General features: G+C 73.2%; 53 protein-coding genes (1 of these 53 running past the window's edge). 38 read left to right on the forward strand and 15 right to left on the reverse strand.

Annotated features, from left to right (window positions below; translation table 11 throughout):
- Nucleotides 1–257: 257 nt before the first annotated feature.
- Nucleotides 258–932, forward strand: coding sequence for a ferritin-like fold-containing protein (locus ACE3QY_RS08325; RefSeq protein WP_374455556.1), 675 nt, complete (start codon nt 258–260; stop codon nt 930–932).
- Nucleotides 933–1,011: 79 nt separating this feature from the next.
- On the opposite strand, the gene ACE3QY_RS08330 is transcribed toward ACE3QY_RS08325, so the two are convergent.
- From ACE3QY_RS08330 to ACE3QY_RS08340, 3 genes are all read right to left on the reverse strand, one after another.
- Nucleotides 1,012–1,320: a GlsB/YeaQ/YmgE family stress response membrane protein gene (locus ACE3QY_RS08330; RefSeq protein WP_374455557.1), complete on the reverse strand. Its 309-nt coding sequence runs from the start codon at nt 1,318–1,320 to the stop codon at nt 1,012–1,014.
- A 119-nt stretch (nt 1,321–1,439) separates the two neighbouring features.
- Nucleotides 1,440–1,658 carry a DUF3107 domain-containing protein gene (locus ACE3QY_RS08335; RefSeq protein WP_374455558.1) on the reverse strand — a complete coding sequence of 73 codons (219 nt, stop codon included), beginning with the start codon at nt 1,656–1,658 and terminating at the stop codon, nt 1,440–1,442.
- Between the two features lie 54 nt (nt 1,659–1,712).
- Nucleotides 1,713–2,300 carry a TetR/AcrR family transcriptional regulator gene (locus ACE3QY_RS08340; protein WP_374456010.1) on the reverse strand — a complete coding sequence of 196 codons (588 nt, stop codon included), beginning with the start codon at nt 2,298–2,300 and terminating at the stop codon, nt 1,713–1,715.
- A 220-nt stretch (nt 2,301–2,520) separates the two neighbouring features.
- On the opposite strand from ACE3QY_RS08340, the gene moeZ reads away from it, so the two are divergent.
- The 9 genes from moeZ (at nt 2,521) to ACE3QY_RS08385 (ending at nt 9,806) form a co-directional block, all read left to right on the forward strand.
- Nucleotides 2,521–3,720 carry an adenylyltransferase/sulfurtransferase MoeZ gene (gene moeZ, locus ACE3QY_RS08345; RefSeq protein WP_374455559.1) on the forward strand — a complete coding sequence of 400 codons (1,200 nt, stop codon included), beginning with the start codon at nt 2,521–2,523 and terminating at the stop codon, nt 3,718–3,720.
- A 37-nt stretch (nt 3,721–3,757) separates the two neighbouring features.
- A complete protein-coding gene (locus ACE3QY_RS08350; protein ID WP_374455560.1) occupies nt 3,758–4,630 on the forward strand; it encodes a hypothetical protein in 873 nt (290 codons plus the stop codon).
- A 77-nt stretch (nt 4,631–4,707) separates the two neighbouring features.
- Nucleotides 4,708–5,505 (forward strand): DUF4129 domain-containing protein, encoded by a 798-nt coding sequence (locus ACE3QY_RS08355; RefSeq protein ID WP_374455561.1) that lies wholly within the window; start codon nt 4,708–4,710, stop codon nt 5,503–5,505.
- The gene (locus tag ACE3QY_RS08360; RefSeq protein WP_374455562.1) at nt 5,505–5,957 is read left to right on the forward strand and encodes a hypothetical protein; all 453 of its coding nucleotides are present in this window, start codon (nt 5,505–5,507) and stop codon (nt 5,955–5,957) included. The genes ACE3QY_RS08355 and ACE3QY_RS08360 overlap by 1 nt, the downstream gene beginning before the upstream one ends.
- On the forward strand, nt 5,944–6,945 hold the full coding sequence (locus tag ACE3QY_RS08365) for an AAA family ATPase (protein WP_374455563.1): 1,002 nt from the start codon (nt 5,944–5,946) through the stop codon (nt 6,943–6,945). Before ACE3QY_RS08360 ends, ACE3QY_RS08365 begins: the two co-directional genes overlap by 14 nt.
- Complete coding sequence (locus tag ACE3QY_RS08370) at nt 6,942–8,216, forward strand: DUF58 domain-containing protein (protein ID WP_374455564.1); 1,275 nt, start codon at nt 6,942–6,944, stop codon at nt 8,214–8,216. Before ACE3QY_RS08365 ends, ACE3QY_RS08370 begins: the two co-directional genes overlap by 4 nt.
- Nucleotides 8,213–8,794 carry a hypothetical protein gene (locus ACE3QY_RS08375; RefSeq protein ID WP_374455565.1) on the forward strand — a complete coding sequence of 194 codons (582 nt, stop codon included), beginning with the start codon at nt 8,213–8,215 and terminating at the stop codon, nt 8,792–8,794. The genes ACE3QY_RS08370 and ACE3QY_RS08375 overlap by 4 nt, the downstream gene beginning before the upstream one ends.
- The gene (locus ACE3QY_RS08380; protein ID WP_374455566.1) at nt 8,791–9,126 is read left to right on the forward strand and encodes an MGMT family protein; all 336 of its coding nucleotides are present in this window, start codon (nt 8,791–8,793) and stop codon (nt 9,124–9,126) included. The genes ACE3QY_RS08375 and ACE3QY_RS08380 overlap by 4 nt, the downstream gene beginning before the upstream one ends.
- 5 nt (nt 9,127–9,131) lie before the next feature.
- Complete coding sequence (locus ACE3QY_RS08385; protein WP_374455567.1) at nt 9,132–9,806, forward strand: lysophospholipid acyltransferase family protein; 675 nt, start codon at nt 9,132–9,134, stop codon at nt 9,804–9,806.
- Here ACE3QY_RS08385 and ACE3QY_RS08390 read toward each other — a convergent pair.
- The 3 genes from ACE3QY_RS08390 to ACE3QY_RS08400 are packed head-to-tail and all read right to left on the reverse strand — an operon-like array spanning nt 9,779 to nt 13,367.
- Nucleotides 9,779–11,170: a DUF1116 domain-containing protein gene (locus ACE3QY_RS08390; protein ID WP_374455568.1), complete on the reverse strand. Its 1,392-nt coding sequence runs from the start codon at nt 11,168–11,170 to the stop codon at nt 9,779–9,781. The genes ACE3QY_RS08385 and ACE3QY_RS08390 overlap by 28 nt on opposite strands.
- On the reverse strand, nt 11,167–12,651 hold the full coding sequence (locus ACE3QY_RS08395) for an FdrA family protein (RefSeq protein WP_374455569.1): 1,485 nt from the start codon (nt 12,649–12,651) through the stop codon (nt 11,167–11,169). The genes ACE3QY_RS08390 and ACE3QY_RS08395 overlap by 4 nt, the downstream gene beginning before the upstream one ends.
- Complete coding sequence (locus tag ACE3QY_RS08400) at nt 12,648–13,367, reverse strand: DUF2877 domain-containing protein (protein WP_374455570.1); 720 nt, start codon at nt 13,365–13,367, stop codon at nt 12,648–12,650. The genes ACE3QY_RS08395 and ACE3QY_RS08400 overlap by 4 nt, the downstream gene beginning before the upstream one ends.
- Nucleotides 13,368–13,453: 86 nt before the next feature.
- Here ACE3QY_RS08400 and ACE3QY_RS08405 point away from each other — a divergent pair, with 86 nt between their 5' ends.
- Genes ACE3QY_RS08405 through ACE3QY_RS08415 form a run of 3 tightly spaced genes read left to right on the forward strand, consistent with a single transcriptional unit; the run spans nt 13,454 to nt 15,819 of the window.
- Nucleotides 13,454–14,710, forward strand: a complete 1,257-nt coding sequence (locus ACE3QY_RS08405; RefSeq protein ID WP_374455571.1) for a PucR family transcriptional regulator — start codon at nt 13,454–13,456, stop codon at nt 14,708–14,710.
- 47 nt (nt 14,711–14,757) lie between these two features.
- On the forward strand, nt 14,758–15,288 hold the full coding sequence (locus tag ACE3QY_RS08410; RefSeq protein ID WP_374455572.1) for a hypothetical protein: 531 nt from the start codon (nt 14,758–14,760) through the stop codon (nt 15,286–15,288).
- A 51-nt stretch (nt 15,289–15,339) separates the two neighbouring features.
- Nucleotides 15,340–15,819 (forward strand): group II truncated hemoglobin, encoded by a 480-nt coding sequence (locus ACE3QY_RS08415; protein ID WP_374455573.1) that lies wholly within the window; start codon nt 15,340–15,342, stop codon nt 15,817–15,819.
- 4 nt (nt 15,820–15,823) lie between these two features.
- Here the strand turns inward: ACE3QY_RS08415 and ACE3QY_RS08420 are convergent, their stop codons facing one another.
- The gene (locus ACE3QY_RS08420) at nt 15,824–16,282 is read right to left on the reverse strand and encodes a GNAT family N-acetyltransferase (RefSeq protein WP_374455574.1); all 459 of its coding nucleotides are present in this window, start codon (nt 16,280–16,282) and stop codon (nt 15,824–15,826) included.
- Nucleotides 16,283–16,435: 153 nt separating this feature from the next.
- Between ACE3QY_RS08420 and ACE3QY_RS08425 the strand changes: the two genes are divergently transcribed.
- From ACE3QY_RS08425 to ACE3QY_RS08450, 6 genes are read left to right on the forward strand one after another with little or no spacing between them, the layout of a single operon-like run.
- Nucleotides 16,436–17,860, forward strand: a complete 1,425-nt coding sequence (locus ACE3QY_RS08425; protein ID WP_374455575.1) for a uracil-xanthine permease family protein — start codon at nt 16,436–16,438, stop codon at nt 17,858–17,860.
- Nucleotides 17,857–18,699 carry a xanthine dehydrogenase family protein subunit M gene (locus ACE3QY_RS08430; protein ID WP_374455576.1) on the forward strand — a complete coding sequence of 281 codons (843 nt, stop codon included), beginning with the start codon at nt 17,857–17,859 and terminating at the stop codon, nt 18,697–18,699. Before ACE3QY_RS08425 ends, ACE3QY_RS08430 begins: the two co-directional genes overlap by 4 nt.
- The gene (locus ACE3QY_RS08435; RefSeq protein WP_374455577.1) at nt 18,696–19,196 is read left to right on the forward strand and encodes a (2Fe-2S)-binding protein; all 501 of its coding nucleotides are present in this window, start codon (nt 18,696–18,698) and stop codon (nt 19,194–19,196) included. Before ACE3QY_RS08430 ends, ACE3QY_RS08435 begins: the two co-directional genes overlap by 4 nt.
- Nucleotides 19,193–21,592 (forward strand): aerobic carbon-monoxide dehydrogenase large subunit, encoded by a 2,400-nt coding sequence (gene cutA, locus ACE3QY_RS08440; protein ID WP_374455578.1) that lies wholly within the window; start codon nt 19,193–19,195, stop codon nt 21,590–21,592. The genes ACE3QY_RS08435 and cutA overlap by 4 nt, the downstream gene beginning before the upstream one ends.
- Before the next feature lie 10 nt (nt 21,593–21,602).
- On the forward strand, nt 21,603–22,244 hold the full coding sequence (locus tag ACE3QY_RS08445) for a carbon monoxide dehydrogenase subunit G (RefSeq protein WP_374455579.1): 642 nt from the start codon (nt 21,603–21,605) through the stop codon (nt 22,242–22,244).
- Nucleotides 22,241–23,635 carry an amidase gene (locus ACE3QY_RS08450; protein WP_374455580.1) on the forward strand — a complete coding sequence of 465 codons (1,395 nt, stop codon included), beginning with the start codon at nt 22,241–22,243 and terminating at the stop codon, nt 23,633–23,635. Before ACE3QY_RS08445 ends, ACE3QY_RS08450 begins: the two co-directional genes overlap by 4 nt.
- Here the strand turns inward: ACE3QY_RS08450 and ACE3QY_RS08455 are convergent.
- On the reverse strand, nt 23,557–24,195 hold the full coding sequence (locus ACE3QY_RS08455; protein ID WP_374455581.1) for an N-acetyltransferase family protein: 639 nt from the start codon (nt 24,193–24,195) through the stop codon (nt 23,557–23,559). The genes ACE3QY_RS08450 and ACE3QY_RS08455 overlap by 79 nt on opposite strands.
- A gap of 252 nt (nt 24,196–24,447) precedes the next feature.
- Here ACE3QY_RS08455 and ACE3QY_RS08460 point away from each other — a divergent pair, with 252 nt between their 5' ends.
- From ACE3QY_RS08460 to ACE3QY_RS08500, 9 genes are all read left to right on the forward strand, one after another.
- Complete coding sequence (locus ACE3QY_RS08460; protein WP_374455582.1) at nt 24,448–24,924, forward strand: MaoC family dehydratase; 477 nt, start codon at nt 24,448–24,450, stop codon at nt 24,922–24,924.
- A complete protein-coding gene (locus tag ACE3QY_RS08465; RefSeq protein WP_374455583.1) occupies nt 24,921–25,493 on the forward strand; it encodes an OsmC family protein in 573 nt (190 codons plus the stop codon). The genes ACE3QY_RS08460 and ACE3QY_RS08465 overlap by 4 nt, the downstream gene beginning before the upstream one ends.
- A 76-nt stretch (nt 25,494–25,569) precedes the next feature.
- Entirely contained in the window at nt 25,570–26,871 is a 1,302-nt protein-coding gene (locus tag ACE3QY_RS08470) for a flavin-containing monooxygenase (RefSeq protein WP_374455584.1), read from the forward strand.
- The gene (locus tag ACE3QY_RS08475) at nt 26,868–28,037 is read left to right on the forward strand and encodes an NAD(P)/FAD-dependent oxidoreductase (protein WP_374455585.1); all 1,170 of its coding nucleotides are present in this window, start codon (nt 26,868–26,870) and stop codon (nt 28,035–28,037) included. The genes ACE3QY_RS08470 and ACE3QY_RS08475 overlap by 4 nt, the downstream gene beginning before the upstream one ends.
- A 93-nt stretch (nt 28,038–28,130) precedes the next feature.
- Nucleotides 28,131–30,935 (forward strand): NB-ARC domain-containing protein, encoded by a 2,805-nt coding sequence (locus ACE3QY_RS08480; RefSeq protein WP_374455586.1) that lies wholly within the window; start codon nt 28,131–28,133, stop codon nt 30,933–30,935.
- Nucleotides 30,936–31,314: 379 nt separating this feature from the next.
- Nucleotides 31,315–31,452, forward strand: a complete 138-nt coding sequence (locus ACE3QY_RS08485; protein WP_374455587.1) for a hypothetical protein — start codon at nt 31,315–31,317, stop codon at nt 31,450–31,452.
- A 92-nt stretch (nt 31,453–31,544) separates the two neighbouring features.
- Nucleotides 31,545–33,656, forward strand: a complete 2,112-nt coding sequence (locus tag ACE3QY_RS08490; protein WP_374455588.1) for a hydantoinase/oxoprolinase family protein — start codon at nt 31,545–31,547, stop codon at nt 33,654–33,656.
- The gene (locus ACE3QY_RS08495; RefSeq protein WP_374455589.1) at nt 33,653–35,647 is read left to right on the forward strand and encodes a hydantoinase B/oxoprolinase family protein; all 1,995 of its coding nucleotides are present in this window, start codon (nt 33,653–33,655) and stop codon (nt 35,645–35,647) included. Before ACE3QY_RS08490 ends, ACE3QY_RS08495 begins: the two co-directional genes overlap by 4 nt.
- Nucleotide 35,648: 1 nt before the next feature.
- Nucleotides 35,649–36,320: an NAD(P)H-binding protein gene (locus ACE3QY_RS08500; RefSeq protein WP_374455590.1), complete on the forward strand. Its 672-nt coding sequence runs from the start codon at nt 35,649–35,651 to the stop codon at nt 36,318–36,320.
- Here the strand turns inward: ACE3QY_RS08500 and ACE3QY_RS08505 are convergent.
- Entirely contained in the window at nt 36,317–36,457 is a 141-nt protein-coding gene (locus ACE3QY_RS08505; protein ID WP_374455591.1) for a hypothetical protein, read from the reverse strand. The two genes, ACE3QY_RS08500 and ACE3QY_RS08505, sit on opposite strands and share 4 nt — an antisense overlap.
- 56 nt (nt 36,458–36,513) lie before the next feature.
- Between ACE3QY_RS08505 and ACE3QY_RS08510 the strand changes: the two genes are divergently transcribed.
- Nucleotides 36,514–37,836, forward strand: coding sequence for a lanthionine synthetase LanC family protein (locus tag ACE3QY_RS08510; RefSeq protein ID WP_374455592.1), 1,323 nt, complete (start codon nt 36,514–36,516; stop codon nt 37,834–37,836).
- A 9-nt stretch (nt 37,837–37,845) separates the two neighbouring features.
- Here ACE3QY_RS08510 and ACE3QY_RS08515 read toward each other — a convergent pair whose 3' ends face one another.
- The gene (locus ACE3QY_RS08515; RefSeq protein ID WP_374455593.1) at nt 37,846–38,490 is read right to left on the reverse strand and encodes a response regulator; all 645 of its coding nucleotides are present in this window, start codon (nt 38,488–38,490) and stop codon (nt 37,846–37,848) included.
- The gene (locus ACE3QY_RS08520; protein WP_374455594.1) at nt 38,487–39,452 is read right to left on the reverse strand and encodes a sensor histidine kinase; all 966 of its coding nucleotides are present in this window, start codon (nt 39,450–39,452) and stop codon (nt 38,487–38,489) included. Before ACE3QY_RS08520 ends, ACE3QY_RS08515 begins: the two co-directional genes overlap by 4 nt.
- A gap of 68 nt (nt 39,453–39,520) precedes the next feature.
- On the opposite strand from ACE3QY_RS08520, the gene ACE3QY_RS08525 reads away from it, so the two are divergent.
- From ACE3QY_RS08525 to ACE3QY_RS08555, 7 genes are all read left to right on the forward strand, one after another.
- The gene (locus ACE3QY_RS08525; protein WP_374455595.1) at nt 39,521–40,069 is read left to right on the forward strand and encodes an SPFH domain-containing protein; all 549 of its coding nucleotides are present in this window, start codon (nt 39,521–39,523) and stop codon (nt 40,067–40,069) included.
- Nucleotides 40,066–40,563: a TrkA C-terminal domain-containing protein gene (locus ACE3QY_RS08530; protein WP_374455596.1), complete on the forward strand. Its 498-nt coding sequence runs from the start codon at nt 40,066–40,068 to the stop codon at nt 40,561–40,563. The genes ACE3QY_RS08525 and ACE3QY_RS08530 overlap by 4 nt, the downstream gene beginning before the upstream one ends.
- On the forward strand, nt 40,560–41,852 hold the full coding sequence (locus tag ACE3QY_RS08535) for an ArsB/NhaD family transporter (RefSeq protein ID WP_374455597.1): 1,293 nt from the start codon (nt 40,560–40,562) through the stop codon (nt 41,850–41,852). The genes ACE3QY_RS08530 and ACE3QY_RS08535 overlap by 4 nt, the downstream gene beginning before the upstream one ends.
- Before the next feature lie 92 nt (nt 41,853–41,944).
- On the forward strand, nt 41,945–42,880 hold the full coding sequence (locus tag ACE3QY_RS08540; protein ID WP_374455598.1) for a carbamate kinase: 936 nt from the start codon (nt 41,945–41,947) through the stop codon (nt 42,878–42,880).
- A gap of 22 nt (nt 42,881–42,902) precedes the next feature.
- On the forward strand, nt 42,903–44,009 hold the full coding sequence (locus ACE3QY_RS08545) for a ring-opening amidohydrolase (RefSeq protein WP_374455599.1): 1,107 nt from the start codon (nt 42,903–42,905) through the stop codon (nt 44,007–44,009).
- A gap of 120 nt (nt 44,010–44,129) precedes the next feature.
- Complete coding sequence (locus ACE3QY_RS08550) at nt 44,130–47,360, forward strand: ATP-dependent helicase (RefSeq protein WP_374455600.1); 3,231 nt, start codon at nt 44,130–44,132, stop codon at nt 47,358–47,360.
- A complete protein-coding gene (locus tag ACE3QY_RS08555; protein ID WP_374455601.1) occupies nt 47,357–50,584 on the forward strand; it encodes a UvrD-helicase domain-containing protein in 3,228 nt (1,075 codons plus the stop codon). The genes ACE3QY_RS08550 and ACE3QY_RS08555 overlap by 4 nt, the downstream gene beginning before the upstream one ends.
- A gap of 266 nt (nt 50,585–50,850) precedes the next feature.
- Here the strand turns inward: ACE3QY_RS08555 and deoD are convergent, their stop codons facing one another.
- On the reverse strand, nt 50,851–51,561 hold the full coding sequence (deoD, locus tag ACE3QY_RS08560) for a purine-nucleoside phosphorylase (RefSeq protein WP_374455602.1): 711 nt from the start codon (nt 51,559–51,561) through the stop codon (nt 50,851–50,853).
- A 39-nt stretch (nt 51,562–51,600) separates the two neighbouring features.
- Nucleotides 51,601–52,860 (reverse strand): zinc metallochaperone AztD, encoded by a 1,260-nt coding sequence (gene aztD / locus ACE3QY_RS08565; RefSeq protein ID WP_374455603.1) that lies wholly within the window; start codon nt 52,858–52,860, stop codon nt 51,601–51,603.
- 62 nt (nt 52,861–52,922) lie between these two features.
- Here aztD and nudC point away from each other — a divergent pair, with 62 nt between their 5' ends.
- Nucleotides 52,923–53,846: an NAD(+) diphosphatase gene (gene nudC, locus ACE3QY_RS08570; protein ID WP_374455604.1), complete on the forward strand. Its 924-nt coding sequence runs from the start codon at nt 52,923–52,925 to the stop codon at nt 53,844–53,846.
- Between the two features lie 15 nt (nt 53,847–53,861).
- On the opposite strand, the gene ACE3QY_RS08575 is transcribed toward nudC, so the two are convergent.
- Both ACE3QY_RS08575 and ACE3QY_RS08580 read right to left on the reverse strand, forming a co-directional pair.
- Nucleotides 53,862–54,338: a hypothetical protein gene (locus ACE3QY_RS08575; protein ID WP_374455605.1), complete on the reverse strand. Its 477-nt coding sequence runs from the start codon at nt 54,336–54,338 to the stop codon at nt 53,862–53,864.
- Between the two features lie 43 nt (nt 54,339–54,381).
- Complete coding sequence (locus ACE3QY_RS08580; RefSeq protein WP_374455606.1) at nt 54,382–54,633, reverse strand: mycoredoxin; 252 nt, start codon at nt 54,631–54,633, stop codon at nt 54,382–54,384.
- Nucleotides 54,634–54,771: 138 nt separating this feature from the next.
- On the opposite strand from ACE3QY_RS08580, the gene ACE3QY_RS08585 reads away from it, so the two are divergent.
- A protein-coding gene (locus ACE3QY_RS08585; RefSeq protein ID WP_374455607.1) for an ATP-dependent DNA helicase UvrD2 crosses the window boundary here: on the forward strand, nt 54,772–56,306 show its 5' portion. It continues 547 nt past the right edge of the window; the window shows 1,535 of its 2,082 coding nt (coding positions 1–1,535); its start codon is at nt 54,772–54,774; its stop codon lies off the right edge, out of view.

Raw genomic sequence — 56,306 nt, forward strand, 5'->3', positions numbered from 1 at the left:
GGGTCATCTCCTGGATGGCGAAGGGGGTGGTGATGCCGGCGCGCTCGAGCGCGTCACAGATCTTGGGCTCGACGCCCATGTCGCGGAAGGTGGTCACGAAGGAAGGTCGCTCTCTGCTGAGTTGGGTGTCCCACACGGATGCGGTCGGCCCACTCAGAAGAGCTCCCGGCAGGGAGTGCCAACCGCGCACATACAGGTGGCCGCCGGACACGTTGTCGACGGCTCGGTGACCATGATGCTATCGCTAGGCTGCGCGCATGACTGAATCGCCCGATGAGGACTACCGCCGTGCCGCAGTCGACCTCCTCGGCGCGATCGCCTACGGAGAGCTCTCCGCCTTCGAGCGGCTCGTCGAGGACGCCAAGATGGCGCCGGGCATCGACGACAAGATCGCGATCGGCGCGATGGCCACCGCGGAGTTCGGCCACCTCCAGGCGCTGGTGGGCCGGCTCGCCGAGCTCGGCGCCGACCCGGCCGAGGCGATGCAGGTCTTCCGGCCGAGCTTCGACAGCTTCCACGAGCACACCGCGCCCTCCGACTACTACGAGGGACTGATCAAGGCCTACGTCGGCGACGGGCTCGCCGCGGACTTCTACCGCGAGATCGCGGCCTACCTCGACGCCGAGACCCGCGAGGTGATCATCAGCTCCCTGCAGGACACCGGCCAGACGGCCTTCATCGTGGAGCGGGTCCGCGCCGGCATCGCCGAGGACCACCGCCTCGGCGGCCGCCTCGCGCTCTGGGGCCGGCGGCTGATGGGCGAGGCGCTCACCCAGGCGCAGCGGGTCGCCGGCGACCGCGAGTCGCTCACCGCGCTGCTGGCCGGGGGAGTGGACCGCCCCGGCCTCGACCTGGCCGCGCTCGGCCGGATGTTCACGCGGCTCACCGAGCTGCACGCCGACCGGATGGCGCAGCTCGGCCTCGAGGCCTGAGCAGCCCCGCGTCCGGACGCAGGAAGTCCCCCACCCCGCTGGGGGATGGGGGACTCCCGGACGGTCGGGCTCGAGGAGATCAGACGCGCGCGCGGGAGCGGCCCGTGGCCGCCGAGGCGATCACGACCAGCACGGCGGCGACCGCCACCTGCCACACGTGGCGCCACCAGTCGATGCCCTTGCTGGTGTCGTTCATGTCGCCGCCGGGGTAGTTGTCGGCGACTCCGAAGATGGCGTAGTAGAGGTAGCTTCCGACGAACGCGCCCACGATGCCGCAGATGATCGTGAGCCACAGGGGGATGTTGTCGCGGTCGCCGGGAGCGACGAGCTTGCCGAGCAGGCCGATGATCGTTCCGGCGACGAGCGTGACGATGATGGTCCAGAGCATCTTGCTTCCCTTCGGGTGCCAAGAGTCGGGTCGAGGATCGACCTGTCCTCAATCATCGCCACCCGACGCCGCCGGATCAACGACCGTGCCCCCGCCGGGGTGGGACGTCTGCTTTCGGCTCAGCGGAAGCCGACGGTGCTCGCGGTCGGGGAGCCGAGCTCGATGTAGGCGATCTTGTCCGCCGGCACGACGACCGCGCGACCCTTCACGTCGGCCAGCCGCAGCACGCCGCTGCCGGCCAGCGCCTCGGTCAGCCGGGCCTCGATGTCGTCGGGCGTGCTGTCGGTGTCGAGCACGAGCTCACGCTGCGCGTTCTGCACGCCGATCTTGACCTCCACGGTGCTGCTCCTTGCTTGAAAGACGTTCAGGGGGTTCGGTGCGATCCTGCCGGATCAGTGGTCGTCGGTCATCGGGTAGCCCCGGATGCCGCGCCAGGCCAGCCCGGCGATCAGGGCCGCCGCGTCGTCCTGGGGGATGCCGCCGCCGCCTGCCAGCCAGAACCGCGCCGAGACCTGCGCCATTCCCACCAGCGACACCGCCAGCAGCTCGGAGGCCTCGTCGGGGAGGCCGGTGTCGGTGCGGATCACGTCGGCGATCATGGCGGCGCACTCGACGGTGACCCGGTCGACCCGCTCGCGCACGTCGGGCTCGCTGGTGAGGTCGGACTCGAAGACCAGCCGGAACGCGCCCTCCTCGGAGGCGACGTAGCTGTAGAAGACCTTCATCGTCGCCGCGACCCGGTCCTTGTTGTCGGTGGTGGAGGCCAGGGCCGCGCGGCAGTTGTCGATGATCGTGTCGCATGAGGCGTCCAGCAGCGCGAGGTAGAGGTCGAGCTTGCCGGGGAAGTGCTGGTAGAGCACCGGCTTGGAGACGCCCGCGCGGTCGGCGATGTCGTCCATCGCGGCGGCGTGGTAGCCCTGCGCCACGAAGACCTCCAGGGCCGACTCGAGCAGCTGGGCCCGGCGCTCGCGTCGGGGCATCCGGCCCCCGCGCGGTCGCGGGGCGTCTGGGTCCAGCTGGCCTGCAGTCACGTCGTACTCCTGAGTAGTGAGGTCGCGCCCGAGCCTAGCCGCCCGGGGTGCCCGACCCGCGTCCGTATCGCGGGACGTGGCGGGGCGTGTCACCGGTGCGCGGGGAACATGGAGGGGAACAGGAGTGGTGTGGGTGCTGTTGCACCGAGACCCGAGTCAAGGAGAAGACGTGTCGTTCGCCCCGCTTGTCGAGCCCGCTGCCGAGCTCACCACGGATGAGGTGCGCCGCTACAGCCGTCACCTGATCATCCCCGACGTGGGCATGGCCGGGCAGAAGCGCCTGAAGAACGCAAAGGTGCTGGTGATCGGCGCCGGCGGCCTGGGCTCGCCCGCGCTGCTCTACCTCGCCGCGGCCGGCGTGGGCACGCTGGGCATCGCGGAGTTCGACGAGGTCGACGAGTCGAACCTCCAGCGCCAGATCATCCACGGCATGTCCGACATCGGCCGGCCGAAGGCGGTGTCGGCGAAGGAGTCGATCGCCGAGGTGAACCCCTACGTCGAGGTCGTGGTGCACAACGAGCGCCTCGACAACGACAACGTGATGGGCATCTTCGAGGGCTACGACCTGATCGTCGACGGCACCGACAACTTCGCGACCCGCTACATGGTCAACGACGCGGCGTACTTCCTCGGGATCCCCTACGTCTGGGGCTCGATCTACCGCTTCGACGGCCAGGCCAGCGTCTTCGCGCCGACCCTGGCCGACGACGCCCCCTGCTACCGCTGCCTCTACCCCGAGCCCCCGCCGCCGGGCATGGTGCCCAGCTGCGCCGAGGGCGGCGTGCTCGGCGTGCTCTGCGCCAGCATCGGCTCGATCCAGGTCAACGAGGCGATCAAGCTGCTGACCGGCATCGGCGACCCGGCCATCGGCAAGCTGGTCATCTACGACGCCCTCGAGCTCGAGTGGCGCAAGCTCAAGGTCCGCAAGGACCCCAGCTGCGCGCTGTGCGGCGAGAACGCCACCGTGACCGGCCTCATCGACTACGACGCCTTCTGCGGCGCCGTCTCCGACGAGGCCGCCGAGGCGGCCGCCGGCTCGACCATCTCGGTCGTCCAGCTCGAGCAGATGCTCAAGGAGCGCGAGGCCGGCGAGCGCGACTTCACCCTCATCGACGTGCGCGAGCCCAACGAGTTCGAGATCAACAAGATCCCCGGCTCGGTGCTGGTGCCCAAGGGCGAGTTCCTCAACGGCAACGCGATCGGCGACCTGCCCAGCGACAAGCCGATCGTGCTGCACTGCAAGTCGGGGGTGCGCTCGGCCGAGGTGCTCGCGATCGTCAAGGGCGCCGGGTACGCCGACGCGGTGCACGTGGGCGGCGGCGTGGTCGCCTGGGTCAACCAGATCGACCCCAGCCAGCCCGACTACTGACGCGTAACCCCTCCCGGCGCGGGTCGTTGGGAGGGGCATGCGTACTCCCACGAAGCTCCTGACCCTCGCGGCCGCGGCCGGCCTCGCCGTCGCCGCCGCGACCAGCGCACCCGCCACCGCGGCCGCCAAGAAGCAGGTCCGCGCCAACTGGGCCCCCGCCGACACCGCGGCCATCCACCCGGGCGTGCAGATGTACACCGAGGGTGCCCAGTGCACGGCGAACTTCGTCTACACCGACACCGCCGGCACGACGTACGTCGGCTACGCCGCGCACTGCGCCGGTCTCGGTGAGGCCACCGACACCGACGGCTGCACCTCCGACTCGCTCCCGCTCGGCACGAAGGTCGACTTCGTGGAGGGCGGCTCGCTGGTCGGCGAGGGCACCCGTGTGGGTGGTGGCACGCTCGTCTACTCGTCGTGGCTCTCCATGCAGCGCAACGGCGAGGACGACGCCGACACCTGCGCCTACAACGACCTCGCGCTGGTCAAGGTCGACGCGGCCGACACCGGCAAAGTGAACCCGTCGATCCCGTTCTGGGGCGGCCCGGTCGGCCTGAACACCGCCGGCACCGCGGCCGGCGACACCGTCTACAGCTTCGGCAACTCCAGCCTGCGCGGCGGGATCGAGCAGCTCTCGCCCAAGCAGGGCACCAGCCTCGGCACCGATGCGAGCGGCTGGACGCACCCGGTCTACACGGTGACCCCGGGCGTCCCGGGTGACTCTGGCAGCGCCTTCCTCGACGCGGAGGGCAACGCGCTCGGCACGCTCTCGACCCTCGCGCTGGCCCCGCTCGCCGGCTCCAACGGCGTCGGCGACCTGGCGCACGAGCTGGCGTACGCGCAGGCCAGCAGCGGCATCGCCGGCCTGCGTCTGGTCCACGGGACGGAGCCGTTCAGCCCCCTGCTCTGACTCACCCCCCACAGCGCCCGACCCCACCGGGCGCGCCCCCCTCGCATGGCGCGAGCCCTTCACCTAGGGTTCGCGCCATGCGTGCGTTCGGTGCTCCATCGCCGGGTGCCCGTGCCGTGCTCATGGTCGCCGGGACGAGCCTCTTCATGGTGCTCGTCGCGTGGGCCACGCTAGTGGGACCCAGCCAGGTCTTCACCGGCCCGGGGGTGGGCGAGCACGCCACCCCCACGCCCACCCGGTCGTGCGTCCCGCTCGAGGTGGTCAGCACCGCCCCCGACGGGTCGACCACGACCGAGCGTCCCGAGAACCCGCGCCACCTCCCGTGGTGCGAGGAGCCCTCGGCCGCCCCGGGCGAGCCGCAGACGACGGAGCGGGCAGACCCGCCCCTGTGGCTCAAGGTCCTGACGTGGGCGTTCGTGGCGGCCATCCTGGCCACGATCCTGGCGCTGCTGGTGTTCGTCGGGATCGCGCTCCGCGGGCAGCGGGTCCACCGGCGCCGGCGCGAGGAGCGCGAGCAGGTCGGCTTCACGGTGCTCGACGAGCCTGCCCGGCTGGTGGAGGAGATCACCCACGACGCCGACCGGCAGGACGCGGTGCTGCGCGAGGGCGACCCGCGCAACGCCATCGTCGCCGCCTGGCAGCGCTTCGAGGTGCAGGGTGGCGCGGCCGGCGTCGGGCGGCACCCGTGGGAGACCTCCTCGGAGTACGCCATCCGCATCCTCGACCTGGTCGCCGCGGACAGCGGTGCGGTCAACCGGCTGGCCACGCTCTACCGCGAGGCGAGGTTCTCCGAGCACCCGATCACCGAGGACCACCGCGCCGCCGCGCTCGAGGCGCTCGTGGCGATCCGGCACAGCCTGGGGGTGAGGGCCTGATGTGGCGGACCCTGTCCCGGACGTGGGGCAACCGGGTGTTCCTGGCACTGGCCGCCAGCGTGGCCGTCTACCTCTACACCGGGTGGCTGGACTGGGACCCGCAGCCGGTGCCGTTCGCCGTCATGATGGCCGTGGTGCTGACACTGGTGTGGATGGTCTACGACATCCTCGACGACGAGCCCGCGCACTGGGTGCCGTCCCTGCCTCCCGTGGGGGACCGGGTCGACCAGGCCACCTCCGACCTCCGCATCCTCAGCAGCCACGTGCAGGCGAGCGTGCCGACCGAGGCGGTGCGCGAGCGGCTCGTCGCACTGGCCCGCGGTCGCGACCCCGACCTCGCCGACGCCCTCCGCCGTGAGCTCGGCGGCCCGCACGACCCAGCCCGCCGGCTCTCGCCGGCCGAGATCGACCGCATCCTGACCCGAATCGAGGACGCCCGTGACCACCGCTGACCAGCCCGCCGAGCCCGCCGGGCCGACCGCCCTCACCGATGTCGCCGGCTTCGCCGAGCGGGTCCTCGACGAGGTCGGCCGCGCCGTCGTCGGCAAGCGGGAGGCGCTGACCCTCGTGCTGGCCGGCATCCTCGCCAAGGGCCACATCCTCCTCGAGGACTTCCCGGGCCTGGGCAAGACGCTCGCGGCCCGGTCGTTCGCGGGCGCCCTCGGGCTCGACTTCGCGCGCGCCCAGTTCACCCCCGACCTGCTGCCGGCCGACCTCACCGGCTCCTACGTCTACGACCAGCGGCGGGCGGAGTTCGACTTCCGCCCCGGCCCGATCTTCACCGGGCTGCTGCTCGCCGACGAGATCAACCGCACGCCCCCCAAGACGCAGGCCGCGCTGCTCGAGGCGATGCAGGAGGGCCAGGTCACCGTCGAGGGCCAGACCCACCGGCTCTCCAGCCCGTTCCACGTGCTGGCGACCGCCAACCCCGTCGAGTACGAAGGCACCTACCCGCTCCCCGAGGCCCAGCTCGACCGCTTCCTGCTGCGCGTCAGCTTCGGCTACCCCGACGCCGGTGAGGAGTACGACGTCCTGCGCCGCCGCCTGGACCGGCAGCGCGAGGAGGTCGACATCGCGCAGGTGACCGACGCGGCCGGCCTGGCGGCCGTGCAGGCGGCCGTCGAGCGGGTCGCGGTCGACGAGTCGGTGGGCCGCTACTGCGTGGACCTGGTCGCCGCCACGCGGGCGCACGCCGACGTGCTCACCGGGGCCTCGCCCCGCGGCAGCCTGGGGCTGGTCCTCACCGCCCGGGCGTGGGCGGCGATCCGGGGCCGCGACTTCGTGGTGCCCGAGGACGTCAAGGTCGTCGCCCGGGCCGTGCTCGCCCACCGGATCACCGTCAAGCCCGAGCTCTGGATGACGCAGGCGTCGGGTGCCCGCGTCGTCGACTCGGTGATGGCCAGCGTCGAGACACCCCGCACCCTGGAGTCGCGACGGTGACCGCCTGGCGGCCGACGCCCGCGCTCGTCCGGACCTGCATCCTCGCCCTCGCCGGCATCGCCGGCGGCGTGGTGGGTGGCCTGGCCGTGCCGCTGGTGCTGGCCGCCCCGTTCGTCCTCCTCGGCGTGATGGGGCTGCTCGGCCGCCCCGGACGCGTGCCTGCCGTGCGCACCCAGATCGACCACCACCGGCTCCACGAGGGCCAGGGCACGACCTCGCGGGTGGTGGTCGAGGACCTGACCGGCGTCGAGCACGTCACCCGGGTCGCCGCCCCGGCGCCGCACGTCGCCACGCGACCGGCGTACGGTGCCGTGGGCTCGCTGGTCGAGCACGGCCTGCCCGTCGTCGAGTTCAGCCCGCGGCGCTGGGGCCGACGCATCATCGGCGCCGAGCGGATCGCGCTGACCAGCCCGTGGGCCGGCTGGCGCACCGGCCCGACGGACATGCCCGAGCACGGGCTGAGCGTGCTGCCGCAGACGGCGCCGTACGACAGCCGCGCGGAGGTGCCGCAGCCCGACGGCCTGGTCGGCCGGCACCGCTCGCGCCGGCTGGGCAGCGGCACGGAGTTCGAGGGGATCCGGCCGTTCGCGGTGGGTGACCGGCTCAAGCGGGTCAACTGGCCGGTCTCGCTGCGCACGGGCGAGCTGCACGTGATCACCACCCGCGCCGAGCAGGACGCCGGCGTGTGGCTCGTCGTCGACGGCCTGCGCGACATCGGCGTCTCCGGCGGCATCGACGGCGCGGCCAGCAGCCTCGACCTCACGGTCCGGGCCGCGGCCGCGCTCGCCGAGCACCACGTCCGCACCGGCGACCGGGTGGGGCTCCTCGTCGTCGCCTCCGAGGGCGCGCGCGTGCGCCTCGGCTCCGGGCCGAGGCACCTCCACCGGCTCACCGGCACCCTCGCCCGGGTGCGCACCGAGGCACGCAGCGTCGCGCCGGAGCGCCTCGACCTCGGCGCCGGGGCGGGCAGCGTGGTCTACGTCCTCTCGCCGATGCTCTTCACGCCGCTCGTCACCGCCACGGCCAGCCTGTTGCGCGGCGGTGCGTCGGTCGTCGTCATCGACACCCTGGGGGACCGCTCGACCGGCGAGGACCCGCGCGCGCTGGCCAGCCTGGCTGCCCGGATGCAGCAGATCGAGCGGGACGACCGGCTGCAGCAGCTCGCCGCGCTCGGCTGCCCGGTCGTGCCCTGGCGCGGGCCCGGCACCCTCGACACCGTCCTGCACCAGCTCGCCCGGCGCGCGCAGGTGCCGAAGGTGAGGGCTCGGTGAACGCCCGGCTCGCCCGCCTGGTGCCGCCGGGACTCACCACGGCGGGGCTGGTGCTCCGCGTGGCGCTGTTCCTGCTGCCGTGCGCCGGGATGGCGGTGGCGCTGCCCGAGCGCCCGCACCTCCTGGTCGTGCTCGCCGTGGTCCTCTGCGCCGGCTGGTGGTCGCGGACCCCCGACCACGTCAGCGGTGCCGTGGCGATGACGATCGTGTTCGTGTGGTGGACCGTCCACGACGTCCTGGACTGGCGCGTGCCGGTGGTCGCCGTGCTGCTGCTGGCCGCGCACGTCGTCGCGACGCTGCTGTCGTACGGACCCGAGACCATGCCCGTCGACCCGCGCCTGGCCCGCCTGTGGCTGGGTCGCGCGCTGCTGGCGCTGGTGCCCCTGCCGGTCACGTGGGTCGCCCTGCAGGGGCTCGACGCCGACCTCGCACCCGGGTGGGTGTGGATGGCGGCGGCCCTGATCACCGTCGCACTCATCGTGGTCACCCTGCGGCTGACCCGGCCGACGGACGAGTCCGGCGCCGGCTCGGGCGAGGGCTACACCGGGTCGAGCCGGGCGGTGGAGACGGGACTGTGAGCACGACACCGGAGGAACGCGAGCTCTACGCCGAGCTGGTGCTGCAGTGCGCCGAGTCGGTCCCGCGCGGCCGGGCGACGACGTACGGCGCCATCGCGGACGTGGTCGGCGAGCGGCTCGGCCGGGGCGGCCCCCGGCTCGTCGGCAACGTGATGGCCCAGCACGGCGGCGCCGTCGCGTGGTGGCGGGTGGTGCGAGCCGACGGGTCGCTGCCGCCGTCGCACGACGAGGAGGCGCGGCAGGCCTACCTCGAGGAGGGCACGCCCCTGCGCCCGAGCGGGTCCGTGGACCTGGGACGCGCGTTCTGGCAGCCGCGACTCGGGGCAGAATGACCGCCATGCTCTACACGGTCGCCCACGGAGTCATCCCACCGCTGGCCCGTGCCGTGTGGCGCCCGACCGTGGAGGGACTGCACCACGTGCCGGCCACCGGACCGGTCATCGTGGCGAGCAACCACCTGTCCTTCTTCGACAGCGTGGTGATCCCGGTGGTCGTGCCCCGCAAGGTCGTGTTCCTGGCCAAGTCCGACTACTTCACCGGCACCGGGGTGAAGGGCGCGCTCTCGCGGGCGTGGTTCGAGGGGCTGGGCATGCTGCCGGTCGACCGCGACGACACCAAGGCGGCGATCGCCAGCCTGGACACCGCCCTCGAGGTGCTGCACAAGGGCGAGGCCTTCGGCATCTACCCCGAGGGCACCCGCTCGCGCGACGGCCGGCTCTACCGCGGCCGCACCGGGGTGGCCCACCTCGCACTGACCGCCGGGTGCCCCGTGGTGCCCGTCGGGCTCACCGGCACCGAGGACATCCAGCCCGTCGGTGCGAGCCGTCCGCGCCTCGGCAAGGTGGACGTGACCGTGCGGTTCGGCGAGCCGATCACCGTCGCGGGGGAGTACGACGGCGTACCGTCCGGGCGCGCGCGCCGCGAGCTCACCGACCGGATCATGGGTGCGATCGCCGGGCTGACCGGCCAGGAGCTCGCGGGCGTCTACAACGAGCGGTCCGCACCCGCCTGAGCCGCCAGCGCGGCGAGCGCCTTCGGGAAGATCTCGGCGGGCGGGGTGACGAGCCCGGCGCCGACCTGACCCACCCCGGCGACCGCCCCGGCCATGCCGGTGTTGATCTGCGGCAGGATCCCGGTGCGGACGACCTTGGTGACGTCGATGCCGGTCGGCGTGCCCTGGAACTCCAGCACCGGGACCGACCAGCGGGGGTTCTCCGCGAGGGTGATCTCGTGCATGCGGCGGGTCGTGGCGAGCGCGTCGGGCACGGACCCGCCGACCAGCCGGACGATCGCCGGCGCGGTCGCCATCGCGAAGCCACCGATGCCGGCGGTCTCGGTGATCGCGGAGTCGCCGATGTCGGGGTTGGCGTCGTCGGGGCCGTAGTCGCCGAGGAAGAGGCCCTCGGCGACCTGCGCGGGACCGGTGAACCACTCGTCGCCGGTGCCGGAGACCTGGATGCCGAAGTCCGTGCCGTTGCGGGCCATCGCCACCACCATCGTCGAGCCCGGGACGTCGCGGCCGGCGTCGAGCGCGAGCTTGCAGGCGGGCATGGCGAGGTTGAGGAAGAAGTGGTCGTTGCCGCCGACGAAGCGCAGCACGTCCGCGACGTCCTTCGCGTCGAAACCGCTGGTCACCATCGCTGGGGAGAGGTCGCGCAGCAGCATCAGGGTGCCGGCACGGTTGCGGTTGTGCGCCTCGTCGCCCATCTGGAGCATCTGGGTGAGGATGCCGGTGACGTCGGACGCCTCGGCCGTGCCGCGCACCGCGGCCTGCAGCAGCGGGCCGAGCACGTCGCCCATCCAGCGGAGCCGGGTGAGCACCTCGTCGTTGTAGGCGCCGTAGCGCAGCACCTTGCCGAGGCCCTCGTTGAGCGAGCAGTACGTCCGCCTGCCGGTGGCACGGTCCTCGAGGACCCACATCCACATGGACGGCGTGACGACGCCGGCCATCGGGCCCACCGCGCTGCGGTGGTGGCACGGCTCGAGGCTGACGCTGCTGCCGGACTCGAAGAGCGCGACCGCGTCCTCGGGGTCGCCCACCAGCCCCTCCAGCGCGGCGCCACCCATGAGGGCGCCGCGCAGGGGGCCGGAGGCCCGCTCCCACTCGATGGGCGGGCCGGCGTGCAGGAACTGGCCCTTCTCGAGGCCGAGCACCTCGGAGGCGGGCGCGACGTCGACGAGGTGCGCGGTGACGCCGAGCATCGCCTCGACGGCCTTGCGGTTGGCCTCGGGACGGCGCGGGTCGGTCGCCACCGTGGCCAGGTCGGCCTCGGTGCCGGGCATCGGCGGACGCCAGTCGACCCGCTCGACGGGCACGGCCTGACCGGCCACGGCGTCGGCGAACATGTCCGCCCCCACGGTCACGATCTCGGTCATCGCTGGGCTCCTTCGATCAGCTGGAGCGCGCGGCGGGTGGCCGACGCGTTGGAGAGGTGGACCTCCGCGCCGGCGGCGACGAGCGCGTCGCGCTGGGCGGCGAGGCCCTGGGGGTCGAGGTCGGTGCCGACGAGGCTGACGACCACGGGGACCGGCCGGTCCTCGCGCGCCGCGCGGATGGCGGGCGCGAGCAGGGCGGCCGGGTCGGGCTCGGCGCCGTGGCCGAGCACCAGGTCGAGCAGGATCACGCCGGTCGACGGGTCGGCCGCGGCCCGGGCCAGCTGCTCGTTGCGCAGCGTCGGGTCGATCATCGGGTGGGCGCGACCCTGGGTGAGGGCGTCGTCGCCGAAGTCGACCATCGAGTGGTCGTCGACGAGCAGATCGTCACCGAGGGCGAGGTCGTCGGAGAGCGGGATGTTGCTGCGGATCGGGCCGAGCACCTCGGTCGCCATCAGCATCGACTCGTCGCAGAGCGTGCCGCCGACGAACAGGCCGCGCAGCAGCGGTCCGGTCGCCGCACCCGTGTTGTCGGCGCCGTGGACCGGCCACTCCGGTGCGTCGTGGCCGAGCCGCGCCAGCACGGCCTCGGCGACCGTGGTCAGGTCGCGCTGGCCGCGGCCGAGCAGGCCGAGCTCGACGGGGGTGTCGAGGGCCTCGGCCTCCCGGGCGAGCGCCTCGGCGACCTCGGGGGCCGGGGGCTTGGAGACCACGACGACCAGGTCGACGTCGGCGTCGGCGTCGAGCCGGCGCAGGGCCTCGCGCGTCGAGGCCCCGCCGACCGCGGCCGACAGGTCGCGACCGCCGACGCCCAGCGCGTGGCGCACACCCACCCCGTCGTACGTCGCCCCGGCGTGGTGCAGCAGCGCCAGCAGCTGCTGGCAGCCGGTGCCGGACGCGGCCACCAGGCCGATGCGACCCGGCCGGACGGCGTTGGCGAAGCCGAGGCCGACGCCGTCGATGACCGCCGTGCCGCAGTCGGGGCCCATCACCAGTGCGCCGCGCGAGGCGGCGTACGTCTTCAGGGCGACCTCCTCGGCGACCGGAACGTTGTCGCTGAAGACCATCACGTCGTGGCCGGCCTCGAGGGCGTCCATCGCCTCGACGGTGGCGCTGGCGCCGGGCACGGAGACCAGGGCCACGGACCCCGAGCCCGTGCGCCGCAGCGCCGAGCCGGTCGTGCGCGGCGGGGCGATCGTGGTGTCGCCGGACGTCGGCCGGGTGGGCGCGAGCGCGGCGTCGACGGCGGCCAGGGCCGTGGCGACGTCGGCGTCGTCGTCGAGGCGGAGCGCCACGACCATGTCGTTGGGGGAGGACTCGGGGATGTCGAAGCCCATGCCCTCGAGCACCTCGAGGTTGAGCCCGGTGGCCATCGCGACCTGGGCGGCCACCACGCCCGGCGTGGCCTGCACGGCCCGGCTCACCTGGAGCAGGGTCACCGAGTCGGCGTAGGCGCCGCTCCGGAGCTCGACGTGGTCCTTCATGCAGCCCTCCATCGTGGGGTGTTCAGTGAGTCGATCGCCAGTGCGGCGCCGGTCATCAGGCCGGCGCCGGAGGTGGCGCCGACGGCCAGCAGGGCGTCGGTGCTCGTGGCGGTGGGGTCGGCCAGCCAGGCGCCGAGCTCGGGGAGCACCTCGCCGCGGATCGCGCAGTCGAGCAGGGTGGCCGAGAGCAGGGTGGTCGCGCCGAGGCGACGGCGTACGGCATCGGTCACCGACGCGTCGGGCCGACCGAGCGCGGCGCGGGTGGCGAGCCAGCCGGCCAGGACGTCGTCGCCCAACGGGGTCAGGCCGGGGCCGCGGCCCAGGAGGCCGTCGACGTGCTCGGCCGTCAGCCGGCCGTCGGCAGGCAGGTCCAGGTCGTCGAGCGGTGACGTCATGGCGGCTGGTCGTCCTGGCGACCGTCGCCCATGACGTCCCACCAAGGTGCCACGCGGGTCGACGACGCGGCCGATCCGCACCGGCTCACCGCCGACGGTCAGCGTGCCGTCGCGGACGACCACGGGACGCCCGGCCAGCGGACCGAGGTCGGGCAGCGTGGACCACAGCGCGCAGGGCACGCGGGTCGCGGAGGCCGCGGCCAGGCCGAGGCACCAGCCGTCGAGGTCGACGTAGATCGCAGTGGCGCTGGCGTGGAGGACCGGGCGTGGTCCGTCGGTCGCCGCGGCGAGCCGCGCCTGCACGCGGATCGGTGCAGCCACGGGGATCATTCCCCAGACGCTAACGGCTCGTGGCACACTCGCGAATGTGAGTTCCTGACAACGAAGGACATGAAGTGGGCCAAGACTTGATAAGCGACCCGGAGGCGGTCGCCGCGCTGGAGCGCGCGGACGCGCTGCACACCGCGCTCACCCACATCGTCCTCGAGGGCGGTGACCTGGCAGCGATCGCGGAGGCGGTCAGCAACGCCCTCGGCTGCGGCGTGGTGTTCACGTCGACCGACGGTCGCGAGCGCGCGGCCCACCTCGACGAGGTGCACCGCGCGGCGCTGGCCGACGCCGACCTGCTCGACCCCACCGGGCGCGTCCGGGTCGAGCGGATCGACCCCCAGGGCACCGCGGTCGGCGAGGGGGAGGCGCTCATCCGCCGCGTGGTCGCCGCCGGCGTCGACCTCGCCCGCCTCGTCGCGCTCCGCACCGACGGCACGATCCACGCCTCGGACGTGCAGGCCCTCGAGCGCGCCGCGATCGTGGCCGCGCTGCTGGTCACCCGGGTCGAGGCGATCACCGCGGTCGAGAACAAGTACCAGGGCGACTTCCTCCGCGACGTCTTCCTCGGCCGCGCCGGCGAGGAGGACTACGTCGCCGAGCACGCGCAGGCGTTCGGCTGGCAGCTCGGCCGGCCCGTGATGGTCGTCGTGGCGGTGCTCGAGCCCGACGCCGTCGCCGCCCAGGGTGCCGCCGAGAACCGCCGGGCCTGGCACGACCGCTTCGCCGGCGCGTGGCGCCAGGTGGCCGCGAGCACCGACCGCAGCATCGCCTCGGTCGCCTTCAGCCGTGAGGTCGTGACGCTCGTGCCGGTGGACCCGGACGAGGGCGTCGCGGCAGGCCACGCCGCCGTGGACCGGATGATCGAGGGCGTGCGCGGCGACCGCGGCGGGGGCCGGATCGCGTTCTCCGCCGGCGTGAGCCGGATCGCGCACGACCTGGGCGAGCTGCCCGAGGCCTTTCGGCAGGCGCAGCGTGCGGTGGAGATCGGCCGTCGGGTCAACGGTGGCGGATCGGTGACCCGCTTCGACCAGCTCGGCCTGCACCGGCTGCTCGCGCTCGTGCCGGACGGCGCCGAGCTGTCGGCGTTCGCCGCCGACGTGCTGGGCCCGCTGGCCGAGCGCACGCCGGAGGCCGCCGACCTGCGCGAGACCCTGCAGGTGCTGCTCGACACCAACTTCAACGTGGCCGAGGCGGCGCGCGCCCAGTTCTTCCACTACAACACCATGCGCTACCGCGTCGGCAAGCTGCAGCGCCTTCTCGGGCCCGTCGCGACCGACCCGCACCTGCGCCTCGACGTCGCCGTCGCCCTCCGGGCGCTGGAGATCGCGGAGTAGCGCGCGTCGCTCGGCGCCCGCGGCTCCCGACTGCGAGGATCTCGCGCGTGAGCACGGACCACGCAGACCAGGGCGCGACACCGCCGCTGCCGACCTCGATCAAGGTCCTGGCGTGGACCTCCCTCCTGGGCCCGGTAGCACCGCTCCTGGAGGAGGGCGTGAAGCAGGACACGGTGTCCCTCGTCGGGTCCGTCGTGCTCGGCGCGCTGCTCGTCGGCTACATCTCGGCCGGCGTGGTCCGGGCCCGCACGGTCCGTCTGGTGATTGCCTGGGTGGTGCTGTCCCTCACCTGCTTCTTCGGGGTCGTCAGCCTGTTCTACAGCGACGACGTGGGCGAGGTCGCGGGCACCCTGCTCCCGCTCGCGACCAGCGTGGTCTCGCTGGCCGCTCTCGAGCGGTTCCGGCACACGGACTGGTACGCCTGGCAGCGCACGAAGCCGTCCACCCGGCTCGGCGAGTCCATCCGGTGGCTCGTCGCGATCGGCGTGCTGGTCGGCGCGCTGGGCGGGCTCGTGGACCGGATCGACGATCCTCGGGAGACGTCGGTGAACATGACGCTGCGGGTCGCTGAGCGGTGACCTCGCCGCAATCCACGTGCGGATGATCGTGTGCACCGCGACCATGACCTCATGAGCGGAGTGGACGAGCCCGGGTTGCCGACGTTGTACGACTGGGCGGGCGGCCTGGTCCCGCTGCGGCGGATGATCGACCGGTTCTACGACCGGGTCGAGGCCGACCCGGACCTGTCCGGCTTCTTCCCGGGCGGCGTGTCGGAGCACCACCGGGCGCACGTGGCGGACTGGTGGGCCGAGGTGCTCGGCGGCCCGACGACGTACACCGACCGGCACGGTGGCTACGAGTCGATGCTCCGCCACCACCTCGGCCTCGACATCACGCCGGCGCAGCGGCACCGCTTCGCGTCGACGATGAGCCTCGCCGCCGACGAAGCCGACCTCCCGGCCGACCCCGAGTTCCGGGCCGCGATCATCGGCTACCTCGAGTGGGGCACCCGCCTCGCCATGGAGAACTCGAGGCCCGGCGCCACCCCGGTCGAGCACGCGCCCACGCCGCGCTGGGGCTGGGGCGTCGCACCGCCGTACCAGGGGTGAGTGGTCAGAGCTGCTTCTCGTAGAACACGCGCGTGAAGCCGTGCTCGGTGGCGCGGTGGGTCTCGACGTAGCCGATGCGCTCGTAGAGCGCCTGGTTCTCGACCATGGTCTCGTGGGTGTAGAGCCGGATCCGGTGGAGGTCGTGGGCCAGGGTGCGCTCCTCGGCGAGCGACAGCAGGGCCCGCCCGAGACCGCGGCCGTGGTGCGCCGGGGGCACGGCGACGTTCTCCAGCAGCATCCCGTTGGCCTCGGGGACGAGCAGCAGGAAGCCGACGACCTCGTCGTCGACCTGCGCCACCCACGCCTCGGAGTCCTCGACGGCGCCGGCGTAGTCGGTCTCCATCGGGCCCGGGCGGAGGCCGCCCATCCGTGCTACGTAGGGGGAGTACGCCGCCTCGGCGATGCGCTGCAGGGCCGGCACGTCGTCCGTCGCGGCCCGGCGGAGGGTGAGAGGCAGACCCATGCACAGCAGGGTAGGCGGCCGGCTGACCCGCCGAAGAACTTGTCATCACCTACGGCGTTCCTTCGGCAGAAGTCGCCAGTGAGGGTGTGTGATGTGGCGCACTAGTTTGTGGCTTCTCGGGTAACCACCCCTGCGAAATCTGGAGGCCTGCTCATGTCGATGTTCAAGTGGGACGTGGTCGATCCCGCTCCCGGCGAGGCGGTGCTCCCGCACCAGCGCCTGCCGTGGGGCAAGACGATCGGCCTCGGCGCCCAGCACGTGGTCGCCATGTTCGGCGCCACCTTCGTGTTCCCGCTGGTGATGGGGCTCGACGCCAACCTCGCCATCATGTTCTCGGGTCTGTGCACGATCCTGTTCCTGCTCATCGTGCAGAACCGGGTGCCCAGCTACCTCGGCACCAGCGCCTCCTTCGTGGCCTCCGTCGCGGCGATCCGCCTGCTCGACGAGGGCAACGACTCGTCGTACGTCACCGGCGCGATCCTGGTCGGCGGCCTCGTCCTCGCGGCGGTCGGCGTGCTCGTCCACTTCGCGGGCGCCGAGCTGATCCACAAGATCCTGCCGCCGGCCGTGACCGGCGCCGTGGTCATGCTGATCGGCTTCAACCTCGCGCCCGTCGTCGCCGGCATCTACTGGCCCCAGGACCAGTGGATCGCCCTGCTCACCGCGGCGTTCATGGTCTTCGCGGCCGTCGCGCTCCCCGGCTTCTGGTCGCGGATCGCGGTGTTCCTCGCGCTGATCTTCGGCTACGTCCTGTCCTACTTCGCCGACCTCGTCTTCGGCCCGATCACCTCCGTGCTCGGCGGTGCCACCGAGGCCACCGAGCACGACCGTGTCTCGTGGGCCGGCGTCGAGGCCGCCGACTGGATCGGGCTGCCGAGCGGCACCCTCGCCGACGGCGTCTCGGTCGTGCACGGCCCGTCCTTCTCGCTGACGGCCATCCTGCTGGTCCTGCCCGGCGTGATCGCCCTCATCGCGGAGAACACCGGCCACGTCAAGGCCGTCGCCGAGATGACCGGCGAGAACCTCGACCCCTACATGGGCCGCGCGATCGGCGCCGACGGCGTCGCGACCGCGTTCGCAAGCGCCTTCGGCGGCTCGCCGACGACGACGTACGCCGAGAACATCGGCGTCATGGGCGCGACCCGGGTCTACTCCACGGCTGCCTACTACGTCGCCGCGGTCGTGGCGATCCTGCTGGGCCTGTGCCCGAAGTTCGGTGCGATCGTCAACGCGACCCCGGGCGGTGTCCTCGGCGGCATCACGGTTGTCCTCTACGGAATGATCGGACTCGTGGGCGCGAAGATCTGGGTCGAGAACAACATCGACTTCGGCAACCCGGTCAACATGGTCGGCCTCGCCGGCGGCCTGATCGCCGGCATCGGCGGCGTGACCCTCACCTTCGGTGACGACTTCGAGCTCGGCGGCATCGCCCTCGGCACGATCCTCGTCATCGTGTTCTTCCACATGGTCAAGGGCCGCGGCGGCGACGGCGCCGGCACTGTGACCCGCAACCTCAGCCACCCCGACTACGACGAGGGCGTGGACGACGTGGCCTCGGGAGGCTCCGCCCCGCGATGAAGCCCGCACCCTTCGCCTACCTGCGTCCGTCCACCCTCGAGGAAGCCCTCGCGGCGCTCGCGGGGGAGCAGGGGGCGAAGGTGCTGGCCGGCGGCCAGTCCCTGGTCCCGCTGTTGTCCATGCGGCTGGCCGCCCCCTCGATGCTCGTCGACATCAACGCCCTGCCGGACCTCGACTCCATCCACGTGGATGGGGCCGGGGTCCGGGTCGGGGCCCTCGCCCGCCACGCCGAGGTGCTTGCCTCCGCCGAGGCGGCCGAGGCCCAGCCGCTGCTCGCGATGGCGCTGAGCCACGTGGCCCACCCGACGATCCGCAACCGCGGCACGACCGTCGGCTCGCTGGTCCACGCCGACGCCGCGGCCGAGATGCCGATGGTGCTCCGGCTGCTCGACGGCTCGGTCGACGTCGCCTCCGTGCGCGGTCGACGTACGATCCCGGCGGCCGAGCTGTTCGCCGGCCCGCTCGAGTCGACGCTGGCCCACGACGAGGTCGCCGTCGAGGCGTTCTTCCCGGCCCTGCCCGCCGGCGCGGGCGTGGCGTTCCAGGAGATCGCCCGCCGGCACGGGGACTACGCCCTCGTCGGCGTCGCCGCCCTCGTCGACACCGACGGCGACGCCGTCACCCGGGCCCGTCTCGGCTTCGTCTCGGTCAGCGACGTCCCCGTCGTCGTCGACGTGACCGACTCCCTCGACGACCCCGCAGCCGCTGCCCTCGCCGAGCTCGAGCCCGCCGACGACATCCACGCCACTGCCGCCTACCGCGCCCACCTGGTCAAGGTTCTGGTGCCCAAGGTGCTGGCGGCCGCCACCGATCACGCCCGCGACAGGAAGGCACCATGACCAGCCCGCAGCCGGAGCAGCTCCACGACGTACGCCTGCACGTGAACGGGTCCGTCCACGAGGTGCAGGTGCCGGCTCGACGGCTGCTGTCCGACGCGCTGCGCCACGACTGCGGGCTGACGGGCACGCACGTCGGCTGCGAGCACGGCGTCTGCGGCGCCTGCACGGTCCTCGTCGACGGCACCCCGATGCGCTCGTGCCTGATGTTCGCGGTCTCCGCGGTCGACGCCGAGATCACCACCGTCGAGGGCCTGACCGAGGCCGACGGATCCCTGTCCCCGGTCCAGCAGGGCTTCTCCGACTGCCACGGCCTGCAGTGCGGGTTCTGCACGCCGGGCTTCCTCACCACCATCACCGCCGGGCTGCGCGACAACCCCGACCCGTCGGAGGACGAGGCGCGGGAGATGATCGCCGGCAACCTGTGCCGCTGCACCGGCTACCAGAACATCGTGAAGTCGGTGCTCCGGGCGGCCGAGATCCAGCGAGGTGACGGGTGACCACCAAGATGTTCGGCGCCAAGGTCCCGCGCGTGGAGGACCAGCGGTTCCTGCGCGGGCAGGGCCGCTACGTCGACGACCTGCTCCACGACGACCCGCGGCTGCTGCACTCCGCAGTGCTGCGCTCGCCCCACGCCCACGCCCGGATCGTCGACATCGACGTCTCCGACGTGCTCGACCTCGAGGGCGTGCTGGCCGTGTGGACGTGGGACGACCTCACCGGCCCGATGGCCGAGCCGCTGCCGCTGCTGATCCCGCACCCGACGCTGACCCACGGCCGCACCCAGTACGCCCTCGCGAGGGACGAGGTGAACTACGTCGGCGAGGCGATCGCCTTCGTCGTCGCCGTCGACCGCTACGTCGCCGAGGACGCCGTGTCCCGGATCCGGGTCGACTACGAGTACCTCGAGCCCGTGGTCGGGATCGACGCCGCGCGGGCCGCGACCAGGCTCGTCCACGACGACGTGCCCGGCAACGTCGGCGCCCGGATGGAGCAGGAGAACGGCGACGCGCGAGCCGCGATCGCCGCCGCCCCGCACACGCTCACCCTCGACCTCGACATCGAGCGCTCGGCCTGCACCCCGATGGAGGGCCGGGGCACGGTCGCCCGCTGGGACCCCGACACGAGCCGGCTCACCGTGTGGTCGTCCACGCAGACCTCCACGGGCGTCCGCGGCTGCGTGGCGGCCAAGCTCGGCCTCGACCTGGCCAAGGTGGACGTGGTGACGCCCGACGTCGGCGGCGGCTTCGGCGTCAAGGTCGTGCACCCGTGGCCCGAGGAGCTGCTCGTGCCGCTGGCCGCGATGACCCTCGGCCGGCCCGTGAAGTTCACCGAGGACCGCCGCGAGCACTTCATCTCCTCCGCCCACGAGCGAGCCCAGCAACACGTCGTCGAGGTCGGCTTCGACGACGACGGCCGGGTGCTCGGGCTCAACGTCGAGTTCTGGCACGACCACGGCGCCTACACGCCGTACGGCCTGATCGTCCCGATCATCACCTCGACGCAGCTGCTCGGCCCCTACAAGCCGCAGAACTACCGCGTCGTCTTCGAGTCGCTCTACACCAACACGGTCATCGTCACGCCCTACCGCGGCGCCGGCCGGCCGCAGGGCTGCTTCGTGATGGAGCGGACCATGGACGCGATCGCGGCCTACCTCGGCAAGGACCGCACCGAGGTGCGCTCGACGAACTTCATCCAGCCCGACGAGTTCCCCTACGAGCACGGCCTGGTCTTCCAGGACGGCCGCGAGCTCACCTACGACTCCGGTGACTACCCGGCGTCGCTGGCCAAGCTCAAGGAGCTGGTCGGCTGGGACGAGTTCGAGGAGTTCCGCGCCGAGATGGCCGCCCAGGGCAGGAAGGTCGGCATCGGCCTCGCCTGCTACGTCGAGGGCACCGGCGTCGGCCCCTACGAAGGTGCGCACGTGCACATCGAGACCTCCGGCAAGGTCAAGGTCGCCACCGGCCTCACGACGCAGGGCCAGGGCCACCAGACGGCCTTCGCGCAGATCGTCGCCGACACCCTCGGCGTGCGCTTCGAGGACGTCGAGATCACCACCGGCGACACCCGCAAGATGCCGTACGCCGTGGGCACCTTCGCCTCGCGCGCAGCGGTGATGAGCGGGTCGGCGATCCACCTCGCCGCGCTGCGTGCCAAGGAGAAGGCGCTGCGGATCGCGGCGGAGGCCCTGGAGGCGTCCGAGGAGGACCTGGAGATCGCCGACGGCGTCGTCTCGGTGCGCGGCACCGACGCCTCGATCGACCTCGGGACCGTCGCCGTCCTGTCCAACCCGCTGCGATACGCCTTCGACGAGGCGTCCAAGGCCGCCACCCAGTTCTCCGTCGGCGACCCGGGCAAGCCGCCCGTCGCCGAGGACGACGAGCCGGGCCTGGAGGGCAAGGACTTCTACTCCCCGCCGCGCTCGACGTTCGCCAACGGCATGCACGCCGTGATCGTCGAGACCGACCCGGAGACCGCCGAGATCACCATCCTCAAGTACGCCGTCGTCCACGACTGCGGCCACCTGATCAACCCGATGATCGTCGAGGGCCAGATCCACGGCGGCGTCGCGCAGGGCGTCGGCGGCGCGCTCTACGAGCGGATGGCCTACGACGAGTCCGGCCAGCTGCTCAACGCGTCGTTCATGGACTTCCTGATGCCCTACGTCACGGAGGTGCCGACGTCGATCGACATCGACCACCTCGAGACCCCCTCGCCGCTCAACCCGCTCGGCATCAAGGGCGCGGGCGAGGCCGGCGTGATCCCGTCCGCCGCTGTGTTCGCGGCCGCCATCGAGGACGCTGAAGGCTTCCCGATCACCGCGATGCCGATCTCACCGTCCGAGCTCTTCGCGCTGCGCCTCGCGCACGCCGACGAGCCCCACCCCACTGTCTAGGAGCACCCGCATGAAGTTCACCGGAGAGAACGTCCTGGCCGCACCGGTCGAGCAGGCGTGGGACGCGCTGCTCGACCCGGCCGTCCTGGTCCGCACCATCCCCGGCTGCGAGAGGCTGGAGGCGACCGGCGACAACGCGTACGCCATGACGGTGACCGCGGGCGTCGCCTCGATCAAGGGCACCTACGCCGGCTCGTGCGTGCTGACCGACCTCGTCGAGCACGAGTCGCTGGTGATGAAGCTCGACGGCGCCGGCGCCCCCGGCACGATCGGCGCCACCGTCAACGTCCGCTTCACGCCCGAGGGCTCCTCGACGAAGGTGTCGTACGACGCCGACGCGATCGTCGGCGGCATGATCGGCGGCGTCGGCCAGCGGATGCTGACCAGCGTCTCGCGCCGGATGGCGGGGGAGTTCTTCGGCAACGTCGACGCCGCGATCGCCGGTGGCCCCGTGGCGGCGCCGGCTGCTGCCGCCGCTCCGGTCCAGGGAGGCGGCGACGACGCTCCGGCCGCCGCGGGCCAGGTCTTCACCGCCCCCGCCAAGGTCTCGGCCGCCGGGTCGCGGCAGGAGTTCCTCACCGGAGTCGCGGTGGGTGCCGGGCTCGTCGTGCTCGGCGTCATCGTCGGGGGCGTGTTCGGTCGTCGGCGATGACCGACGTCACCGTCGAGTCCACCGCCCGGGAGCAGGCGGCCGCGGTCCGCGCGGGTGAGATCTCCGCGGCCGAGCTGCTCGAGCTGCACCTCGACCGGATCGAGGAGCGCAACCCCGAGCTCAACGCGATCGTCTCGCTCGACGCCGAGCGTGCCCGGGTGGCCGCTGCGGTGGCCGACCAGGCGCAGGCGTCGGGCGAGGAGATCGGCCCGTTGCACGGGCTGCCGTTCGCGGTGAAGGACACCCACGCCCTCGCGGGCTGGCGCACGACCTTCGGGTCGCCGATCTTCGCCGACGCGGTCGCGGACCACGACGACCTCGTCGTCGAACGGGTCCGCGCGGCCGGCGCGGTGTTCGTCGGCAAGACCAACGTGCCGGAGTTCGCGGCCGGGTCGCACACCTTCAACACGGTCTTCGGCGTCACCCGCAACCCGGTCGACCCGAGCCGGTCCGCCGGCGGGTCCAGCGGGGGAGCGGCGTGCGCGCTCGCCTCGGGCATGGTGCCGCTGGCCGACGGCTCCGACATGGGCGGCTCGCTGCGCAACCCGGCGTCGTTCTGCGGCGTGGTCGGCATGCGGCCGTCGTGGGGCCGGGTGCCGGAGTGGCCCCTCTACAACCAGTGGGAGACCACCTCGGTCGGCGGCCCGATGGCCCGCAACGTCGGCGACGTGGCGCTGCTGCTGTCCGTGATCGCCGGCCCCGACCCGCGGGCGCCGCACGTCCTCGGCGACCCCGGCCCGACCTTCGCGCCGCCGCTCGTCCCGGCCTCGCTGGCCGGGCTCCGGGTGGCGTGCGCGGTGGACCTCGGCGGGGCGCTCGTGGTCGACGACGCCGTCGCGGCTGTCGTACGCCGCACCGCGGAGCGCCTCGCCGGCGCAGGTGCGGCGCTCACGGAGTCGCACCCCGACCTGTCGCTGGCCGACGACACGTTCCGGACGCTGCGGGCGTGGCACTTCCAGGCGAAGTTCGCCGACCTGCTGGCCCAGCACCCGACGTCGTTCAAGCCGTCCCTGGAGGCCAACATCCGCGCCGGTGCGTCCCTCACCGGCGCGGACGTGGCCCGGGCCTACACCCAGCGCACCGCGCTGGCCGAGACGATGCGTGTCTTCTTCGAGCAGCACGACGTGCTGCTGCTGCCGACCTCACAGGTTCCGCCCTTCCCGGTGGAGCAGGAGTTCCCCGAGACCATCAACGGGCAGCAGATGCCGGACTACCTGGCGTGGATGCGGTCGGCGTACTTCATCACGGTCACCGGCTGCCCGGCGATCTCCGTGCCGGCCGGCACCACGCCCTACGGCCTCCCCGTGGGTGTTCAGCTGGTCGCCAGGCACGGCTCGGACCGCCAGCTGCTGGAGGTCGCCGCGGCCGTCGAGGAGCTGCTCGCCGGCTGACCCGCGAGCGCCAGCACGGCGCGGCGGTTGACGCGCGACCCCGACGGGGCCACCCGCGGCTCGCCGCGGCCCTCGAGCAGGCCGTCGGCAGGGCGCAGCCGGATGCCGACCCGGGACAGCAGGGCCTCCGAGGCCAGGTTGCCGGGCTCCACGGTCGCCTCGAGGTAGGCGATGCCGTGCTCGCGGGCGACCGTCACGACGGCGTCGACGAGGGCCGAGCCGATGCCGCGGCCCTGGTGGGCGTCGACGACCTCGAAGGCCAGCTCGGCCGTGGCGTGCGAGGTCCGCACGTAGCGGCACAGCCCGACGGGCTCGCCGTCGACCAGCGCGACCCAGGCGACGTGGCGGTCGCCGTCGACGTCCGCGAGCGCGCGCCGGTGGCTGCCCGGCAGCCGCGGCATCGGCACGAGGAAGCGCCGGTGCCGCGACTGCGACGACATGCCCTCGAAGACGGCCTCCACGACGGAGACCTCGCCACTGGAGAGCGGGCGGAGCAGGGCGGAGCCGCCGTCCTCGAGACGGACGTTGACGTGCACGTGGCTGGTCACGTGGCTGTTCACGAGGCCTCCTTCTCCAGCTCGAGCAGCCGGGTCATCAGGCGCTCGGGACGGCGTACGACGGTGCGGAGCTCGCGTTCGCGTGAGCTCGCGAGGGTGATGTTGAGTTCGTGGTGCATGAGGTGCTCCTGATCGGTTCCTTGGGTACGCACCGAGGGTGTGGCGGACCCCTTCCGGCGCCCTTCCGCCGACCTGTCCTCCCCGGGGAAGGAATCGGGAAGGCCCGCGGAAGGTCGGCCCGCCAACCTCCTCGGCATGACCACCACCCAGCGCACGCAGCGCACCGCCGGTGCCGGCCTCGAGGTCGGGGCCACCGCGCGACGGACCCGGAGCGTCACCCGTCGTGACATCGAGCTGTTCACCGAGATCAGCGGGGACCGCAACCCGATCCACTACGACGACGCCCTCGCCGCGCGCTCCCGCTTCGGCGGGGTCGTGGTGCAGGGCGGCGTGACCTCCGGGCTGCTCAACGCGCTGGTCGCCGAGCAGATGCCGGGGCCGGGCAGCGTCTTCCTCGAGGTCGCGTGGCGCTTCCTGGCGCCCGTGCGCCCGGGTGACGTCATCACCGCCACCGCCGTCGTGCTCGCGACCCGCGCGGACAAGCCGGTCACCACGCTCGCGACGAGCGTCACGAACCAGGACGACGTCGTCGTCCTCGACGGCACCGCCGTCGTCTGGCGCGACCCCTCGGTCGCCGCCACCACTCATCAGGATCAGGAGAACCACGCATGAGCATCACCACCGAGAGGACCCCGCTCAACGGAGTCGACGTCGCCACGCTCTTCGGCACCCGCGACGCGGTCAAGCAGACCAACGAGATCGCCAAGTTCCAGTTCCGGGCCACCAACACGTGGGTGTCCGGGACGCACAGCCGCTCCACCTTCGCCGGCTTCCACGGCGCCATGCAGGAGCTGCAGCACGAGCAGGAGACCGTGGTCGAGTCCGACCACCCGGCCGTCCTGGTCGGCACGGACGTCGGTCCGACGCCCGTGGAGTACCTCCTCCACGCCATCGCGTCCTGCCTGACCTCCGGCATCGCCAACGTCGCCGCGGCCCGCGGGGTGCGGCTCACGCACGTGTCCTCGTCGGTCACCGGCGACATCGACCTGCTCGGGATCCTCGGACTCTCGGGCGGCTCGGTGCGCAACGGCTACGAGCAGATCAAGGTCACGTTCCGCGTCGAGGGCGACGCCGACGACGCCACCCTGCGCGAGATCGTCGAGCAGTCCAGGCGCCGCTCCGCCGTCTACGACGCGCTGACCAACCCCACGCCCGTCGCCATCGAGGTCGTGACGGGCTGAGCGCCCCACGGACCGAGCGGCCGGCCGGCCCCCACCGGCCGGCCGCTCGATGGCGGGAACCCGAGAGGAACCCTGCATGACCACCATCGACACCGTCGTCGTCGGAGCCGGACACGCCGGCCTGGCGGTGAGCAAGCTGCTCACGGACGCGGGTCGCGAGCACGTCGTGCTCGACCGCGGCCGCGTCGGCGACCGCTGGCGCACCGAGCGCTGGGACTCGCTGCACCTGCTGACCCCGAGCTGGATGACCCGGCTCCCCGGCTGGAGCTACTCGGGTTCCGACCCCGACGGCTACCTCAGCGTCGGCTCCTTCGTCGGCTACCTCGAGGCGTACGCCGCCTCCTTCGCCGCGCCCGTCGTCACCGACGCAGCCGTGCACGAGGTCACGGCCGCTGCGGGCACCGACCCCGCGCGCCGCTACCGCGTCACGACCACCCGCGGCACCTGGCACGCGCGCCACGTCGTCATCGCGACGGGACCGCACGGCACGCCGTACGTCCCCGCCGGCCTGGCCGGTGCGGACGGCGTCGAGGTGATCACCTCGAACCACTACCGCAACCCCGCCCGGCTCCGGTCCGGCGGCGTGCTCGTGGTGGGTGCCTCGGCGTCCGGGCTGCAGATCGCCGACGAGCTCAGCCGCGCCGGCCGGGACGTGACGATCGCCGTCGGCCGGCACACGCGGATGCCCCGCCGCCACCGGGGCCTGGACATCTTCTGGTGGTTGGAGAACACGGGCCGGCTGGCCCGCACCATCGACGACGTGCCCGACGCCGCCGCCGCACGCGCGGAGACCTCGCTCCAGCTCGTCGGACGCGACGACCCGGAGCGCGCCACCCAGGACCTGGACCTCGGTCGCCTGCAGGCGCGCGGTGTGCGCCTGGTGGGCCGGGTGGACGCGATCGAGGGCCGGACGGCCCGGATCCGCGACGATCTCGCCGCCACCGTCGGCGCGGCCGACGTGGCACTTCACCGCTTCCTCGACAGCCTCGACCGCTTCGTCGAGCGGGTCGGGCTCGGCGGCCAGCTGTGGGACGGCCCGCGGCCGCGACCCGTCGCGGTCGGCCCGGCGCCCACCCGGCTGGACCTGCGCGCCGAGGGCATCGACACCGTGCTGGTGGCGGCCGGCTACCGCCCGCACCACCCGTGGCTGCGGCTGCCGATCACCGACGCGGACGGGACCATCCGGCAGCGTCGCGGCGTCACCCCGGCTGCGGGCGTGTACGTCGTCGGCCAGCGCTTCCAGCACCGGCGCGACTCCGGCTACATCGACGGGGCACGCCACGACGCGACGTCCGTGGTGACGCACCTCCTCCCCTCGAGCGGGTCGGCCGGGCAGGCGGCCGAGGTGTCCGCCCAGCGAGAGGAGCCCGCGGCATGAGCACCTACGACGTCGTCGTGGTCGGCGGCCGGGTCGCCGGTGCGTCGACGGCCCTGCTCCTGGCCCGTGCCGGGCTGTCCGTCGCGCTCGTCGACCGCGGCCAGCGGGGGAGCGACACGCTCTCGACCCATGCGCTGATGCGCGCCGGGGTCCTGCAGCTCTCCCGCTGGGGCGTGCTCGACGACCTCAGGGCGGCCGGCACCCCGGCCGTCCGGCGCACGGTGTTCCACCACGCCGACGGCGAGGACCTCGCGGTGACCATCCGGCCGCGGGGCGCCGTCGACGCGCTCTACGCGCCTCGCCGCCACCTGCTCGACCGACTCCTGGTCGAGGCTGCCGAGGACGCGGGCGTGCACGTGCTCCACGAGGCGACGGTGACCTCGCTGCGACGTGACCCGGACGGCCGGGTGACGGGTGTCGTCGGTCGGACGAGCACTGGCGCGCGTGTCGACCTCGCCGCCGGCCTGACAGTCGGCGCGGACGGGATCCGGTCCCGCGTCGCGGAGCAGGTCGGCGCCACCACGACCTGGCGCGGGCGCACGTCGAGCGCAGTGCTCTACCGCTACGTCGACGACCCGGGCGCAGACGCCTATGAGTGGACGTACGGCGCCGGCGCCGCCGCCGGGGTGATCCCCACCGACGACGGGGCGTCCTGCGTGTTCGTGTCGACCACGCCGATCCGGATGCGACGCCTCCGCCGGCTCGGCGTCGAGCGCGCCGTGGCCGAGCTGCTGGCGGCGGCGGGACCGGCGGCGGTGGAGCGCGTGCGCGACCTCCCTCCGGTGTCGTCGGTGCGCGGCTGGGCGGGCGTCCCCGGCTTCGTCCGCCGGTCGTCCGGGCCCGGGTGGGCGCTCGTCGGGGACGCCGGTTACTTCAAGGACCCCATCACCTCCCACGGCATCACCGACGCCCTGCGCGACGCCGAGCTCCTCGCCACCGAGGTCCTCGCCGCGCATCGCGGCGACCTCGCCGAGGAGGCAGCGCTGGCGCGCTACCAGCAGACCCGGGAGCGGCTCTCGCGACGGCTCCTCGACACCACGGAGCGGGTCGCGGCGTACGACTGGGACGCCCCGGGCATCCGCACCCTGCTCCTCCGGCTGAGCGCCGCGATGGCCGACGAGGTCGAGCACCTCGAGTCCCTCGCACCGGCCGGCGCCGCGAGCTGAGCGCTCGAGGAGCCGCCATGTCCCCCGAAAATGGCGTCGAACCGGCCCCGCCCCCGGGCGTAGAGTCGCATCGCTCGTGGCTGGGAGGGTGCGGTGCACGTCGACATCAACCTCCTCGGAGGCTTCGCGGTCGTCGTCGACGGCCGCGCCGTCGGCGCGCACGCCTGGACCCGCCGCAGCGCCGCCACGCTCGTCAAGCTGCTCGCGCTCCGACCCGGCCGGCAGCTGGCCCGGGAGCAGGTGGTCGACCTGCTGTGGCCCGACCTCCTGCTCGAGCAGGCGGCGCCCCGGCTGCACAAGGCGGCCCACTACGCCCGCACGGCCGTCGGCGTCCCGTCCGCGGTGGTGCTGGCGGGCGACGTGGTCTCCCTGCTCCCCGACGCGGACGTGGTGGTCGACGTCGAGCGCTTCGACCGCGTCTCGGGCGACCCGGCGTCGGTCGAGGAGGCCATCGGGCTCTACCGCGGCGACCTGCTGCCCGAGGACCTCTACGAGCCCTGGGCGGACGCGGAGCGGGAACGGCTGCGGGTCTCCTACCTCGACCTGCTCCGCGCGGCCGGGCGCTGGGCCGACCTGGTGGCCGCCGAGCCGCTCGACGAGGAGGCCCACCTGCGCCTGGTGCAGCAGCACGTCGAGTCGGGCGAACGCGGTCAGGCGCTGCGGCGGCTCGAGGCGATGGCACGGCTCTGGCGCGAGGAGCTCGGCGTGGAGCCGGGGCCGGCCGCCCGGGCGCTGCACGCACGGGCGCACGCGATGCCGCCGGTCGAGCCGGCCGGCCCGGCACCCGGCGGCGGCGCGAGCCGGGTGCCCCGACCGGCGACCCGGACCGTGGGACGTGACCGCGACGTGGCCGCGGTCCTCTCCCTCCTGGAGGACCACCGCCTCGTGACCCTGCTCGGCATCGGCGGCGTCGGCAAGACGCGGCTGGCAGCCGAGGTGGCGCACGAGTACGCCGAGACGACCGGGCAGCGGACCTGCTACGTCGACCTCACCAAGGTCACCGACCCCGGGCTCGTCGCCGAGCTGACCGTGAGCGAGCTCGGCGTCCGCTCCGGCGACAACGCCAACGTCGTCCAGATGCTCGAGGAGGCCCTGCAGCGCCAGCGCCTCCTGCTGGTCCTGGACAACTTCGAGCACGTCGTCGAGGCCGCCGACCTCGTCGCCCGGATGCTCCAGTGGTCCGCCGACATCCGGATCCTGGTGACCAGCCGGGCCCGCCTGCGGGTGGCGGGGGAGCGGGTCCACGAGGTGCAGCCGCTCGCGCTGGACCGCGACGAGGGCACCGGCGGTCTCGCCGACGCGGTCGCCCTCTTCGACCAGGTCGCGACCGCGGTCGACCCGCACTTCCGGCTGGCGCAGCACGCCGACGACGTCGCGGCGATCTGCCGTGCCGTGGACGGCCTGCCGCTGGCCATCGAGATCGCCGGCGGCCACCTGCGCACGCTGTCGCCCTCGCTGCTGCGCGAGCGGCTGACCAGCCGCCTCGGCTCGGCCGCCGGTGCGGGGCGGCACCTGCCGGACCGCCAGCAGACCATCCCGGCGACGATCGACTGGAGCCTGCAGCTGCTGGGCCCGGCGGAGCAGCGCCTGTTCGGTCTCTTCGCGGCGTTCCACGGCGCGGTGCCGCTGGAGGCCGTCGAGGCGGTGTGGGACGACGGCGACGTCGTCGACCCCCTCAGTGTGCTCGTCGACCACAGCCTGGTCCGGCGGACGACCGGCTACCGCGGCGAGCCACGCTTCGGGATGCTCGCCCTCGTGCGCGAGCACGCCGCCCGGCTGGCCGACGGCGAGCGCGAGGCCGCGCGGGCCGCCCACGCGGCGTACTTCTCGTCCTGGCTCGACGACCTCTACGAGCGGCGCTGGACCGACGCGACCGACCGGTGGCTCGACGACATCGGCGAGATGATCCAGGAGGTGCGGGCGGCACACGCTTGGGCGGCGCACGCCGGCGACGTACCGCTCACCGCTCGCATCACCGCGGCGCTCGGCGCCTACTGGTTCCTCGAGGGCCACCACGCCGAGGGCCTGCGCTGGATCGACGAGATGCTCGGCGTCGAGGACCGGCTCGAGCCCGTCGTGGCGGCCCGCATCCACCTGGCTGCGGGCTTCATGGCGTTCCCGTCCGACCGCGCGGGGGCGCGCGGGCACTGGGAGCGCGCGACGGCGCTGTTCCGTGAGCTGGGGGAGACGAGGCTCGTGGCCTACGGCCTCGCGGTGACCTCGGCGACCTACATCGGGGACGTCGGCAACGTCGAGCTCTCGCTGCGGATGAACGACGAGGCGCTGGCGCTGGGCCGCGGCACCGGGAGCCCGGCCCTGGTCGCGCAGGTGCTCAACGTGCGGGGCGAGCTGACCCGCGTCGCCGGGCTCGACGAGATGGCCCGGGAGGCCTACGAGGAGGGGCTGCAGATCTCCGGTGACCTCGGCGACGAGATGTACGTCGCGGTGTTCCTCTCCAACCTCAGCTACGTCGCCGAGCACCGCGGCGACCACGAGGAGGCCCGCCGGCTCACCCATCGCGCCCTGCGGATCTGCTGGTCGCAGGGCCGTCGGCTGATGGCGGCGTGGACGGTCTCCCAGCTCGCGGGGCCCGAGCGCGCCCTGGGCCGCGCCGAGCTCGGCGCCGTGCTGGTGGGAGCGGGCGACGAGGCGCTCCGGGTGCTCGGCGCCCGTCGGCATCCGGGCGACGTGCCCGAGCACGCGCGCGTCGTGGTCCTGCTCCGCGCGAGCCTGGGTGACGAACGGTTCGAGGAGCTGCGCGAGGAGGGGGCGCGGCTCACCCTCGACGAGGTGCTCGCGCGCATCCTCGACGGCGACCCCGAACGGGACGGTGAGAGGGACGGGGAGGTCCGCGTGCCTGTGCAGAGACGTGTGCACGAAGGTGTGGAGAAGTCCTGACTCCTTGGGGATGGAGCCTGGCCGGCTGGGGACGACACGCCGGAACCCGAAGTATGTGAAAAAAGCTTCGCCGAACCCCTTGCGGACCCCTCGGCGGCGGGCATAGAACTCTCCCTACGCAGCCCCGCAAGGGGAGGCGGGATGGCTCCGGAAGGAGGGTCCACACGACGGGAACCGGTTCGCCGGGGATCGTCGCAGGCACCGGGTGATGCGGTGGCTGGGGCCGGACCGAGGGAGCGATCGAGCGGGAGCATCACCACGACCGCTCACCCAGATGAGCTGGACGCTTCGGCGACCTGCACATCGCCCGAAGGGCCCTTGCCGCTCATACCGACGAGGGCCCTTCACCTATTTCCGCCCTGCTGCCACGATGAGCGGCATGACGACCCGCGACTTCAGCACCCTGCCCGAGCCCGTGCGCCTGGAGGAGACCGTCGCGGAGGTGGAGGCGGACCGGCCGCACGACCCCGAGGGCGACCGCAACGGCGACCAGCACCGCGCGCTGCGCGACGACTGACCGACCCACGGCAAGGGTTGCCGGAGAACACGCGGTTCGTCGGCAATCTCTGCCGTGGTGGTCGCCACGCTGCCACCAGTTGAATCGTCCCCATGACGCAGGACTCGACGCCGGACACCACGCAGCGGCGGATCAGGATCGGCATCGACACCGGTGGCACGTTCACCGACGTGGTGGCCTTCGACGAGGACTCGGGCGAGCTGGTCACCACCAAGACCCCCAGCACGCCGGGCAACCCGGCCGACGGCTTCATCTCCGGCATCGAGAAGATCCTCGGGATCGTCGGCGCGGACGGCGGCGACATCACCGCCGTCTCGCACGGCACCACGGTCGCCACCAACAAGCTGCTCGAGGGCAAGGTCGAGGCGCTCGGCTTCATCACCACCGAGGGCTACGAGTTCATGCTCGAGATCGCCCGCCAGTCCGTGCCCGACGGCTACGGCAACTCCTACTTCTGGGTCAAGCCCGACCGCATCGTGCCCGCCGACCGGGTCCGCACGGTGGGTGGCCGGCTCGACTTCACCGGCGCCGAGATCCGACCCTTCGACGAGGAGGCCGCGGTCGCCGCGGCCCGCTGGTTCCGCGACCAGGGCATCACCACGATCGGCGTCTGCCTGCTCCACGCCTACGCCAACGACGACCACGAGCTGCGGATGCGTGACATCCTGCGCCGCGAGCACCCCGACGCGGTCGTGTCGATCTCCGCCGAGGTGCTCCGCGAGTACCGCGAGTACGAGCGCTCGATGACCACGCTCGTCGACGCCGCCGTCAAGCCCAACGTCAGCCGCTACGTCACCAACATCTCCGAGCGGCTCCTCAGCTTCACCGGCAACACCATCCCGTTCTACGTGATGAAGTCCAACGGCGGCGTGCTCTCGGCCGACGAGGTCGTGCACCAGCCGATCACCACCGTCCTCTCCGGCCCGGCTGCCGGCGCGCTCGGTGCCGCGCTGATCGCCAAGGTCGCCGGCTTCCCGAAGATCCTCACCTGCGACGGCGGCGGCACCTCGACGGACGTGTCGGTCGTGCTCGACGGCGAGCCGACGCTGACCACCGAGGGCACGGTCGGCGCCTACCCCAGCAAGATCCCGATGATCGACGTGGTCACCGTCGGTGCGGGCGGCGGCTCGATCGCGTGGCTCTCGCCCGAGGGCACCCTCAAGGTCGGCCCGCACTCGGCCGGCGCCGACCCGGGCCCGCTCTGCTACGCCAAGGGCGGCACCCAGCCGACCATCACCGACGCCCACGTCACGCTCGGCCGGATCCCTCCCCACCTGCTCGGCGGCGAGATCCCCCTCGACGTGGAGGCGGCCCGCACGGGCATCGCCGAGCTCGCCGAGCGGCTCGGCCTCGACTTCGAGACCTGCGCGACCGGCATCCTGGAGATCTCGGCCTGGAACCAGGCCAACGCGCTGCGCCAGGTCAGCGTCAAGCGCGGACTCGACGTCCGCGACTTCATGCTGACCACCTTCGGCGGCTCCGGCTCGCTGCTGGCCTGCCGGCTGGTCGACATCCTCGACCTGGCGGGCGTCGTCGTACCTCCCAACCCCGGCAACGTGAGCGCCTTCGGCCTGCTGACCGTCGACGTGAAGAACGACTACGTCCAGACCCACGTCGCCAAGGAGTCCGCGCTCGACCACGCGCAGGTGCAGGCGATCCTCGACGATCTCACCGACCGGGCCCGCGGGGCGCTGGACAAGGAGGGTTTCGCGGCCGCCGACCACCGCTTCCAGCGCACCATCGACGTGCGCTACGTCGGGCAGGCCTTCGAGGTGCGGGTCGCCGCCCCCGAGGGCACCGTCGACGAGGCCTACGTCGCCCAGGTCGCGGACACCTTCCACGCCGAGCACCGGCAGCTCTACGGCTACGACTTCCGCGGTGACCGCGACCAGCAGGTCGAGTGGGTCAACCTCCGCGTCACCGGCATCGGCCCGATCACCCGGCCGGAGATCCAGACCCTCGACAAGGCCGACGGCGACGTCGAGGAGCGCGCGGTCCGAAGCCGCCGCCCGGTCTGCTTCGACGCAGCGCAGGGCTACGTCGACACCCCGGTCATCTGGCGCCCCGACCTGGGTGCCGGCGACAGCTTCAGCGGCCCGGCCATCGTCGAGGAGTTCGGCTCGACGATCCCCGTCCACCCCGGCTTCGAGGTCGTGGTCGACGACTGGGCCAACCTCGTGATCCGGAAGGAAGGCGTGCGATGACCACGTTCGACACGGCCGTGGACCCGGCGTACGTCACGGCGAAGCCGGTCAACCCGGCCGGACTGCCGACCGCCTACGAGCACGGCGGCCGGCTGACGGCCGAGGGCACCACCGTCGACCCGATCCTGGTCGAGATCGTCCAGGGCACGCTGGCCAGCGTCGAGATGGAGGTGGAGACCGCCATCGGTCGCACCAGCCGCTCGCCGATGATCCGCGACGCCCACGACTTCCGGGCCGGCATCCACGACCGGCAGCTGCGCAAGCTCACCGGTCGCTCCTACAGCGCGCTGGTGCACCCGATCGTGCGCGACTACCCGATCGAGGAGATGCGCGAGGGCGACGTCTTCTTCCACAACGACGTCTACGAGTCCGAGGGCGGCATCGGCCACCTTCCCGACCTGTGCGTGACGGTGCCGGTCTTCCACGACGGCGAGGTGGTGGCCTTCGTGCAGGCCTTCGGCCACCACGACGACATCGGCGGCGCGGTGCCGGGCTCGATGCCCAGCAACGCGACCACCGTCTACGAGGAGGGGCTCGCTGTCCCACCCATCAAGCTGTGGGACGCAGGCGTGCCCAACAAGTCGGCGCTGCGCATCATGACGCGCAACTCGCGGATGCCCGACAGCCTGGCCGCCGACCTCGACGCCGAGTGCTCGGCCTGCCTGATGGGTGCGCGCCGTCTCGGCGAGCTCTTCGAGCGCTACGGCCGCGACGCGATCGAGGCGTCGTTCGACGCGATCCTCGACGCGACGACCGAGACCTACCGCCGCGAGATCCTGTCCAAGATCCCCGACGGCACCTACGTCTGGGAGGACTACGCCGAGCACGACGGCGTCGACGAGCCGCAGCTGCACACGCAGCGGATCACCCTGACCAAGGTCAGCGACGCCCCGGCCGACCCCGAGAACGGCCGTCCCGCCGGCCCGCGGCTGATCATCGACTTCACCGGCACCAGCGCCCAGGCGAAGGGGCCGATCAACCACTGCGGCGACTACGTCGGCGGCAACTTCCTCAAGAAGTGGCTCGCGCCGATCCTGCGCAACCTGGCCGACACCCCGGAGCGGATGGCCGAGCTCGACGTCAACGAGGGCATCGTGCCGCTGATCGAGATGCGCTTCCCCGAGAAGGGCACGCTGCTCACCCCGATCCACCCCGGCCCGACCAACGCCCGCACGTTCGTGATCCTGCGCCTGCTCGGTGTGCTCGCCGGCGTCGTCGCCAAGGCTGTCGACGGCAAGATGCCCGCCGACCAGGAGACGATCCGCTACACCGGCGTCTACGGCAAGGACCTCGAGGGCAACGACTACCTCATGCGCGAGGTGCTCGGCGGCGGTTCCGGCGGCCGCTACTACGCCGACGGCGAGGACACCATCCACGTGGTGCCCGACTCGCGCAACCTGCCGACGGAGTTCACCGAGTCGCGCTTCCCGTTCATCGTCGAGCGCCTGGGCCTCGCCCAGGACTCCGGCGGGGCGGGGGAGTTCCGCGGCGGCCTCGGCTACGAGAAGCACATCCGGATGCTCAAGGACGCGCACTTCATGTCCATCGCCGACCGGTCGATCCTGGCCTGCTGGGGGGTGCGCGGCGGCAAGGCCGGCGCCCCGTTCCAGGTCGTCATCGACCCGGGCGGCCCCGACGAGCGCGAGGTCGACGCCCTCGCCGACGCGGAGGTCGTCAAGGCCGGCCAGGTGGTCCGGATCCGGACGACCGGTGGCGGCGGCTGGGGCGACCCGCTGGCCCGTGACCCCGAGCTCGTGGTCCGCGACGTGGTGTGGCGCAAGGTCTCGGCGGAGGCGGCGCTGCGCGACTACGGCGTCGTGCTCACCGGGTCGGCCGACGCGGGCGACCTCGGCTTCGACGCCGACGCGACGTCGGCCGAGCGCGCGGGTCGCGCGGCGTGGAGCAAGGACGATGACGCGTTCTTCGACCGCGGCCCGGGCTACTCCTCCTTGGCCGACGGAGCGGCGTACGCCGAGGTCGACAGGGTCTGACGTGCCGGTCGCGGTCCTGGGCGGTCACGGCAAGACCGGCCGCGCCGTCACCGGGGCGCTGACCGGCAAGGACGTGGGTGTGCTGCAGCTGGGCCGGGCCGACTGGCCCGACCTGGCGGCAGCGGTGACCGGGTGCGAGGCGGCCTACGTCATCGCGCCGAACCTCCACCCCGACGAGCCGGCGTACGTCACCGCCGCGCTGGACGCGCTGACGTCGGCTGGCGTCCGACGGGCCGTCTACCACTCGGTGGCCTCGCCCTACGTGCCCGCGATGCCGCACCACCTCGGCAAGGCGGTGGGCGAGGACCTCGTCCGGCGGTCGGGCCTCGACTGGACGATCCTCCAGCCCGGCGCCTACCTCCAGAACCTCGACCTCGCCGGCCCGGTCGACCTGCCGTACTCACCGGACGTCCCCTTCGGCTTCCTCGACCTCGCCGACCTCGGTCGTGCCGCCTCCGTGGTGCTCACCGAGCCCGGCCACGTCGGCGCGACGTACGAGCTCGCGACCCGCGTCGCGACCGTGCGCGAGCTGGCGTCGGAGGCCGGGGTCCCGGTCCGGCAGGTCCACGATCCCGGCACCCACCCCTGGCTCAGCGCGATGTTCGCCTACTACGACGACCACGGCCTGCCAGTCGGCACCCGCGTCCTCGACGGGCTGCTCGGTCGGAGCTAGCCGACGAAGGCGACCAGCGCGACCACGCCGAGCAGGAGGACCAGCACGGGCAGCAGCAGGAACGCGTCCTGCGTGTCGATGATCTTCGGGCGCTCGTAGTGCTCGCCGTACTTCTCGAGCCGTCGTCGGCTGGCCATGGCAACCCCCGTTGCGTCGTGTGCGGTCACCCTAGCTGCGGTGCCATGATCGGCGGGTGACCACCGCGCAGACGTACGCCGACCTCGGCGAGGCGGCCTGGCGGTGGGTGCTCGACCAGGTCCGGTGGGACGACGGGCCGTGGATCCCCGAGTCGGTGCCGCACGAGGGCGGGCCGCCCGCGGACCGCGACGGCATGCACAGCGGGACCGGCGGGCTCGCCCACGTGCTCGCGGAGGTCCGCAAGACCCGGCCATGGTCCGACGAGGAGGTGGCGCTCGCGGCCGGGATCGCCACGCGCATCCGCGCCAACCTGGCCACCACGACGACGTACTCCTACTTCGACGGCCTCGTGAGCGACCTCGGCGTGCTGTCTGCCCTGCGCGTCGACGGCGCGGAGCAGGCGATCGCCCGGCTTGCCGACCTCGCCACTGACGACGGCTGGGACCAGCCGTGGATCGCCGAGCCGCCGTACGACCCGCACACCCGGATCAGCGACGTCACCCTCGGCACCGCCGGCAACCTGCTCGGCGCGCTGTGGGCGCACCGCCACGGGACGCCGGGCGCCGCCGGGCTCGCCCACCGTGCCGCCGACATCCTGCTCGCCGAGGGCGAGCCCACCGAGGCGGGCACCAACTGGTACTTCGTCCCGCGCCGCTTCGCAGTCGACGCGCCGCCCGAGCGGCGCGACCGCCAGATGCCGAACTGGTCGCACGGCCTCGCCGGCATCGCCGCCACCCTCGCGGTCGCCGGGCGCGAGCTCGGGCGGCCGGACCTCGTCGAGGCTGCCCGCAGCGGGGCCGAGCACCTGGTCACGCTCGGCGACACCGGCGACGACGGGTTCGTGCTGCCGCACGTCATCCCCGACCAGGCCGACATGGACCACGTCACCTACACCTGGTGCCACGGCCCCACCGGCACGTCCCTGCTGTTCACCGCCCTCGAGCACGCCGGCGTCGAGGAGGTGGCGGGGGAGACCCCGGCGCAGTGGCAGCGCCGGTGCCTGCACAGCGTCCGCACCTCCGGGGTCCCCGAGCGCCTGCACCCGGGCTTCTGGGACAACGACGGACGCTGCTGCGGAACGGCCGGCGTCGGCGACGTCTTCCTCGACGCCTGGCAGCGCCGCGGGGTCGAGGACGACCTCGCCTTCGCGGTGGTGCTCGGCGACGCGCTCGTCGAGCGGGCGATCGTCGAGGGCGATCGCGCGTGCTGGCGCTTCACCGAGCACCGCAACGAGGAGCCGCTGCTCCCGCCCGGCGTCGGCTGGATGCAGGGCGTCGCCGGCATCGCGGCGTACCTCCTGCGGCTCGCCCGCGTGCTCCGCGAGGGACGTACGACACCCGCCGTCACGCGGCTCGACACCTGGTGGAACGTGCCCTGAACCGGCGGTTCAGGGCTCGATCAGCCCCGCCCGGATCGCGTAGCGGGTCAGCTCGACGCGGTCGCGCATGCCGAGCTTGCCGAGGATGTTGGCCCGGTGGCCCTCGACCGTCTTGAGGGCGATGTGCAGGTCGCGGGCGATCTCGCGGGAGGAACGGCCCTCGGCGATCAGCTTGATGACCTGGTCCTCGCGGGCGGTGAGCACCGAGGCCGGCACCCGCTCGCCGCGACGCAGCCGGTCGAGGTAGTCGCGCACCAGCGTGCTCTCGGCACCGGGGTAGAGGAAGGTCTCGCCGCGCATCGCGGCCCGGCAGGCGCCGACCAGGTCCTCGTCGGCCACGGACTTCAGGACGTACCCGCTGGCGCCCGCCTTGAGCGCACCGAAGAAGTACTGCTCGTTGTCGTGCATCGAGAGCATCAGGATCTTCGGCGGGTCGCGCCGCTGGGCGATCTCGGCGGCGGCCTGCAGGCCGGTCATCCGAGGCATCGCGATGTCGAGCACGACCAGGTCGACCTCGGTGTCGCGGACGCGTTGCACCGCCTCGGCGCCGTCGGCGGCCTCCGCCACCACGGTCAGGTCGGGCTCCTGCTCGAGGATGAGCCGCACGCCGCGACGGACGAGGTTGTGGTCGTCGGCCAGCAGGATCCTGATCACGCCTCGCCCCCGACCGGCACCCGGAGCCGCACCGTCGTGCCGTGCCGCGGCCGGCTGATCACCGAGAGCTCCGCGCGCACCAGCGCGGCCCGCTCCCGCATTCCCATCAGCCCGGACCCCTCGGCCAGGCCGTCGAACCCGCGCCCGTCGTCGCGCACCTCCAGCACGAGGCTGTCGCCGAGCTTCTGCAGCGACAGCTCCACCTCCTGCGCGTCGGCGTGCCGCGCGGCGTTGGTCAGCGCCTCCTGCGCCACGCGGTAGACCACCACCTCCGCCTCCGGGCTCAGCGCGGGCAGGCCGGGCGCGAACGAGCGGCGCACCGAGGCCGCGCTGTGGTCGGCGAAGTCGGTGGCCAGCGCGGCGAGTGCGCTGGTGAGCCCGAGGTCCTCGAGCACCCCCGGACGCAGCCGCCGCGCCACCCGGCGTACGTCGTCGAGCCCGGCGCGCGCGCTGTCCCGCACCGCGCCCAGCTCCGGCACCAGCTCGGCCGGCGCCCGGGTCTCGACCTGCTTGAGCCCGAGCAGCACGACCGTGAGGCTCTGACCGACCTCGTCGTGGAGCTCCTGGGCGATGCGGTGCCGCTCGGCCTCCTGCGCGGACAGCGCGCGGGCGTCGCCGGCGCGGCGCTCCTCCGCGAGCCGGAGCATCAGTCCGTTCACGCTCTGCGCGATCCCGCGCACGGGGCCCGAGCCCTCCTCCGGGAGCCGGGTCGGCGCGAGGTTGTCGATGCCCTCGAGCCGGGTGATCAGCCGCTGCAGCGGAGCCAGCGCCCACCGGATCAGCAGCGCGTTGGTCAGGATCATCACCGCCAGCCCCAGCCCGATGACCACGATCTCCGACGGCACCGGGTCGGCGGACACGCTCGCCGGCGACAGCACCAGCACCAGCGCCCCGACCACGAAGACCACGCCGTTGATCAGACAGATCGTCCAGAACAACGGGAGGTGGCTCGGCCAGCGCATGTCGACACCCTTCCAGATGGGGTCCAGCCCCCATGGGTTCGGACGTGCGGACTCCGAAGACTGGGAGCATGCCCCCACCCGACGAGAACACCGCGGTCGACCCCACGGGCGCGGCCTGGGTCGTCTGGCTCGTGATCGTCGGACCGGGACTGCTGTTCGTCACCTTCGCGTGCGTCCGCCGGGTGGGCCCCGACGAGCTCCTGCTGGTCGTGCGCGACGGCCGCGTCGTGCGCGCCCGCGGCGAAGGCTTCCTCGCCCGCTGGCCGGGGGTCGAGCAGTTCGAGCCGGTGCCCACCGGGCCGCAGGTCCTCCCGCTGGTGGTGCGCGCCCGCACCCGCGACGGCGTCGACGTGGTCGCGCTGGCCGACCTGACCCTGGAGGTGCGCCGGGTCCAGCCGGGCGGTGGCTTCGTGCCGGCCGAGGACGTCGTCCGGGTCGCCGAGGAGACGGTGGCCGCGGCGTTCGAGCGGCTCGCCGTGGACAGCCTGGTCGACGAACTGGAGGCGCTCGAGGCCCGGTGGCCCGAGCAGGTCACCCGCTTGCTGCCCGCGGGGACCGAGGCCAGGGCACTCACCGTGACCGAGGTCGAGGCCCGCCTGACCGGGGGCGCCACGTGAGCGAGACGCCGTACCTCGTCGAGGTGGCCGTGTCGGTCGCCCTCCTCGCCTCTGCCATCGGCTTCGCGATCGGCCTGGCCATCGGCCGCGGCCGCCAGCCGCGCTGGCAGGAGAAGGGCAGCTTCGTGCACAAGGTGTCCATCGGCTTCGCCACCCTCGACCGCCTCGACGCGGTCCTGCTGCGCTTCGAGGTCGAGCCCGGCTCGCGGCTCTCCGGCGTCGAGATCGGCGAGCTGCGGCTGCCGCCCGGCTCCGGCGTCGCGATCCTCACCCGCGGCAAGGACGTCATCGTCCCGGAGGAGCGCAGCGTGCTGCGCACCGGCGACCAGGTGCTCGTCGTCGCCGCGCTCGGGCAGGTGTCCGCCGTCGAGGAGCGGCTGCGCTCCGTCAGCCGCCACGGCCGGCTGGCGACCTGGGCCGAGGACCTGGACGAGTGGTCCGGTTCCGCCCGCGCGTACGGCGTACGCCGTCGGTCGAAGGTGGGCATCGCGTGATCCTCACCTCGGCCGCCCTGGCGGTCTTCATCGTCAGCTATGCCCTCATCGCGACCGAGCGCGTGCACCGGGTCGCCGCCGCGCTCGGCGGGGTCGCGGGGATGGTCGTCATCGGCCTCGTCGACGCCGAGACCGCCTTCTTCGAGGAGCACACCGGCGTCGACTGGAACGTGATCTTCCTGCTGTTCGGGATGATGATCATCGTCGGCGTCCTCAAGCAGACCGGGCTCTTCGAGTTCCTGGCGCTGTGGGCGGCCAAGAAGTCCGGCGGGCACCCCTACAAGCTGCTCGTGCTGCTGGTGCTCGTGGGCGCGGCGGTGGCGCCGATCCTCGACAACGTCACCTGCGTGCTGCTCGTCGCCCCGGTCACGCTGTCGGTCTGCCGGCGGCTCGAGCTGCCCTCGGCGCCGTACCTGATCTCCCTGATCCTCGCCTCCAACATCGGCGGCATGTCCACGCTGATCGGCGACCCGCCCAACATCATCATCGGCAGCCGCGCCGGGCTGAGCTTCGACGACTTCCTCGTCCACTCGCTGCCGCTGACGGTCATCCTGCTCGCCCTCTTCGTGGTGATGGCCCGGTGGCTGTTCCGCAAGGACATGACCCGGATGGGCAACGTCCACGGGCTCGACGACCTCCGCCCCGCAGACGCGATCACCAACGTCCGGATGCTGCGGCGCAGCCTTGTCGTGCTGTTCCTCGTGATGATCGCCTTCAGCCTCCACACGGTCCTCCACCTCGATCCCTCGGTCGTCGCGATGATGGGTGCCGGCGCGACGGTGCTGGTCTCCCGCACCGAGCCCGAGGAGTTCCTCGAGGAGGTCGAGTGGGACACCCTCGCGTTCTTCATGGCGCTCTTCGTCCTCGTCGGGGCCCTCGTCCAGGTCGGTGTCATCGGCGCCATCAGCGCGTGGGCCGCCGAGGCGATGGGCGGCCGCGAGCTGCTGGGTGCCACCGCGCTCCTCTTCGGCTCCGGCGTCATCGGCGCCTTCGTCGACAACATCCCCTACACGACCGCGACGGTGCCGGTGGTGGAGGAGATGGTCGCCAGCACCTCCGCGACCGGTGCCGACAGCCCGCTGTGGTGGGCCTTCGTGTTCGGCGCCGACCTCGGCGGCAACGCGACGGCCGTCGCGGCCGGGGCCAACGTCGTGGTGCTCGGCATCGCCGCCAAGGCGGGGGAGCCGATCAGCTTCTGGGGCTTCACCAAGTACGGCGTCGTGGTGACGGTCGCGACGCTGCTGGTGGCCTGGCTCTACGTCTACCTCCGCTACTTCGCGCTGGCCTGACGCAGCGGTTGGCAACACCTGCCCAGTGTCGTACGGGCTGCTGACAACTGTTGCCGGTGGGCCGCGTGGCGCGCATCACTACGGTTGCGTCCATGAGGGTCCTGCTCGCACTCGGCGGAAACGCCATGACGAACGCCGACGGCCGGGCCCGTCCCGAGGACCAGATCGCCGCGGCCCAGACCGCGATGGCCGCCGTCGCCGGCCTGCTCGAGCACGACCACGACGTCGTCATCACCCACGGCAACGGTCCCCAGGTCGGCAACCTGCTCGTGAAGAACGAGCTCGCCGCCGCCGTCGTGCCTCCCGTCCCGCTGGGCTGGTGCGGCGCCCAGACGCAGGCGACGCTCGGCTTCGTCCTGATGGACGCCCTCGACCAGGAGCTCGCGCTCCGCGGCGTCGAGCGGCGCAGCGCCGCGCTCGTGACCCGCACGCTCGTCGACGCCGACGACGCGGGCTTCACCCGCCCCACCAAGCCGATCGGCCGCCACCTCCCGGAGGCCGAGGCGAAGGTCCTGATGGACCACGGCGAGACGTGGGAGGACCGCGGCGAGAAGGGCTGGCGGCGCGTGGTCGCCTCGCCCGAGCCGCTCGAGATCCTCGACGCCCCGGCCGTGCTGGCGCTGATCGAGGCCGGCTTCGTGGTGGTCGCCAACGGCGGCGGCGGCATCCCGCACGTACGCCGCCCCGACGGCTCGCTCGCCGGCGTCGAGGCCGTCATCGACAAGGACCTCGGGGCCGCCCTGCTCGCCGGGACCACCGGCGCCGACGTGCTCGTCATCGCCACCGACGTGCCCAACGCCGTCATCCGCTGGGGCACCCCCGAGGCCGAGCCCCTCGGCACCCTGACCGTCGAGGAGCTCCGCGCGTACGCCGCCGAGGGCCACTTCGCGTCCGGCTCGATGGGCCCGAAGGTCGACGCCGTCTGCCGGTTCGTCGAGACCACCGGCAGGCGCGGCGTCATCACCAGCCTCGACCAGATCACCGCAGCGGTCGCCGGAGACGCCGGCACCGTCGTCGTACCCGCTTGACCCGTCCCTGAAAGGAACCCGCATGCCCAGCGCCATCGAAGTCCGCAAGGTCCCGATCCACTCCGTCGCCGACGCCTCCGAGCTCACGAAGCTCATCGACGAGGGCGTCATCGCGGCCGACCGCGTCTTCGCGATCATCGGCAAGACCGAGGGCAACGGCGGCGTGAACGACTACACCCGCATCATCGCCGACCGCGCCTTCCGCGAGGCGCTGGTCGCGAAGGGCGCCGACCCCGAGCAGGTCAAGGGCATCCCGATCGTCTGGTCCGGCGGCACCGACGGCGTGATCAGCCCCCACGCCACGATCTTCGCCACCACCGACGTCCCCGAGGACGACCCGTCGCGCGAGGAGCTGCGGCTCACCGCCGGCTTCGCGATGAGCGAGGCGATCCTGCCCGAGGAGATCGGCTACACCGCGATGATCGAGAAGGTCGCCGCCGGCGTGAAGGTCGCCATGGAGCGCGCGGGCATCACCGACCCGTCCGACGTGCACTACGTGCAGACCAAGACCCCGCTGCTGACCATCCACACCATCCGCGACGCCAAGTCGCGCGGCAAGACCGTGTGGACCGAGCACACGCACGAGTCGATGGACCTCTCCAACGGCGTCACCGGCCTCGGCATCGCCGTCGCCCTCGGCGAGATCGAGATGCCGACCGACGCCGACGTCATGCACAACCGCGAGCTCTACTCGTCCGTCGCGTCGTGCTCCTCGGGCGTCGAGCTCGACCAGGCCCAGATCGTCGTGGTCGGCAACGCGAAGGGCGTCGGCGGCAAGTACCGCATCGGCCACTCCGTGATGAAGGACGCCCTCGACGCCGACGGCATCTGGGAGGCCATCCGCTCGGCCGGCCTCGACCTGCCCGAGCGGCCGCGCACCAGCGACCTCGACGACAAGCTGGTCAACGTCTTCCTCAAGTGCGAGGCCAGCCAGGACGGCATGGTCCGCGGTCGCCGCAACGCGATGCTCGACGACTCCGACGTGCACTGGCACCGCCAGATCAAGTCGTGCGTCGGCGGCGTCACCGCGGCCGTGACCGGCGACCCGGCGGTCTTCGTCTCGGTCTCCGCGGCCCACCAGGGCCCCGAGGGCGGCGGCCCGGTCGCCGCCATCGTCGACCTCTCCTGATCCACCACCCGGACGTCATGCGGACGGGGCACGGGGTGGCCCCGTCCGCATGACGTCGATGGTCCGACACGGCCTGCTCCCACCGGCGGAGTGTCGGTCCCGCGTGATGGGGTGTGCAGCATGAGTACGACGACCCGCTACCGGCTGGTGGCGCCCGACCGCTCGGTCGTGGTGCCCGAGCTCGACGAGCACCAGCAGCGCGTGGTCGACCACGAGGGCGGGCCGCTGCTGGTTCTGGCCGGACCCGGCACCGGCAAGACCACCACCCTGGTCGAGGCGATCGTCGACCGCATCGAGCACCGGGGCGCCTCGCCCGACTCCGTCCTCGCGCTGACGTTCTCCCGCAAGGCCGCCGAGCAGCTGCGCGACCGCGTCACCTCGCGCGTGGCACGCACGACCTCCGCAGCCGCCTGCTCGACGTTCCACTCCTTCGCCTATGCGCTCGTGAGGAAGTACGCGCCGCACGAGCTCTACGAGGGCGCCATCCGGCTGCTGTCGGCGCCGGAGGCCGACGTGGTGCTGCGCGAGCTGCTCCGCGACAACCCCGAGTCGGTGGTGTGGCCCGAGCCGCTGCGGCGCGCGGTCGGCACCCGCGGGTTCGTCCGCGAGGTGCAGGCGGTGCTCGCCCGGGCCAGGGAGAAGGGGCTCGACCCCGCCGGGCTCCGCGGCCTGGGCATCGAGCACGACCTGCCCGAGCTGGTGGCGGCCGGGCTGTTCCTCGAGCAGTACCTCACGGTCCTCGACAACCTCGGCGCCACCGACTACTCCGACCTGATCCGCCGCGCGGTCATCGAGGCCGAGGCCCACCGCGACGAGCTGCGCGCCCGCTACCGCCACGTCTTCGTGGATGAATACCAGGACACCGATCCCGGCCAGGTCGCGCTGCTCCGGGCGCTCGCCGGCGACGGCCGCGACCTGACCGTGGTCGGCGACCCGCACCAGTCGATCTACGGCTTCCGCGGCGCCGACGTGCGCGGCATCCTCGACTTCCCGGCGAGCTTCCCGACCGTGACCGGGGCGCCGGCCCCGGTGGTGGTGCTGCGCCGCACCCGGCGCTTCGGCCCGCGCATCCTGCTGGCCGCCGGCCGGGTGGCGTCCCGGCTGACGCTGACCGGCAGCATCGAGCCCGGCGCGCGAGAGGCGTTCCTCGACCCCGAGGCGGTCCCCGGTCCGCAGGGGGAGGGGCGGGTCGAGGTCGTCACCTACGACACCGAGCGCGCCGAGGCCGAGCGCCTCGCCGACCTGCTGCGCCGCGCCCACCTCGAGGACGGCATCGCCTGGGACCGGATGGCCGTGCTCGTCCGGTCGGGGCGCACCAGCATCCCGCCGCTGCGCCGCGCGCTCGCGGCCGCCGGCGTCCCGGTCGAGGTCGCCTCCGACGACCTGCCCCTGGTCCGCGACCCGGCCGTGCTGCCGCTGCTCGACGGCCTCCGGGCGGTCGTCAACCTCGACAACGACGACCCCGACTCGCCCGACTACCTCGACCCGGGCCGGATCGAGTCGCTGCTCCTCTCGCCGCTGGGCGGGCTCGACGCCTCCGACCTGCGCGCCCTCGTGCGTCGCCTGCGGCATTGCGAGAAGGAGCAGCCAGACGCGTCGCAGCGACGTACGTCCCGCGAGCTGCTGCGGCTCGCGATCGTCGCGCCCGGCTTCCTCGACGGGCTCGAGGGCGCCGACGTCGAGCGCGCCCAGGCGTTGGCGACGCTCCTGCGCGAGGGCGTCCGGATGCTCGAGGAGCGCGCCGGCGTCGAGGACGTCCTCTGGCACCTGTGGTCGACGACGCCGTGGCCGACGCGGCTGCGTCGCCAGGTCGACGTCGGTGGCGCGTCGGCCCGGCGCGCGCACCGCGACCTCGACGCGGTCGTCGCGCTCTTCGAGCTGGCCGCCCGCGCCGTCGACCAGCGCGACCACGTGGGGGTGGCGACGTTCTTCGCCAGCCTCGTCGCCCAGCAGCTGCCGGCCGACACGCTCGCCGAGCGCGGCGTGCGCGGGTCCGCGGTCCGGCTGCTCACCGCCCACCGCTCCAAGGGCCTGGAGTGGGACCTCGTCGTGGTCGCGCACGCGCAGCAGGAGGTCTGGCCCGACCTCCGCCGGCGCGCCACCCTCCTCGGCGCCGACCGGATCGGCGTCGACGCCTCCGGGCAGCCCGACCTGGTGCCTCCCGTGACGGCGCGGGCGCTGCTCATGGAGGAGCGCCGGCTCTTCTACGTCGCCTGCACCCGCGCCCGCCGCAGGCTGGTCGTCAGCGCGGTGCGCTCGCCCGACGACGACGGCGAGCAGCCCTCACGTTTCCTCGAGGAGCTCGGCGTGACCATCGAGCACCAGGACGGCCGGCCGCCGCGCCCGCTGTCCCTCGGCGGGCTCGTGGCCGAGCTGCGCCGCACCGCGGCCGACCCCGGCACCTCGGTGCCGCTGCGCGAGGCGGCCGCGCGACGCCTCGCCGCCCTGGCGGCGGAGGAGGTCGACGGCCGTCAGCTGGTGCCGAGCGCCGACCCGTCCACCTGGTGGGGCACCCGCAGCGCGACCCGCTCGGTCGAGCCGATCCGCGACCCCGAGGGGCCGGTGCCGATCTCGGCGAGCATGCTCGAGTCGATCCTGCTCTGCCCGGCGCAGTGGTTCTTCGAGCGCGAGGCGGGCGGCGTCTCCGCGGTCCACCAGTCGGCCAACCTCGGCCAGGTCCTCCACGCCCTCGCCGAGCGGGTGGTCCGCGGCGAGCTGCCGGCCGAGGTCGACCCGCTGATGGCCGAGGTGGAGGCGATCTGGGACCGGCTCGCCTTCCGCACCCCGTGGTCGCGCCAGCGCGAGCTCGCCCGGATCCGCAAGGCCGTCGCGCGGTTCGTGCAGTGGCACCTCGCCAACCCCCGCACGGTGCTCGGCGCCGAGACCCGCTTCCGGTCGGTCGTCGACGTCGACGGCCGCCCCGTCGCGCTCACCGGCTATGCCGACCGCCTCGAGATCGACGATGCCGGTCGGGTGGTGGTCGTCGACTTCAAGAGCGCCCGCACCGCGCCGTCGGGCCCCGCCGTCGCCAGCAACCTCCAGCTCGCCCTCTACCAGTACGCCGTCGACGCCGGCGCCCTCGACGAGCAGGCCGGCCGCCCGGTGGCCTCCGGCGGCGCCGAGCTGGACCAGCGCGGCATCGACGACGACTCGGCCACGGCCAAGGTGCAGGCCCAGCCGGCGCACGGCGACGACGGTCCCGAGCGCACGGTGCTCCGCGCCGGCCTGGCCCGCGCGGCCGAGCTGGTGCGCGCCGAGACCTTCCCGGCCACCGCCGGCCCCCACTGCCGCGACTGCCCGTTCGTGGCCATCTGCCCGGCCAAGGGCGCAGGGAGCGTGACCGTCCAGTGAGCGAGCAGCCCGAGCGGTTCGAGCCGGTCCGCCTCGACACCCCCGAGGACCTCCGGGCCCTGATGGGGGCGAAGCACGCCCCCAGCGAGGAGCAGTGGGCCGCGATCACCTCCCCGCTGCGCCCGACCGTGGTGGTGGCCGGGGCCGGCAGCGGCAAGACGACGCTGATGGCCCAGCGCGTGGTCTGGCTGGTCGCGACCGGCAAGGTCCGCCCCGAGGAGGTGCTCGGCCTGACGTTCACCACCAAGGCCGCCGCCGAGCTCCGCCACCGGGTCACCACGGCCCTGGGCAACGCCGGCCTGCTCGACCGCTCGGTCGTCGCGGAGGGCGAGGACGTCCTCGAGCCGACGGTCGCGACCTACCACGCCTACGCCGCCACCCTGCTGACCGACCACGGTCTGCGCATCGGACACGAGCCCGACACCCGCGTCGTCTCCGACGCCTCCCGCTACCAGCTCGGCGCCCGCGTCATCGAGCGCTTCACCGGCCACATCGAGCTGCTGACCGACCACCCGGCGACCGCCATCCAGAACCTCCTCGCCCTCGACGGCGCGATGAGCGAGCACCTCGTCGACGCCGACGACGTACGCCGTGTGGACGGGGAGGCACGGCTGGGGTTCCAGCGGGCCCTCGAGGAGGAGCAGGCCGGCAAGGCCCGCAAGACCTACCTCGAGCCGCCGGCCAGGGCGATGCACGCGATCGACCGTCGCGCGGAGCTGCTGCAGCTGGTCACCGGCTACCGCCGCCTCAAGGCCGACCTGGGTCTGATGGACTTCGGAGACCAGATCGCGCTGGCCGCGCGCCTGGTGGAGGACCAGCCCGAGGTGGGGGAGCTGGAGCGGGCCCGGTTCAAGGTGGTGCTCCTGGACGAATACCAGGACACCTCGGTCGCCCAGGCCACCATGCTGGCCCGGCTCTTCTCCGGTCCCGACGCCGAGCACGGCCTGGGCCACCCGGTCATGGCGGTCGGAGACCCCAACCAGGCGATCTACGGCTGGCGGGGCGCGTCGGTGTCCAACATCCTCAACTTCGCCGACACGTTCCCGGCGGCAGACGGGGAGCCCGGGCGGCTGCCGCTGACGGTCAACCGGCGTTCCGACCGGCGCATCCTCGACGTCGCCAACCGGCTCGCCGAGCCGCTCCTCGAGGCCTACGGCGACAAGGTGGCGCGGCTCCGCCCGGCCGAGATCGCCGAGGACGGCCGCGTCGAGACCCACGTCCTCGAGCGGGCCGTCGACGAGCTGGCCTGGCTCGCCGAGGAGGTCACCCGGGTCCACGACGACGGGACCGCGTGGTCCGACATCGGGGTGCTCACCCGCGACAACGCGCAGGCCGAGGACGTCTACGACACCCTGACCGCAGCCGGCGTCCCGGTCGAGATCGTCGGCCTGTCGGGCCTGATCCGGCTGCCGGAGGTGGCCGAGGTCGTCGCCACGCTGACGCTGCTGCACGACGTCACGGCCAACTCCTCGATGCTGACGCTGCTCACCGGCCCCCGCTGGGCCATCGGTCCCCGCGACCTGCGGCTGCTGGCGCTGCGGGCGGCGGAGGTCGCCGGCGTGCGGACCCGCGCCGAGGCGGCCACGGTGGCCGACCAGCTGCTCCAGATCGCCGACGGCATCGATGCCGCCGAGCTGCCCGCGCTCAGCGACGCGGTGGAGTCGCCGGGCGAGGCGGCGTACTCCGCCGAGGCGCTCGACCGCTTCGCCCTCCTCGCCACCGAGCTGCGCCGGCTGCGCACCCACGTCGGCGACCCGCTCCTCGACATCGTCCGCCGGATCATCGACACCACCGGCGTCGACGTCGAGCTCGCGTCGGCCACCTCGCCGGCCGCGGCCGCGCGCCGCGACAACCTCGACCTGTTCGTCAAGGCGGTCGCGGAGTTCCAGAGCGTCGACGGCGACGTCACCCTCCCGGCGCTGCTGGCCTACCTCACCGCCGAGGACGACCAGGGCAACGGCCTCGACGTCGCCACGCCGACCGCCGCCGACTCGGTCAAGCTGCTCACCGTGCACCGCGCCAAGGGGCTGGAGTGGTCGTCGGTGTTCTGCGTCGGCGTGGGGGAGACCCGGTTCCCCAGCAACCGGTCCCGCACGCTCTGGACGTCCTCCCCGGCCGTGCTGCCCGCGCCGCTCCGCGGCGACCGGGCCGACCAGCCGCAGCTGGCCGGGCACGACAAGGCCGCCCTCGACGCCTACCGGGCGGCGACCAAGGCCCACGACGCCGAGGAGGAGCTTCGCCTGGGCTACGTCGCCTACACCCGCGCCGCCCACCACCTCGCCGTCACGTCCTACGTCTGGGGCCAGCGCTCGACGCCGTTCGGCCCGTCCGACTACCAGCGCGTGGTGCGCGAGCAGCTCGAGGAGTGGGGCCAGCCGGTCGAGCGCTGGCTGGAGAAGCCCGCGGGCAAGGCGCCCAACCCCAACGACGACGTCGACCCGTCACGGCCGTGGCCCGTGCCCGACCTCGGCGAGGAGGCGCGGCGCCGGCTCGCCGCCGCCGAGCTGGTGCGCACCGTCGACCCCACCGCGCCCGACGAGGGGCTCGACATGGTGGAGGCCGCCCGCGTCGCCGAGTGGGACGACGACCTCGTCCAGCTGCTCACCGAGGCGCGCGCCGAGCGTGCGACCTCGGTCGACCTGCCGCTGCCGAGCAGCCTGTCCGCCACGTCGGTGGCGCGTCTGCGCGACGACCCGGAGGGCTTCGCGCGCGAGCTGGCCCGGCCGATGCCGCGACCGCCGGCCCCGGCCGCCCGGTTCGGCACGGCGTTCCACGCGTGGGTCGAGGAGCGCTTCGGCCAGCAGGCGCTGATCGAGCCCGACGAGCTCCCCGGTCGCGCGGACGCCGGGATCGACGACGAGGCCGACCTCGGCGACGTGGTCAAGCGGTTCGAGGACGGCCCCTTCGCCGACCGCGTGCCCCACGCGGTGGAGGCGCCGTTCGCCCTCGTGCTCGCCGGCCAGGTGGTCCGTGGCCGCATCGACGCGGTCTACGCCGAGCCTGCGTCGTCCGGTGGCGGCTACCTCGTCGTCGACTGGAAGACCAGCCGCCACGAGACCTCCGACCCCCTCCAGCTCGCCCTCTACCGCCTGGCCTGGTCCGAGCTCACCGGCACCCCGCTCGACCAGGTCCGCGCGGTCTTCCACTACGTCCGGTCCGGGCGCACCGTCGAACCGCCGGACCTCCCCGACCGCCCCGCCCTCGAGCAGCTCCTCGCCCTCTGACCGTCCGCGCGCCGGGCCACCCCGCCGCCGGCGGTGATGAGGGGGGATTCCACACCGCTGGAACACCCCTGCGACACCGCTCGTCGGCGCGTCGTCGTACGACACCCCGGTGAGCGGTGGTCCACGAGGATTCGAACCGCCCGGAATGCCCCTCGGCCACCGCCAGTACGCGTGTCGTACGCCGCCGCGCCCGCGAGCGGTGGTCCACCTACATTCCGAGCGTCAGAAATGTAGGTGGACCACCGCCCAAAAAAGCGGGGGGTACGTCAGGCCAGCGCGGCGGTGAGCGCGATCTCGACCATCTCGCCGAAGGTCTGCTCGCGCTCCTGGGAGGTGGTCTCCTCGCCGGTGATGATGTGGTCGGAGACCGTGCAGATGGCGAGCGCCCGGCCGCCGTGCTTGGCGGCGAGGGTGTAGAGCGCGCTGGCCTCCATCTCGACGCCGAGCACGCCGTACTTCACCATCTCGCCGAGCAGCTCGGGGCGCGCGGGGTAGAAGGAGTCGCTCGAGAAGATCAGGCCGACGTGGAAGGGCGAGCCGCCCTCGCGCGCCTCGGCGGCCTCGACCGCGCCGCGGAGCAGCCCGAAGTCGGCGACCGGCGCGTAGTCGATGCCGTGGAAGGCGATGCGGTTCATCGAGGAGTCGGTGCACGCGCCGGAGGCGATGATCACGTCCCGGACGGCCACGTCGGACGTCACCGCGCCGCACGAGCCGACCCGGATGATCGTCCGGACGTCGTAGTCGGTGAAGAGCTCGTTGACGTAGATCGACATCGACGGCTGGCCCATCCCGGAGCCCTGGACCGAGACCGGGTGGCCCTGCCAGGTGCCGGTGAAGCCGTACATCCCGCGCACCTCGCTGTAGCAGCGGGCGTCGTCGAGGAAGGTCTCCGCGATCCACTTCGCCCGCAGCGGGTCGCCGGGCAGCAGGACGGTCGGGGCGATGTCGCCGGGCTGGGCGCCGATGTGCGTGCTCACGGCGCCCAGCCTAGGACTCAGCCCGAACTCAGCGAGGACTCAGCCCGCGTTCGCCACGACCTCGTTGGGCGTGTGCGGCAGGTCGAGCGTCGACGTCACCCGCCCGCGGTCGAGGTCGACGACGTGCACCCGGTCGCGACGCGGCTCGGTGACGTACGCCGTCGCGCCCACCACGTGCAGGGCGGGCCGGGGCTGCTGCCAGTCGAGCGGCTCGCGCCAGCGCCCGACGACGTCGATCCGGTCGGTCCGGTCGCCGGTCGTGGGGTCGATGACGTGGATCGCCCCGTCGGTGCCGAGCACCAGTGCCTCGCCGTCGGCACCGCGGCCGAGGGAGCGGAAGCTGTAGCTCGTGCCGAGGTCGACCAAGCGCAGGGACGCGTCGCGGGTGTCGACCAGCGAGATGCGCGTCGGTCGCTCGAGCTCGGCGTCCGGGTCGGTCTTGTAGTCGCCGAGCAGCACGGGGGAGACGTCCGAGCCGGCCTGGTTGCCGATGCGGCCGTAGGCGTCGGGGCTGCTCACCTTGGTGATGTCGCGGCCGTCGACGACGACGGCGCCGTCCTCGCAGCCGAACACCGCCACGTCCTCGGCGAACGCCTCCCCGTGCACGCCGGGGCACTCGTCGGTCTCGGCGAGCACCGATCCCGACGGGCTCACCAGGCGTACGCCGGAGCGCGACTCCACGTCGCCGACCGTCATGAGCAGGTTGCGGTTGCGGAGCTGCACGGCCACGCCGTGGTGTGGCTCGTCCGCGGCGGCGGACGCGGTCTCGGGCCGGCCGTCGGCGAGGTCCTCGGGGTCGAGCACGGTGATGGTCCCGGTGCCGTCGTCGAAGAGCGTCGTGATGCCGTCGTGGGCGACGACGTGGCCGGGCTCGACAGCCTCCAGGAGCGCACCGGTGAGCCGGGGCTCGCCGGTGTAGTGGTGGGCGTGGTCGCCGTGCTCGTGGCCCCAGGACCCGAGGTCGAGGACGTTCCAGCCGCCCGTGGTGCTGACGAGCGCGTGCCGACCGTCGCCGGCGGGCGAGACGCGGACGAAGCCCTCGAGCGGCTCCTCGGCGACGACCTCGCCGCTGGTCACGTCGACGACCATGACGCCACCCTCGTGGGTCACCGCGAGGCGCGGCGTGGCCGACGCGGCCTCGGTCCCGTCGCTTGCCGCTGCAGCCTCGTCCGAGCCGCCGCCGGCGGTCGCGGACGGGTCGGTGTCGGGGTCGCCGGAGGGATCGCCGCCGGTGCCGCAGGCGGAGGCGCCGAGCACGACGAGGGTGGCCAGGAGGACGCGGAGTCGGGTTCTCTTCATGAGAATGATTCTCAACAAAAATGAGAATGATTGTCAAAAGGTGCGGCAGATAGCCTGACGACGTGACCACCGATCGCGCCCTGCCGCACGTCGCCCTGTCCCGGCACGCACACAACCGGCTGGGGCTGCGACGGACCGACGATGAGTGGCTCGCGGAGGTACGACGGGACCCGGCGACCCGCGTGCTCGTCGTGTCCGGAAACCGCCTGCGTCCGGTCGACGGCGAGGTCCGGTGGACGACGCCCGACGAGGCACCCGACGGCACGCTCGTGCTGCTCGGCGCCCGCGACGAGGTGGTCCACCTCGCCGTGATCGTGTCTCCCGAGGACGCACCCGGCGACCCGGACGAGTGGGTGCCGCTGCGCGGCGTGCTCGGCCTGCTGGCCGACCACGCGGCTGACCAGGCGCCGTTGCTCATGCACGCGATCGGGCTGGCCGAGTGGCACCACGCCACCCGGTGCTGCCCGCGCTGCGGAGGCACGCTTCAGAGCCGCGCGGCCGGCCACGAGCTGCGGTGCACGCAGTGCGACCGGCCGCAGTTCCCCCGCACCGACCCGGCGGTGATCATGGCGATCACCCACGGCGACGGAGACGACGAGGCGATCCTGCTCGGCCGCAACACCGCATGGCCGGCCGGGCGGTGGTCGACCCTCGCCGGGTTCTGCGAGCCGGGGGAGACCCTGGAGGACGCCGTACGCCGTGAGGTGGCCGAGGAGGTCGGCGTGCGGGTCGGCGAGGTGACCTACTTCGGCAGCCAGCCCTGGCCGCTGCCCGCGAGCCTGATGCTCGGCTTCACGGGCAGGGCCCTCACGACCGACATCGACGTCGACGGTGCCGAGATCGAGGAGGCGCGCTGGTGGACCCGCGCGGACTTCGAGCGCGCCGGACGCTCGGGCGAGCTGGTCGTGCCGCGCGGGGTCTCGATCTCGTCGTCGCTCATCGAGAGCTGGTTCGGCCGCCCGCTCGACGGACCGGGCTGGGCCTGAGGCCTGTGGTCCGGCTCAGTCGCAGTTGTCGCAGATGCCCGTCGCCGGCAGGGCGAGGAAGCACCGCGGGCACAGGTTGACCGGCTTGTCGGACGCGGCGACGCGCGCGGGGCGCGGCGTCCCGGTGCTGCGCGTCGACCGAGACGAGGACGACGAGGACGACGAGGACGACGCGCGGGGCGTGCGTGCCCGCGTGCCCGGCACCCGCTCGGTCGGCGGGGAGTCGTCGCGGATGTCGAATCCGAGCCGCGTCAGGTGCTTGCTGGCACCGGCGGCGCCGCCGGGGATGTCCTGGGGCGTGAGCGTGCGCCCGGTCGCGAGGCCGTGGGCGATGCCCGCGATCGCCGCGGCGTCGTACTCCTTGCCGTGGTGCAGGAGCACGTGCGTCGAGACGCCACCGCGGACCAGCATGTAGTTGGCCCCGCCCGCTGCGTCCCACGTCTCCATCGCGGTCAGGACGTGGTCTCGGTCGATCGAGTTCAGCAACGACACGGCAGCAGGCTAACCCCGGCAGGTGAACGCGCGGACGGCAGCCTCAGGCAAGAGCGGCCAGCCTGTCCTTGACCTGCGCCACCGACGGGTTCGTCAGCGTGCTGCCGTCGGCGAAGAGCAGCGTCGGCACCGTCTGGTTGCCACCGTTGGCCTGCTCGACGGTGAACGCTGCGTCCGGCACCTGCTCGATGTCGACCAGGTCGAAGGCGATGCCCTCCCGGTCGAGCTGGCTCTTGAGGCGGTGGCAGTAACCGCACCAGGGCGTGGTGAACATCGTGAACTGGCTCTCGGACATGCCTCGCACAACGACGTCGACCCCGCGGGCATTCCCGTCCCTCCACAGGTACGCCGACCGGCCGGGGTCCGCTGTCGGCAGCGGCGTCTAGGGTGGCGCACGCCAGCCCAGCCCGCCCCCGACGACTTGCAGGAGCCGATGTTGCTCGAAGCGCTCGATCCCGAGCAGCGACAGGTCGCCGAGGCCCTGCGCGGGCCCGTCCGGGTGCTCGCCGGGGCCGGCACGGGCAAGACCCGCGCGATCACCCACCGCATCGCCCACGGCGTCGCCACGGGCCTCTACGCGCCGACCGAGGTGCTGGCGCTGTCGTTCACCACGCGTGCTGCCGGCGAGATGCGCGAGCGGCTGAGGTCGCTCGGCGCCCCGGGCGTCCAGGCGCGCACGTTCCACTCCGCCGCGCTGCGGCAGCTGCGGTTCTTCTGGCCCCGCGTCCACAACCGCGAGCTCTCCGAGCTGACCGAGTCCAAGCTGGCGATGCTCGCCCTGGCCGCCCGGCGGCAGCGGCTCGGCGTCGACCAGGCCACGCTGCGCGACCTCGCGAGCGAGATCGAGTGGGCCAAGGTCTCCAACGTCGCCCCCGACTCCTACGCCGCGGTCGCCGCGTCCCGCGGCCGCGCGGTGTCGGGGCTCGAGCCGGCCGTCGTCGCGCGGGCGTTCGACTCCTACGAGGAGGTCAAGCGCGACCAGGGCCGCATGGACATGGAGGACGTCCTGCTCTTCGCGGCGGGGCTGCTCGCCGACAACGAGGCGGTGGCCGCCCAGGTCCGCCGGCAGTACAAGTGGTTCGTCGTCGACGAGTTCCAGGACGTCTCGCCCCTCCAGCAGGCGCTGTTGGACCTGTGGCTCGGCGGTCGTGACGAGATCTGCGTCGTCGGCGACCCGGCCCAGACGATCTACTCCTTCGCGGGCGCCGACGCGCGCTACCTCCGCGACTTCACCCAGAAGTTCCCCGGTGCCACGAGCGTCGAGCTGGTCCGCAACTACCGCTCCACCCCCGAGGTCGTCGCCGGCGCCAACACGCTGCTGGCCGGCACGGCGAGCAGGGGCGTCGACCTCGTCGCGCAGCGCGGCACCGGGCCGGCGATCTCCTTCCGCGAGGCGTCCGACGAGGTCGCCGAGGCCGACGCGGTCGCCGAGCGGGTCGCCGAGCTCCGGTCCTCGGGCACCCCGGCGAGCCGGATGGCGGTGCTGCTGCGGATCAACGCCCAGTCCGAGCGCTTCGAGGAGGCGCTGGCCGCCCGCGGCATCCCCTACGTCATCCGCGGTGCCGCCCGGTTCTTCGACCGGGGCGAGGTCCGCCAGGCGATCACCCTGGTCCGCGGCGCCGCGCGCAGCGGTGCGGCCTCCGGCTCCGTCCCCGACGCGGTCGTGGCGGTGCTGTCGCAGATGGGGCACACGACCCAGCCGCCCGAGGGCAGGGGAGAGGTCCGCAACCGCTGGGAGTCGCTCCAGGCGCTGGTCGACCTCGCCGCCGACTTCGGCCGGGAGCGGCCCGACGCCGACCTCGGTGCCTTCGTCGACGACCTCGACCGGCGCGCCGGCGAGCAGCACGCCCCGGTCGCCGATGCCGTCACCGTCGCCACCATCCACTCCGCCAAGGGCCTCGAGTGGGACGCCGTCTTCGTGGCCGGCATGCACGAGAAGATGATGCCGATCGCCCAGGCCCAGACGCC

The organism is Nocardioides sp. (assembly GCF_041913365.1).
Taxonomy (GTDB): Bacteria; Actinomycetota; Actinomycetes; order Propionibacteriales; family Nocardioidaceae; genus Nocardioides.

Coding starts and splice junctions, on each gene's coding strand:
- ACE3QY_RS08430 (WP_374455576.1), top strand. CDS start 17,857: ATGAAGCCCGCACCCTTCGCCTACCTGCGTCCGTCCACCCTCGAGGAA.
- ACE3QY_RS08525 (WP_374455595.1), top strand. CDS start 39,521: ATGCCCCCACCCGACGAGAACACCGCGGTCGACCCCACGGGCGCGGCC.
- ACE3QY_RS08445 (WP_374455579.1), top strand. CDS start 21,603: ATGAAGTTCACCGGAGAGAACGTCCTGGCCGCACCGGTCGAGCAGGCG.
- ACE3QY_RS08490 (WP_374455588.1), top strand. CDS start 31,545: ATGACGCAGGACTCGACGCCGGACACCACGCAGCGGCGGATCAGGATC.
- ACE3QY_RS08520 (WP_374455594.1), bottom strand. CDS start 39,452: ATGCGCTGGCCGAGCCACCTCCCGTTGTTCTGGACGATCTGTCTGATC.
- ACE3QY_RS08415 (WP_374455573.1), top strand. CDS start 15,340: ATGAGCGGAGTGGACGAGCCCGGGTTGCCGACGTTGTACGACTGGGCG.
- ACE3QY_RS08330 (WP_374455557.1), bottom strand. CDS start 1,320: ATGCTCTGGACCATCATCGTCACGCTCGTCGCCGGAACGATCATCGGC.
- ACE3QY_RS08450 (WP_374455580.1), top strand. CDS start 22,241: ATGACCGACGTCACCGTCGAGTCCACCGCCCGGGAGCAGGCGGCCGCG.
- aztD (WP_374455603.1), bottom strand. CDS start 52,860: ATGAAGAGAACCCGACTCCGCGTCCTCCTGGCCACCCTCGTCGTGCTC.
- ACE3QY_RS08360 (WP_374455562.1), top strand. CDS start 5,505: ATGTGGCGGACCCTGTCCCGGACGTGGGGCAACCGGGTGTTCCTGGCA.
- ACE3QY_RS08355 (WP_374455561.1), top strand. CDS start 4,708: ATGCGTGCGTTCGGTGCTCCATCGCCGGGTGCCCGTGCCGTGCTCATG.
- ACE3QY_RS08505 (WP_374455591.1), bottom strand. CDS start 36,457: ATGGCCAGCCGACGACGGCTCGAGAAGTACGGCGAGCACTACGAGCGC.
- ACE3QY_RS08470 (WP_374455584.1), top strand. CDS start 25,570: ATGACCACCATCGACACCGTCGTCGTCGGAGCCGGACACGCCGGCCTG.
- ACE3QY_RS08435 (WP_374455577.1), top strand. CDS start 18,696: ATGACCAGCCCGCAGCCGGAGCAGCTCCACGACGTACGCCTGCACGTG.
- ACE3QY_RS08550 (WP_374455600.1), top strand. CDS start 44,130: ATGAGTACGACGACCCGCTACCGGCTGGTGGCGCCCGACCGCTCGGTC.
- ACE3QY_RS08485 (WP_374455587.1), top strand. CDS start 31,315: ATGACGACCCGCGACTTCAGCACCCTGCCCGAGCCCGTGCGCCTGGAG.
- ACE3QY_RS08385 (WP_374455567.1), top strand. CDS start 9,132: ATGCTCTACACGGTCGCCCACGGAGTCATCCCACCGCTGGCCCGTGCC.
- ACE3QY_RS08475 (WP_374455585.1), top strand. CDS start 26,868: ATGAGCACCTACGACGTCGTCGTGGTCGGCGGCCGGGTCGCCGGTGCG.
- ACE3QY_RS08545 (WP_374455599.1), top strand. CDS start 42,903: ATGCCCAGCGCCATCGAAGTCCGCAAGGTCCCGATCCACTCCGTCGCC.
- ACE3QY_RS08390 (WP_374455568.1), bottom strand. CDS start 11,170: ATGACCGAGATCGTGACCGTGGGGGCGGACATGTTCGCCGACGCCGTG.
- ACE3QY_RS08325 (WP_374455556.1), top strand. CDS start 258: ATGACTGAATCGCCCGATGAGGACTACCGCCGTGCCGCAGTCGACCTC.
- ACE3QY_RS08420 (WP_374455574.1), bottom strand. CDS start 16,282: ATGGGTCTGCCTCTCACCCTCCGCCGGGCCGCGACGGACGACGTGCCG.
- ACE3QY_RS08350 (WP_374455560.1), top strand. CDS start 3,758: ATGCGTACTCCCACGAAGCTCCTGACCCTCGCGGCCGCGGCCGGCCTC.
- ACE3QY_RS08495 (WP_374455589.1), top strand. CDS start 33,653: ATGACCACGTTCGACACGGCCGTGGACCCGGCGTACGTCACGGCGAAG.
- ACE3QY_RS08465 (WP_374455583.1), top strand. CDS start 24,921: ATGAGCATCACCACCGAGAGGACCCCGCTCAACGGAGTCGACGTCGCC.
- ACE3QY_RS08460 (WP_374455582.1), top strand. CDS start 24,448: ATGACCACCACCCAGCGCACGCAGCGCACCGCCGGTGCCGGCCTCGAG.
- ACE3QY_RS08425 (WP_374455575.1), top strand. CDS start 16,436: ATGTCGATGTTCAAGTGGGACGTGGTCGATCCCGCTCCCGGCGAGGCG.
- ACE3QY_RS08340 (WP_374456010.1), bottom strand. CDS start 2,300: ATGCCCCGACGCGAGCGCCGGGCCCAGCTGCTCGAGTCGGCCCTGGAG.
- ACE3QY_RS08580 (WP_374455606.1), bottom strand. CDS start 54,633: ATGTCCGAGAGCCAGTTCACGATGTTCACCACGCCCTGGTGCGGTTAC.
- ACE3QY_RS08395 (WP_374455569.1), bottom strand. CDS start 12,651: ATGAAGGACCACGTCGAGCTCCGGAGCGGCGCCTACGCCGACTCGGTG.
- ACE3QY_RS08540 (WP_374455598.1), top strand. CDS start 41,945: ATGAGGGTCCTGCTCGCACTCGGCGGAAACGCCATGACGAACGCCGAC.